Annotated in this window: 58 protein-coding genes; 37 read left to right on the forward strand and 21 right to left on the reverse strand. The window is 65.9% G+C overall.

The window, feature by feature from the left end; translation table 11 throughout:
- The first annotated feature begins 194 nt into the window (after positions 1 to 194).
- Positions 195 to 1,178 (forward strand): sugar-binding transcriptional regulator, encoded by a 984-nt coding sequence (locus C7449_RS14420; protein ID WP_108003522.1) that lies wholly within the window; start codon positions 195 to 197, stop codon positions 1,176 to 1,178.
- 33 nt (positions 1,179 to 1,211) lie between these two features.
- Here C7449_RS14420 and C7449_RS14425 read toward each other — a convergent pair whose 3' ends face one another.
- Positions 1,212 to 1,451, reverse strand: coding sequence for a helix-turn-helix domain-containing protein (locus C7449_RS14425; RefSeq protein ID WP_108003524.1), 240 nt, complete (start codon positions 1,449 to 1,451; stop codon positions 1,212 to 1,214).
- A gap of 298 nt (positions 1,452 to 1,749) precedes the next feature.
- Here C7449_RS14425 and C7449_RS14430 point away from each other — a divergent pair, with 298 nt between their 5' ends.
- From C7449_RS14430 to C7449_RS14445, 4 genes are all read left to right on the forward strand, one after another.
- A complete protein-coding gene (locus tag C7449_RS14430; RefSeq protein ID WP_108003526.1) occupies positions 1,750 to 2,343 on the forward strand; it encodes a 5-formyltetrahydrofolate cyclo-ligase in 594 nt (197 codons plus the stop codon).
- Positions 2,343 to 3,167: a TIGR00282 family metallophosphoesterase gene (locus C7449_RS14435; protein WP_108003528.1), complete on the forward strand. Its 825-nt coding sequence runs from the start codon at positions 2,343 to 2,345 to the stop codon at positions 3,165 to 3,167. The genes C7449_RS14430 and C7449_RS14435 overlap by 1 nt, the downstream gene beginning before the upstream one ends.
- An 80-nt stretch (positions 3,168 to 3,247) precedes the next feature.
- Positions 3,248 to 3,502, forward strand: coding sequence for a BrnT family toxin (locus tag C7449_RS14440; RefSeq protein WP_108003530.1), 255 nt, complete (start codon positions 3,248 to 3,250; stop codon positions 3,500 to 3,502).
- On the forward strand, positions 3,489 to 3,797 hold the full coding sequence (locus C7449_RS14445) for a BrnA antitoxin family protein (protein ID WP_108003532.1): 309 nt from the start codon (positions 3,489 to 3,491) through the stop codon (positions 3,795 to 3,797). Before C7449_RS14440 ends, C7449_RS14445 begins: the two co-directional genes overlap by 14 nt.
- 156 nt (positions 3,798 to 3,953) lie before the next feature.
- Here C7449_RS14445 and C7449_RS14450 read toward each other — a convergent pair whose 3' ends face one another.
- On the reverse strand, positions 3,954 to 4,496 hold the full coding sequence (locus C7449_RS14450) for a pyridoxamine 5'-phosphate oxidase family protein (protein WP_108003534.1): 543 nt from the start codon (positions 4,494 to 4,496) through the stop codon (positions 3,954 to 3,956).
- A 420-nt stretch (positions 4,497 to 4,916) separates the two neighbouring features.
- On the opposite strand from C7449_RS14450, the gene C7449_RS14455 reads away from it, so the two are divergent.
- On the forward strand, positions 4,917 to 5,663 hold the full coding sequence (locus C7449_RS14455; protein WP_108003536.1) for a YebC/PmpR family DNA-binding transcriptional regulator: 747 nt from the start codon (positions 4,917 to 4,919) through the stop codon (positions 5,661 to 5,663).
- Between the two features lie 71 nt (positions 5,664 to 5,734).
- Positions 5,735 to 6,370 carry an HAD-IA family hydrolase gene (locus tag C7449_RS14460; RefSeq protein WP_108003538.1) on the forward strand — a complete coding sequence of 212 codons (636 nt, stop codon included), beginning with the start codon at positions 5,735 to 5,737 and terminating at the stop codon, positions 6,368 to 6,370.
- A gap of 2 nt (positions 6,371 to 6,372) precedes the next feature.
- On the opposite strand, the gene C7449_RS14465 is transcribed toward C7449_RS14460, so the two are convergent.
- Positions 6,373 to 7,368: an LLM class flavin-dependent oxidoreductase gene (locus tag C7449_RS14465; RefSeq protein WP_108003539.1), complete on the reverse strand. Its 996-nt coding sequence runs from the start codon at positions 7,366 to 7,368 to the stop codon at positions 6,373 to 6,375.
- Between the two features lie 156 nt (positions 7,369 to 7,524).
- On the opposite strand from C7449_RS14465, the gene ruvC reads away from it, so the two are divergent.
- The 7 genes from ruvC (at position 7,525) to ruvB (ending at position 11,178) form a co-directional block, all read left to right on the forward strand.
- On the forward strand, positions 7,525 to 8,037 hold the full coding sequence (gene ruvC, locus C7449_RS14470; protein WP_108003541.1) for a crossover junction endodeoxyribonuclease RuvC: 513 nt from the start codon (positions 7,525 to 7,527) through the stop codon (positions 8,035 to 8,037).
- A 55-nt stretch (positions 8,038 to 8,092) separates the two neighbouring features.
- Positions 8,093 to 8,341: an AbrB/MazE/SpoVT family DNA-binding domain-containing protein gene (locus C7449_RS14475; RefSeq protein WP_108003543.1), complete on the forward strand. Its 249-nt coding sequence runs from the start codon at positions 8,093 to 8,095 to the stop codon at positions 8,339 to 8,341.
- Positions 8,341 to 8,754 (forward strand): type II toxin-antitoxin system VapC family toxin, encoded by a 414-nt coding sequence (locus C7449_RS14480; protein ID WP_108003545.1) that lies wholly within the window; start codon positions 8,341 to 8,343, stop codon positions 8,752 to 8,754. Before C7449_RS14475 ends, C7449_RS14480 begins: the two co-directional genes overlap by 1 nt.
- Positions 8,755 to 8,765: 11 nt before the next feature.
- Positions 8,766 to 9,383: a Holliday junction branch migration protein RuvA gene (gene ruvA / locus C7449_RS14485; protein WP_108003547.1), complete on the forward strand. Its 618-nt coding sequence runs from the start codon at positions 8,766 to 8,768 to the stop codon at positions 9,381 to 9,383.
- A gap of 90 nt (positions 9,384 to 9,473) precedes the next feature.
- Entirely contained in the window at positions 9,474 to 9,740 is a 267-nt protein-coding gene (locus C7449_RS14490) for an AbrB/MazE/SpoVT family DNA-binding domain-containing protein (RefSeq protein WP_280952482.1), read from the forward strand.
- Positions 9,737 to 10,141, forward strand: coding sequence for a PIN domain-containing protein (locus C7449_RS14495; RefSeq protein WP_108003550.1), 405 nt, complete (start codon positions 9,737 to 9,739; stop codon positions 10,139 to 10,141). Before C7449_RS14490 ends, C7449_RS14495 begins: the two co-directional genes overlap by 4 nt.
- Positions 10,138 to 11,178 (forward strand): Holliday junction branch migration DNA helicase RuvB, encoded by a 1,041-nt coding sequence (gene ruvB, locus C7449_RS14500; protein ID WP_108003552.1) that lies wholly within the window; start codon positions 10,138 to 10,140, stop codon positions 11,176 to 11,178. Before C7449_RS14495 ends, ruvB begins: the two co-directional genes overlap by 4 nt.
- Positions 11,179 to 11,318: 140 nt before the next feature.
- On the opposite strand, the gene C7449_RS14505 is transcribed toward ruvB, so the two are convergent.
- From C7449_RS14505 to C7449_RS14520, 4 genes are all read right to left on the reverse strand, one after another.
- Positions 11,319 to 11,810, reverse strand: a complete 492-nt coding sequence (locus C7449_RS14505; protein ID WP_108003554.1) for an Hsp20/alpha crystallin family protein — start codon at positions 11,808 to 11,810, stop codon at positions 11,319 to 11,321.
- A 229-nt stretch (positions 11,811 to 12,039) separates the two neighbouring features.
- Positions 12,040 to 12,930 (reverse strand): NAD-dependent epimerase/dehydratase family protein, encoded by an 891-nt coding sequence (locus C7449_RS14510; RefSeq protein ID WP_108003556.1) that lies wholly within the window; start codon positions 12,928 to 12,930, stop codon positions 12,040 to 12,042.
- Entirely contained in the window at positions 12,927 to 13,820 is an 894-nt protein-coding gene (locus tag C7449_RS14515) for a glycosyltransferase (protein WP_108003558.1), read from the reverse strand. The genes C7449_RS14510 and C7449_RS14515 overlap by 4 nt, the downstream gene beginning before the upstream one ends.
- The gene (locus C7449_RS14520; RefSeq protein WP_108003664.1) at positions 13,817 to 15,037 is read right to left on the reverse strand and encodes an NAD-dependent epimerase/dehydratase family protein; all 1,221 of its coding nucleotides are present in this window, start codon (positions 15,035 to 15,037) and stop codon (positions 13,817 to 13,819) included. Before C7449_RS14520 ends, C7449_RS14515 begins: the two co-directional genes overlap by 4 nt.
- 140 nt (positions 15,038 to 15,177) lie before the next feature.
- Between C7449_RS14520 and ybgC the strand changes: the two genes are divergently transcribed.
- On the forward strand, positions 15,178 to 15,636 hold the full coding sequence (gene ybgC / locus C7449_RS14525; protein WP_108003560.1) for a tol-pal system-associated acyl-CoA thioesterase: 459 nt from the start codon (positions 15,178 to 15,180) through the stop codon (positions 15,634 to 15,636).
- 71 nt (positions 15,637 to 15,707) lie between these two features.
- On the opposite strand, the gene C7449_RS14530 is transcribed toward ybgC, so the two are convergent.
- Positions 15,708 to 16,064, reverse strand: coding sequence for a type II toxin-antitoxin system RelE/ParE family toxin (locus C7449_RS14530; RefSeq protein WP_108003562.1), 357 nt, complete (start codon positions 16,062 to 16,064; stop codon positions 15,708 to 15,710).
- Positions 16,061 to 16,321, reverse strand: a complete 261-nt coding sequence (locus C7449_RS14535; RefSeq protein WP_108003564.1) for a CopG family ribbon-helix-helix protein — start codon at positions 16,319 to 16,321, stop codon at positions 16,061 to 16,063. The genes C7449_RS14530 and C7449_RS14535 overlap by 4 nt, the downstream gene beginning before the upstream one ends.
- Positions 16,322 to 16,789: 468 nt before the next feature.
- On the opposite strand from C7449_RS14535, the gene tolQ reads away from it, so the two are divergent.
- From tolQ to ftsH, 8 genes are all read left to right on the forward strand, one after another.
- Complete coding sequence (gene tolQ, locus C7449_RS14540) at positions 16,790 to 17,506, forward strand: protein TolQ (protein WP_108003565.1); 717 nt, start codon at positions 16,790 to 16,792, stop codon at positions 17,504 to 17,506.
- Between the two features lie 30 nt (positions 17,507 to 17,536).
- Entirely contained in the window at positions 17,537 to 17,986 is a 450-nt protein-coding gene (tolR, locus tag C7449_RS14545) for a protein TolR (RefSeq protein ID WP_108003567.1), read from the forward strand.
- Between the two features lie 10 nt (positions 17,987 to 17,996).
- A complete protein-coding gene (gene tolA / locus C7449_RS14550; RefSeq protein ID WP_108003569.1) occupies positions 17,997 to 19,064 on the forward strand; it encodes a cell envelope integrity protein TolA in 1,068 nt (355 codons plus the stop codon).
- A gap of 37 nt (positions 19,065 to 19,101) precedes the next feature.
- The gene (gene tolB, locus C7449_RS14555) at positions 19,102 to 20,403 is read left to right on the forward strand and encodes a Tol-Pal system beta propeller repeat protein TolB (protein WP_108003572.1); all 1,302 of its coding nucleotides are present in this window, start codon (positions 19,102 to 19,104) and stop codon (positions 20,401 to 20,403) included.
- Between the two features lie 242 nt (positions 20,404 to 20,645).
- Positions 20,646 to 21,170 (forward strand): peptidoglycan-associated lipoprotein Pal, encoded by a 525-nt coding sequence (gene pal, locus C7449_RS14560; RefSeq protein WP_108003574.1) that lies wholly within the window; start codon positions 20,646 to 20,648, stop codon positions 21,168 to 21,170.
- Positions 21,171 to 21,506: 336 nt separating this feature from the next.
- A complete protein-coding gene (ybgF, locus tag C7449_RS14565) occupies positions 21,507 to 22,487 on the forward strand; it encodes a tol-pal system protein YbgF (RefSeq protein WP_108003576.1) in 981 nt (326 codons plus the stop codon).
- 187 nt (positions 22,488 to 22,674) lie between these two features.
- Entirely contained in the window at positions 22,675 to 24,051 is a 1,377-nt protein-coding gene (gene tilS / locus C7449_RS14570; protein WP_170115895.1) for a tRNA lysidine(34) synthetase TilS, read from the forward strand.
- A gap of 290 nt (positions 24,052 to 24,341) precedes the next feature.
- Positions 24,342 to 26,267 carry an ATP-dependent zinc metalloprotease FtsH gene (gene ftsH, locus C7449_RS14575; protein WP_108003579.1) on the forward strand — a complete coding sequence of 642 codons (1,926 nt, stop codon included), beginning with the start codon at positions 24,342 to 24,344 and terminating at the stop codon, positions 26,265 to 26,267.
- A gap of 115 nt (positions 26,268 to 26,382) precedes the next feature.
- Here the strand turns inward: ftsH and C7449_RS14580 are convergent, their stop codons facing one another.
- Entirely contained in the window at positions 26,383 to 26,775 is a 393-nt protein-coding gene (locus tag C7449_RS14580) for a YkvA family protein (protein ID WP_108003580.1), read from the reverse strand.
- Between the two features lie 283 nt (positions 26,776 to 27,058).
- Between C7449_RS14580 and glmM the strand changes: the two genes are divergently transcribed.
- The 3 genes from glmM (at position 27,059) to C7449_RS14595 (ending at position 30,497) form a co-directional block, all read left to right on the forward strand.
- Positions 27,059 to 28,411 carry a phosphoglucosamine mutase gene (gene glmM / locus C7449_RS14585; protein WP_108003582.1) on the forward strand — a complete coding sequence of 451 codons (1,353 nt, stop codon included), beginning with the start codon at positions 27,059 to 27,061 and terminating at the stop codon, positions 28,409 to 28,411.
- Positions 28,412 to 28,744: 333 nt separating this feature from the next.
- A complete protein-coding gene (locus tag C7449_RS14590; protein WP_108003583.1) occupies positions 28,745 to 29,521 on the forward strand; it encodes an outer membrane protein in 777 nt (258 codons plus the stop codon).
- Between the two features lie 172 nt (positions 29,522 to 29,693).
- Positions 29,694 to 30,497, forward strand: a complete 804-nt coding sequence (locus tag C7449_RS14595; RefSeq protein WP_108003585.1) for an outer membrane protein — start codon at positions 29,694 to 29,696, stop codon at positions 30,495 to 30,497.
- A 109-nt stretch (positions 30,498 to 30,606) separates the two neighbouring features.
- On the opposite strand, the gene C7449_RS14600 is transcribed toward C7449_RS14595, so the two are convergent.
- Together C7449_RS14600 and C7449_RS14610 are read right to left on the reverse strand one after the other, a co-directional pair.
- Positions 30,607 to 33,030, reverse strand: a complete 2,424-nt coding sequence (locus tag C7449_RS14600) for a hypothetical protein (RefSeq protein ID WP_170115896.1) — start codon at positions 33,028 to 33,030, stop codon at positions 30,607 to 30,609.
- Positions 33,031 to 33,100: 70 nt separating this feature from the next.
- Positions 33,101 to 34,405 carry an adenylosuccinate synthase gene (locus C7449_RS14610; protein ID WP_108003591.1) on the reverse strand — a complete coding sequence of 435 codons (1,305 nt, stop codon included), beginning with the start codon at positions 34,403 to 34,405 and terminating at the stop codon, positions 33,101 to 33,103.
- Positions 34,406 to 34,601: 196 nt separating this feature from the next.
- Between C7449_RS14610 and C7449_RS14615 the strand changes: the two genes are divergently transcribed.
- From C7449_RS14615 to C7449_RS14625, 3 genes are all read left to right on the forward strand, one after another.
- On the forward strand, positions 34,602 to 35,489 hold the full coding sequence (locus C7449_RS14615; protein WP_108003593.1) for a DMT family transporter: 888 nt from the start codon (positions 34,602 to 34,604) through the stop codon (positions 35,487 to 35,489).
- 383 nt (positions 35,490 to 35,872) lie between these two features.
- Positions 35,873 to 37,690: a methyl-accepting chemotaxis protein gene (locus C7449_RS14620; protein ID WP_108003595.1), complete on the forward strand. Its 1,818-nt coding sequence runs from the start codon at positions 35,873 to 35,875 to the stop codon at positions 37,688 to 37,690.
- A gap of 210 nt (positions 37,691 to 37,900) precedes the next feature.
- A complete protein-coding gene (locus C7449_RS14625) occupies positions 37,901 to 38,626 on the forward strand; it encodes a L,D-transpeptidase (RefSeq protein WP_108003597.1) in 726 nt (241 codons plus the stop codon).
- A 111-nt stretch (positions 38,627 to 38,737) separates the two neighbouring features.
- Here C7449_RS14625 and serA read toward each other — a convergent pair whose 3' ends face one another.
- The 4 genes from serA to C7449_RS14645 all read right to left on the reverse strand — a co-directional run bounded on the left by serA (position 38,738) and on the right by C7449_RS14645 (position 44,820).
- Complete coding sequence (serA, locus tag C7449_RS14630; protein WP_108003665.1) at positions 38,738 to 40,333, reverse strand: phosphoglycerate dehydrogenase; 1,596 nt, start codon at positions 40,331 to 40,333, stop codon at positions 38,738 to 38,740.
- Between the two features lie 75 nt (positions 40,334 to 40,408).
- Positions 40,409 to 41,590 carry a phosphoserine transaminase gene (locus tag C7449_RS14635; RefSeq protein ID WP_108003598.1) on the reverse strand — a complete coding sequence of 394 codons (1,182 nt, stop codon included), beginning with the start codon at positions 41,588 to 41,590 and terminating at the stop codon, positions 40,409 to 40,411.
- Positions 41,591 to 42,490: 900 nt separating this feature from the next.
- Positions 42,491 to 43,396: an RNA polymerase sigma factor RpoH gene (gene rpoH / locus C7449_RS14640; protein ID WP_108003600.1), complete on the reverse strand. Its 906-nt coding sequence runs from the start codon at positions 43,394 to 43,396 to the stop codon at positions 42,491 to 42,493.
- A gap of 395 nt (positions 43,397 to 43,791) precedes the next feature.
- Complete coding sequence (locus tag C7449_RS14645) at positions 43,792 to 44,820, reverse strand: RluA family pseudouridine synthase (RefSeq protein WP_108003602.1); 1,029 nt, start codon at positions 44,818 to 44,820, stop codon at positions 43,792 to 43,794.
- Positions 44,821 to 44,857: 37 nt separating this feature from the next.
- On the opposite strand from C7449_RS14645, the gene C7449_RS14650 reads away from it, so the two are divergent.
- Both C7449_RS14650 and C7449_RS14655 read left to right on the forward strand, forming a co-directional pair.
- On the forward strand, positions 44,858 to 45,241 hold the full coding sequence (locus tag C7449_RS14650) for a hypothetical protein (RefSeq protein ID WP_108003604.1): 384 nt from the start codon (positions 44,858 to 44,860) through the stop codon (positions 45,239 to 45,241).
- Positions 45,242 to 45,248: 7 nt separating this feature from the next.
- The gene (locus C7449_RS14655) at positions 45,249 to 46,079 is read left to right on the forward strand and encodes a TrmH family RNA methyltransferase (protein ID WP_170115897.1); all 831 of its coding nucleotides are present in this window, start codon (positions 45,249 to 45,251) and stop codon (positions 46,077 to 46,079) included.
- A 70-nt stretch (positions 46,080 to 46,149) separates the two neighbouring features.
- Here the strand turns inward: C7449_RS14655 and C7449_RS14660 are convergent, their stop codons facing one another.
- Both C7449_RS14660 and C7449_RS14665 read right to left on the reverse strand, forming a co-directional pair.
- Positions 46,150 to 47,319, reverse strand: a complete 1,170-nt coding sequence (locus C7449_RS14660) for a coiled-coil domain-containing protein (RefSeq protein ID WP_108003606.1) — start codon at positions 47,317 to 47,319, stop codon at positions 46,150 to 46,152.
- 136 nt (positions 47,320 to 47,455) lie between these two features.
- Complete coding sequence (locus C7449_RS14665) at positions 47,456 to 48,007, reverse strand: DUF1134 domain-containing protein (protein WP_245414401.1); 552 nt, start codon at positions 48,005 to 48,007, stop codon at positions 47,456 to 47,458.
- 244 nt (positions 48,008 to 48,251) lie between these two features.
- On the opposite strand from C7449_RS14665, the gene chpT reads away from it, so the two are divergent.
- Positions 48,252 to 48,902, forward strand: coding sequence for a histidine phosphotransferase ChpT (gene chpT / locus C7449_RS14670; protein WP_170115898.1), 651 nt, complete (start codon positions 48,252 to 48,254; stop codon positions 48,900 to 48,902).
- Between the two features lie 103 nt (positions 48,903 to 49,005).
- Positions 49,006 to 49,368 (forward strand): response regulator, encoded by a 363-nt coding sequence (locus C7449_RS14675; protein ID WP_108003611.1) that lies wholly within the window; start codon positions 49,006 to 49,008, stop codon positions 49,366 to 49,368.
- Between the two features lie 221 nt (positions 49,369 to 49,589).
- Here C7449_RS14675 and ctrA read toward each other — a convergent pair whose 3' ends face one another.
- Positions 49,590 to 50,291, reverse strand: a complete 702-nt coding sequence (gene ctrA, locus C7449_RS14680) for a response regulator transcription factor CtrA (RefSeq protein WP_108003612.1) — start codon at positions 50,289 to 50,291, stop codon at positions 49,590 to 49,592.
- Between the two features lie 523 nt (positions 50,292 to 50,814).
- On the opposite strand from ctrA, the gene C7449_RS14685 reads away from it, so the two are divergent.
- Positions 50,815 to 51,165 (forward strand): flagellar export protein FliJ, encoded by a 351-nt coding sequence (locus tag C7449_RS14685; RefSeq protein ID WP_108003614.1) that lies wholly within the window; start codon positions 50,815 to 50,817, stop codon positions 51,163 to 51,165.
- 152 nt (positions 51,166 to 51,317) lie between these two features.
- Here C7449_RS14685 and C7449_RS14690 read toward each other — a convergent pair whose 3' ends face one another.
- Entirely contained in the window at positions 51,318 to 51,599 is a 282-nt protein-coding gene (locus C7449_RS14690; protein ID WP_108003667.1) for a GNAT family N-acetyltransferase, read from the reverse strand.
- A gap of 100 nt (positions 51,600 to 51,699) precedes the next feature.
- On the opposite strand from C7449_RS14690, the gene C7449_RS14695 reads away from it, so the two are divergent.
- Positions 51,700 to 52,179, forward strand: a complete 480-nt coding sequence (locus C7449_RS14695) for a paraquat-inducible protein A (RefSeq protein WP_245414392.1) — start codon at positions 51,700 to 51,702, stop codon at positions 52,177 to 52,179.
- Between the two features lie 32 nt (positions 52,180 to 52,211).
- On the opposite strand, the gene sciP is transcribed toward C7449_RS14695, so the two are convergent.
- A complete protein-coding gene (gene sciP / locus C7449_RS14700; protein WP_007769470.1) occupies positions 52,212 to 52,487 on the reverse strand; it encodes a CtrA inhibitor SciP in 276 nt (91 codons plus the stop codon).
- 298 nt (positions 52,488 to 52,785) lie between these two features.
- Between sciP and C7449_RS14705 the strand changes: the two genes are divergently transcribed.
- Both C7449_RS14705 and mnmA read left to right on the forward strand, forming a co-directional pair.
- A complete protein-coding gene (locus C7449_RS14705; protein ID WP_108003616.1) occupies positions 52,786 to 53,535 on the forward strand; it encodes a helix-turn-helix transcriptional regulator in 750 nt (249 codons plus the stop codon).
- 273 nt (positions 53,536 to 53,808) lie between these two features.
- A complete protein-coding gene (gene mnmA, locus C7449_RS14710) occupies positions 53,809 to 55,005 on the forward strand; it encodes a tRNA 2-thiouridine(34) synthase MnmA (RefSeq protein WP_108003618.1) in 1,197 nt (398 codons plus the stop codon).
- Positions 55,006 to 55,020: the final 15 nt, after the last annotated feature.

The following is a 55,020-nucleotide window of genomic DNA, read 5'->3' on the forward strand; positions in this document are numbered from 1 at the left end:
CGCCAACTCCCGCGTCCGCGCGCGCGAATCCGTCCGGCGTCGGTGAGGCTCCGGCATGGGCGACTATCGTCGTCCGGTCGTGCCGGTGTCAAGCGCTTTTGCTCATCCGGTTAAACATATGTCGCGCTGTTCCGGTTCCATGCTATGAGCGGCGATCCGTCCACAGGGACGGGGCGCGAAGGATGGAGGAGCAGTTGGTGAAACTGAGGCGGGAGACGCACACGGCCATATCCGAAAGTGTGTCGCTGCGTCTTCGCGCGGCGTGGCTCTACTACAACCAGCGCATGACGCAGAAGGATGTCGCCGAAAAGCTCGGTGTCAGCCGGTCCACGGTGATCCGCATGCTCGACGAGGCCCTGAAGCGCGGCGAGGTGCAGATCTGGATCGACGAGGGCGTTGGTGACTGCGTGGAACTGGCGACGCGGCTGGAGCGGGCCTACGGCCTCGACGAGGCGGTGGTGGTACCGGCGGCCGACAGCGCCGAGGGCACGGCCAAGAGCGTCGGGCTGGCGCTCGGCCAGTTCCTCACCGAGACGATCCCGGACGACTGCACGATCGGCGTCGGCTGGGGACGCACGCTGACCGCCTCGCTCGCAAGCTTCCGGCCGGCGCGGCGGGAGCGGGTCAAGGTGGTCTCGCTGCTCGGCGGCGTCGTCGAGGCGCATCACATCAACCCGATCGAGTACAGCTGGCGGATCGCCAGCCAGCTCGGCGCCGAGTGCTACCTGTTCCTCGCGCCGCTGCTTGTCGACAGCCGCGAGACGAAGCGCAGCCTCATCGACAAGTGCGGGCTGAAGCCGCTGTTCGAGCTGGCGGAGACGATGGACATCGCCGTCGTCAGCTGCGGCGACATCGGGCCAGCCTCGACCTCGCTGTCGCGCGGCTTCCTGCCCCGCCAGGTGCTGGACGAACTGGTGGAGGCCGGCTGCGTCTGTGACACGATGTGCAATTTTTTGGACGCCGAAGGGCGCACCATCGATCATCCGATCCGCGACCGGGTCATGTCGATCGACCTCGACACGGTGAAGAAGGCCAACCACATCGTCCTCGTCTCGGGCGGCGCGCACCGGGCGGCGGCGATCCGCGCCACGATCCGGCGGATCGGCTGCAACACGCTGATCACCGACGAGGGGGCGGCGCTGGCGATGCTGGAACTGGCGGAGGCGCAGGCCGCGTAGGGAAGGTCGCGCCAGAGGAGCCCCGTAAGCCGGTCAGATCAGGTCGAGGAGTGCGGCGCGCGACACCGCGGCGGTGATGTTGCGCGCGCCCAGCTTCGTCATCGCCGTCATCAGGGCCTGGGCGACGCGCTGCAGCGGCAGGTCGGTCTCCAGCACGATCTGCGCCGGTATCCGGCCCTCGGCGGCGAGCGCGAGGCAACGCAGCTCGATGGCCGAAAGCTCCGGCTCGGCCGGCCGCGGCAGCCGTGATGATTGCGAATCGACGATGGTCATGGAGCGGTGATAGGGCGCGATTCCGCGGCCGTGCCAGCCGAAGCTGACGGAATGCTTTATCGAAGGTTATCACGATCTTGCTGCTCCGTGCGGGCCCTGGCCGGCGATGCAGAAGGTTGAAGCGCAAAACCGATACTTATTCTGGTTGTCGCAAAACAGAACACATCGTCACGTTGCGGCAAGCTTTCCTGCAGCTTATGGTTTTGCGAGCTGTCGGTGCGCCCGCGACGTGCGGCGGTTGCGGGTGGCGCTGTCCGGCGCTATGGGAAGCAGAACGATCAGCAACGGGAAGAGCCGCGTGACGCCGAAAGAACTGAAAGCCGCGCTTCGCAACGAGAAGCTCGCGCTCCGCGACCGGATACCGGCGGAAGCGCGCATCGAGGCGAGCCTGGCAATGGCGGAGCATGCCGGCGACGTCATCGCCTTCGAGCCCGGCGCGGTGATCTCCGGCTTCTGGCCGATCCGTTCCGAGGCCGACATCCGTCCGCTGATGGCGCGGCTGGCCGAACGCGGCGCAAGGCTGTGCCTGCCGGTGGTGCTCGATCGCGAGACGATCGTCTTCCGCGAACTGGTGCGCGGTGCGCCGCTGGTCCATACCGGCTTCGGCACGACCGGTCCCGGGCCGGATGCGGCGCTGCTCGATCCGGAGATCCTGCTGGTGCCGCTGTCGGCCTTTGACGCGGCCGGTCACCGGATCGGCTACGGGGCCGGCCATTACGACCGTGCCATCGACCGGTTGCGCGCCAAGGGCCATGCGCCAAGGCTGATCGGCGTCGCCTTCGACTGCCAGGAGGTGGCCGCCGTGCCGGCCGAGCCGCATGACGTCGCGCTCGACGCGGTGCTGACCGAGGGCGGATTCCGGATTTTCAACGGTCAGGGCGGACAGGGCTGATGCGCTTTCTCTTTCTCGGCGACATGGTGGGCAAGACCGGCAGGACCGCGGTGTGGCAGCGGCTGCCGGGGCTGATCTCCGACCTGAAGCTCGACTTCGTCGTCGTCAACGGCGAGAACGCCGCCGGCGGCTTCGGCATCACCGAAGACATCTTCCAGGAGACGATCAACGCCGGCGCCGACGTGGTCACCACCGGCAACCATGTCTGGGACCAGAAGGAGGCGGTGACCTTTGCCGGCCGGCACGACCAGTTCCTGCGCCCGGCCAACTATCCGGCCGGCACGCCCGGCCGCGGCTCCAACCTGTTCTTCGCCCGCAACGGCGCCCGCGTGCTCGTCGCCAACATCATGGGGCGGGTGTTCATGCACCCGGAACTCGACGACCCCTTCACCACCGGCGAAGCGATCCTCGCGTCCTGCCCGCTCGGCGAGCAGGCCGATGCGGTCATCTTCGACTTCCACGCCGAGGCGACCAGCGAGAAGCAGTGCTTCGGCCATTTCGTCGACGGACGGGCGAGCGCGGTGATCGGCACCCATACGCATGTGCCGACCGCCGACTTCCAGATCCTCAACGGCGGCACCGGCTACATGTCGGATGCCGGCATGTGCGGCGACTACGACTCATCGCTCGGCATGGACAAGGAGGAGCCGCTCAACCGCTTCATCTCGAAGATGCCGAGGGGCCGCTTCGAGGCGGCGACCGGCCCGGCGACGATCTGCGGTGTCGGCGTGGAGATTTCCGACCGGACCGGGCTTGCCGAGAAGATCGCGCCGCTTCGGATCGGCCCGCGGCTTTCCGAGACGGTTCCGGATTTCTGGGCCTGAGAACTCACCTACAGATTGTGCTTGCGCGGCTCTGAAACTTAGGCATGATTTTGTGTCGCGATTTAAAGTGATACAAAATCATGCGGATACTCTATGATGAGAGCAAGCGCCGGGCGAACATCGCCAAGCATGGCTTTGATTTTGCCGAGCTGACGTTGGAGTTCTTTGCAGCCTCGACCATCGTTCCGGTGAAGCGAAATCGCCTGATGGCGATCGGTGTCTTGCGTGACGGCATTGTCGCGGTGGTGTTCGCCCGACTCGGCTCGCAAGGCATGTCGATCATCTCCATGCGAAGGGCGAGCCGCAAGGAAAGGGCCGTTCATGAACACCGGTAAAAACAAAATCCCGCCGCTGACGGACGAAGAGGAAGCGGAGATTCAGCGGGAAATCGCCGACAATCCCGACAGCGCAGAGGCCACCGACGAGGAACTGGCCATGGCCCGTCCCTTCGCGGAAGCGTTCCCCGACCTGATGGAGAGCATCCGCCGCGCCCGCGGACGGCCGCCCGTGGCGCGGCCGAAGCAGCAGATCTCGCTGCGGCTCGACCCCGAGGTGATCGAGAAGTTCAAGGCGACCGGCAAGGGCTGGCAGGCCCGCATCAACGAGGTGCTGAAACGCGCCAAGGTCTGAGCGGACGGCACAGGCCGCCAAAGACCAGATGGCGGCACGCCGCGATCATTTGGCGCGGACAGGGCCTTGCGTTCGCGCTATTGTCGCGTGGCGGGCGAGCCCAGGCCGTGACCCCGCCTCATGCAGTGGGTTTGACGATTGAACGGGGCCCCGGACTCAGCTCGGCCACTGCCGCTGGTCAGCCGGCGTCTGGTCGAAGACGAGGTGCGCGCGGACGCCCACCTCCGGCTCCTCGTCGGCATTGAAATTCGCCTTGGCGATCTCCCAGCCGAACTTCAGGGTGCTGCCGGTGGAGGCCCAGATGGCGGCGTCCTCGAGCCGCAGGGCCAGCATGGTCAGGTTCGGGTCATCCTTGCCGTGATCGTACCAGGCCTCGACGACCGAGTTCCAGTATTCGTCGATCTTCGCCGGGTTCTTCTCGACCGTGATGCGGCCGGCGAGCGAGGCGTGGTAGTCGTGGTCCTTGCCGACGACGCAGAAGATGCCGCGTTCGCCGCCGCCTTCGCCGATCGCCTCGGCAAGGTCCGTGTCGGCCTTGGTGAAAAACCAGATCGTGTTCGTCTCCCGCTCCAGATGCGGCGCCATCGGCTGCGGATGCATGCGGACGCGCTCGAGCCCGAGCATGCCGGCACCGATCCGATCGATCTCGTCGAAGAGCTGTTCGCGGGGGTTTTCGCGGGCGCGGGCCAGGCTTGTCATGGGAATGCTCCTTTGCTGTTCCAACTGCCGCGCAACGTGCCGCAGAGGGCATTGTTCCGGAACGTGGCCGGCGAGGGGCGCTGAACCTGTCGACGCCTCGGCGCCGCCGATCGCGGAGCCGGTGTTCGGCAAGAAATCGGGCGCCTCCACTTCCGACGCGGCGTGGGTCGCGCTCTCCCGCTCCCGGTGTGATGTCCGCCCGAAGGGCATCTGGGCGGGGAGCGGCCCTGCGGCGGCAGCGACGTTTTTCACGCGCCTTCTGGACGGATGGCGCCAATGAAATTATAAGGCGCCATTTTCCAACATCGGAGCCGCCGGGCCGGACTGGACGCGGATGGGTGCGCTCCCGAACCGAAACAGCGCCGGCCGAAGCTCCCGGAGCGGGTTGCTGCCGTCGCGCCAGACAGATCAAGGGGTGCCATGGCAGGCCATTCACAGTTCAAGAACATCATGCATCGCAAGGGGCGGCAGGACGCCGTGCGCTCGAAGATGTTCTCCAAGCTCGCGCGCGAAATCACCGTTGCCGCCAAGGCGGGCATGCCCGACCCGGCCATGAACCCGCGCCTGCGGCTCGCCATCCAGAACGCCAAGGCGCAGTCGATGCCGAAGGACAACATCGAGCGGGCCATCAAGAAGGCCTCCGGCGGCGATGCGGAAAACTACGAGGAAGTCCGCTACGAGGGTTATGGGCCGGGCGGCGTCGCCGTCATCGTCGAGGCGCTGACCGACAACCGCAACCGCACCGCCTCCTCGGTGCGATCGACCTTCACCAAGGCCGGCGGGGCGCTCGGCGAGACCGGCTCGGTGTCGTTCTCCTTCGACCGCGTCGGCGAGATCACCTACAAGCTTTCCGCCGGTGACGCCGACAAGGTGATGGAGGCGGCGATCGAGGCGGGCGCCGACGACGTCGAGACCGACGAGGAAGAGCACACCATCTATTGCGCCTTCGAGGAGATCGGCGAAGTGTCCAAGGCGCTCGAAGAAACCCTCGGCGAGGCCGAGACCGTCAAGGCGATCTGGAAGCCGCAGAACACCGTTCCGGTCGACGAGGAGAAGGCGCAGTCGCTGATGAAGCTCATCGACACGCTCGAGGACGACGACGACGTGCAGAACGTCTACTCGAACTTCGAGGTTTCCGACGAGGTGATGGCGAAGCTCTCCGCCTGACAGGCAGGCCTACCCACCATACACTACGCCCGTGCCCTTCGAGGCGCGGGCTTTTTCATGACCTTTCCTTCATGACCTACGACCTTGTGATTTTCGATTTCGACGGGACGCTTGCCGACACCGCCGAGTGGTTCATGACCGCGACCAACAGGGCGGCGGAGCGCTTCGGCTTTCGGTCGATGTCGCATGTCGAATTCGAAGCGCTGCGCGCGAAAGGCAGCCGCGAGATCATCGCCCACATGGGCGTGCCGTTCTGGAAGCTGCCGGCGATCGCAGCGTTCATGCGCCGGCAGGCCGAAGCGCACGCCTCGCAGGTCCGCCTGTTTGCCGGAGTGGAGCCGATGCTGGGTTCGCTGAAGGCGGCCGGTGTGCGCATTGCCATCGTCAGTTCCAATCGCGAGACGGTCGTTCGCACGGCACTCGGTGACCGCGCGGGGTACATCGATCACTTCGGCTGCGGCGCCTCGCTGTTCGGGAAGGCGCGGCATTTCCGCCGGCTGTTGAAGGCGACGTCGCTGGCGCCCCGGCGGGTGCTCTCCATCGGTGACGAGGCGCGCGACATCGAGGCGGCGCGCGATTGCGGCATTGCGGCCGGCGCGGTCGGCTGGGGCTACGCCGATCCGGGGTTCCTCAGGAGCCTCGGCCCGGACCTGTTCTTCCCGAAGGTTGAGGACATCACCGCAACGCTGATCGGCCGGCGCGGCTGAACTCAGGCGGCGAGCGCTGCCCGCGCCTCGGCAAACAGCCGCACCGATTTCAGTCGCGCCTCCATGTCGAAGACCGGCATGGAAATGATCAGTTCATCGGCCTTGGTCAGATCAAGGAAGCGGGCGATCTGGTCGCGGGCGGTATCGGGGCCGCCGACCACGGCATATTGCAGCGTGTGCTCGACCATGATCTTTTCCTGCTCGCTCCAAAGCCCCTCCATGCTTTCGACCGGGGGCGGGAAGGCGGTCGGCGCGCCCCGGCGCAGCGCGACGAAGGACTGCTGCATGGAGGTGAAGTGATAACGCCCTTCTTCGTCCGTCTCGGCCGCCACGCCCATGACGCCGACCATGACCTGCGGCTTGTCGAGATATTGCGACGGCTGGAAGCGCTCGCGGTAGATCTGAAGCGCCGACAGCAGCATGTCGGGGGCGAAATGCGAGGCGAAGGCGAAGGGCAGGCCGAGCATGCCGGCGAGATGGGCGGAATAGTGGCTGGAGCCCAGCAGCCAGACGGGCACGTTGCTGTCGGCGCCGGGAACGGCGACGATCTTCTGGTTCGGCTGGACCGGACCGAGCAGCGCCAAAAGGTCGACCACGTCCTGCGGGAAATTTTCTGCCGAGGCTTCCATGTTCCGCCGCAGCGCCCGGGCCGTCAGCATGTCGGTGCCGGGGGCGCGGCCGAGCCCGAGGTCGATGCGGCCGGGAAACAGCGCCTCCAGCGTGCCGAACTGCTCGGCGATGACCAGCGGCGAATGGTTCGGCAGCATGATGCCGCCGGCGCCGACCCGGATGCTTTTCGTTCCGGCAGCGACATGCTGGATCACCAGCGAGGTCGCGGCGCTGGCGATGCCGCGCATGCCGTGGTGTTCGGCCAGCCAGACGCGCCTGTAGCCCTGGGCCTCCGCCTCTTGCGCCAGCCGCCGCGAATTGGCGAGCGACTGGGCGACGGTGCCGCCTTCGACGACCGGGGAGAGATCGAGGATCGAGAATGGGATCATGGCGGCGCGCCTCGCGGACGGTTTCAATGTTCCCCATGTAGGTGCAATCGACTGAAATCCAAACCGGGCCGCAAGCATATTCGGCCGGGGTGTGGATGTTTTTGTTTTGTTCACATTTCGCTGGCAGGGTCCGCCCGACCGCAATAGGGTTCGACCATGCAGGGCACGATTCGCATCATCGGCATCGATCCGGGGCTTCGCCGCACCGGCTGGGGGATCATCGAGACGCTCGGCAATTCGCTGCGCTTCGTCGCCTCCGGCACGGTGACCTCCGACGGCGACATGAACCTGGCCTCGCGGCTCTGCCAGCTGCACGACGGGCTGGCGGACATCGTCCATGCCCACCGGCCGGACGAGGCGGCGGTGGAACAGACCTTCGTCAACAAGGACGCGACCGCGACGCTGAAGCTCGGGCAGGCGCGCGGCATCGCCATGCTGGTACCGGCGCGCGCCGGCCTGCCCGTCGCCGAATATGCGCCGAACGCGGTGAAGAAGGCGGTGATCGGCGTCGGACACGGCGACAAGCAGCAGATCCAGATGATGCTGAAGGTGCTGATGCCGAAGGTGGAGTTCAAGGGCGCGGACGCCGCCGACGCGCTCGCCATCGCCATCTGCCACGCCCACAACCGCAGCAGCCTTGCCGGGCGGCTGGCCAAGCTCGCCGGGTGATTTGTTCTTGACTTGTTCTAGTGGTGGCACTAGGTAATACCGTAGAGGTATTACGATGCGTGTGACTGAAAAAGGCCAGGTGACGATCCCGCGGAATGTGCGCAACAATCTCGGCATTGTGCCGGGATCGGAGGTGGAGTTCGTTCTTCAAGGCGACAGTGCCGTTTTGCGCCGTGTCGAGCGGTCTGCTGACGAGCGCGAGCGGGAGGTTCAGGAACTGACCGAGCATCTCCGGCGTCACAAGGGCTCGATGGCACTTGGCGACCTCGACGGCGAGGCCTTTTACAAGCTGCTGCGCGACTGATGGCCACGCTCGTCGATACCAACGTCCTGATCGACCTCTTCCATTCCGGCAGCGCCTTTGAAGACTGGTCCCTTCGTGCGGTCACCGAGGCGCGGCGGCAGGGTGATGTGCTGATCAATCCGTTGATCTATGCCGAGATGGCTGCCGGTTTCGCCACGGTCGCCGCGCTCGATGCGGCACTCTCGCCGACATCTTTTCTGCGCGAAGACCTGCCATGGGAAGCAGCCCATGCTGCGGGTCATGCCTTCCTGCAGTACAAGCGCGGCGGTGGCGACAAGCGTTCGCCCCTGCCGGATTTCTACATCGGCGCGCACGCCCTGGTGCGCGGGCACAATCTGCTGACCCGTGATCCAGTGCGCTATCGAACCTATTTCCCGATGATCCGATTGATCACGCCCGAAACACATCCCTGACGGACCTTCCCATGATCGGCAAACTCAAAGGTACTATCGACGAGATCGGCGACGACCATGTGGTGCTGGACGTCCACGGGGTCGGCTACGTCGCGTTCTGTTCGGCGCGCACGCTTGGCAAGCTCGGCTCGGCCGGCGAGGCGGCGGTGCTGTTCATCGAGACCTATGTGCGCGAGGACCAGCTGAAGCTGTTCGGGTTTCTATCGGCGCTGGAACGCGAATGGTTCCGGCTCTTGCAGAGCGTGCAGGGGGTCGGCTCGAAGGTGGCGCTGGCGGTGCTGTCGACGCTGACGCCGGGCGAGCTTGCCAATGCGATCGCGCTGCAGGACAAGGCGCAGGTCTCGCGCGCGCCGGGCGTCGGGCCGAAGGTGGCCGTGCGCATCATCACCGAATTGAAGAACAAGGCGCCGGCCTTTGCCGGCGAGGCGGGGGCGTCGATCGGCCTGAAGCAGGAGATCGGCGAGGGCGTGGCCCCGGCCCCGGTCGCCGACGCCGTCTCGGCGCTCGCCAACCTCGGCTATTCGCGCGACCAGGCGGCGAACGCCGTCGCCGCGGCGCTGAAGAACGGCGGTGAGGGCGCCGACAGCGCGAGGCTGATCCGGCTGGGGCTGAAGGAACTGGCACGGTAGTGGGAGAAATCTGAATCCTTCGGAAATGCGTGGTATATTCCGACGAAGTTATCTTTTTCGGAGGTTCAGGTGAAAAGTTGGACCGTTACGGTGTCGTCAAAGGGACAGGTTACGATGCCCAAGGAGATGCGGGAGGAACTTCATCTCCGGCCGGGTGACCAGCTGATCTACAGCATCATCGACGGACAGGTGATCGTGACGCCCAAGAACGTGGACTTCAACGATCTTGCGGGCCTGCTCGGCCGTCCGCCAAACGGCTCTTTCACGCTTGAAGAGATCGACGAGGCCGTGCTGCGGGCTGCGGGCAGCAATGCGCTAGACGTCAGTGATGACGAAAGCCCGGATGCCGCTGCATGAAGATGTTCGGCCTCGATACCAACGTCGTCATCAGGCTCCTGACGAATGACGATCCTGCACAGCGGCAGGCGGCCCTCAAGTTCGGCGCTGGTCTCGGGAAGGACTATCGTGCCTTTCTGTCGCTGGTCAGCATCCTTGAACTCGATTGGGCGCTGCGTTCAAAACTCGGCTTCAGGAGGAACGACGTGGTCGCGGCCGTCAATAAACTGCTGCAAACCCGGGGGCTCGTCATCGAACACCACAATTTGGTCCTCAAGGCCCTCGATCTGGTGGAGACGAACAGCGCGGACCTCGCAGACGCGCTCATTGCCTGCCGGTCGATCGAGGAGGGTTGTGTTTCCGTGAAGACCTTCGACCTGAAAGCCACACGAAAAGTACCCGGAATGGAACTTCTGACATGACCGACGCCGCACGGCTGATCTCCTCCGAACGGCGCGGCGAGGATGTCGACGCCGCGCTGCGCCCGCAGACGCTCGACGATTTCACCGGACAGGCCGAGGCGCGCGCCAACCTGAAGATCTTCATCGAGGCGGCGAAGAACCGCGGCGAGGCGCTCGACCACGTGCTGTTCGTCGGCCCGCCGGGGCTCGGCAAGACGACGCTGGCGCAGATCATGGCGAAGGAACTCGGCGTCAACTTCCGCTCGACCTCGGGGCCGGTGATCGCCAAGGCCGGCGACCTCGCCGCGCTTCTGACCAATCTCGAGGAGCGCGACGTGCTCTTCATCGACGAGATCCACCGGCTCAATCCGGCCGTCGAGGAGATCCTCTATCCGGCGATGGAGGATTTCCAGCTCGACCTGATCATCGGCGAGGGGCCGGCGGCGCGCTCGGTGAAGATCGACCTGTCGAAGTTCACCCTGGTGGCGGCGACGACGCGGCTCGGGCTTCTGACGACGCCGCTGCGCGACCGCTTCGGCATTCCGGTGCGGCTCAATTTCTATACGGTCGAGGAACTGGAATCGATCGTGCGGCGCGGGGCGCGGCTGATGGGGCTCGGCATGACGGACGAGGGGGCGCGCGAGATCGCCCGGCGGGCGCGGGGCACGCCCCGCATCGCCGGGCGGCTGCTGCGGCGGGTGCGCGACTTCGCGGAGGTGGCGAAGGCCGAGGCGGTGACGAAACAGATCGCCGACGAGGCGCTGACGCGGCTGCTCGTCGACAACATGGGCCTCGACCAGCTCGACCGGCGCTACCTGTCGATGATCGCCCACAATTTCGGCGGCGGGCCGGTCGGCATCGAGACGATCGCCGCGGGTCTTTCGGAGCCGCGCGACGCGATCGAGGACATCATCGAGCCCTACATGATCCAGCAGGGGTTCATCCAGCGCACCCCGCGCGGCCGCGTGCTGACGGCGAACGCCTGGAAGCACCTGGGGCTGCAGCCGCCGAAGGATCTCGAGGCGAGCCAGTTCCGGCTGTTCTCCGAGGAGGAGTGATCCGGGCCGGCGTGAGCCCCCCTGGCGTTCGCCAGGTAAGCACGCTGCCCGCATCCTTCCGCAGCGGCCGACATGTCGATCAGCCGCTGCGGAAGGGTTTTTGCGCGAGGCTCGCGCTATCGCGCAGGCATGCCCAGCCATCAATGGCTGATGGTGGTGCCGGAGCCGGAGCCGACCTTGATGCGGCGCGCCTGGTCCTTTGCCGCGTTCTTCGGGAGCGTGATGGTGAGGACGCCGTTCGCCATGTCGGCGTGGACGTCATCGGGATTGATCGAATGCGGCACCCGGATCGAACGCTGGAACTGGCCGAAGGACCGCTCGGTGAAGTGGAAGTTCTCCTTGTCCTCCTTGGCTTCCGTCCGCTTTTCGGCACGGATCGTCAGGAGGTCCTCATCGAGGGTGATGTCGACATCGTCTTCGGCCACGCCTGGCATTTCCGCGGTGATGCGGATCTGGTTCTCCGTTTCGGAAACGTTGATCCGCGGCATCAGGACGCCCTGCTCGCGTTCCACCGGCGACCGCGCGCCCTGGAAAACCTCGTCGAACAGCCGGTTCATGCCCTGTTGCAGGGAGAAGAAGGGATCGTTGCTCATCGAGGTTCCCGTGAACGGCATCAGTGAACGACGTGCCATGATAGTCACTCCTTCATCGACTGAAGGCCGGCGTCGTCGGGTTGCCGCGTGTCCGGTCGCCGGCCGACAGGGCCGGACAAGCGCCCCTCTGCGCATCCCGGTGTGACGACGAATTTTAAAACATCGGCGGGGCAATTGGAACCGTGACGCAGGGCAGGCGGTGTGCGGCGGCCAGTCGCAGCCGTCCGAAGACCCCGCATGAGAGCGCCGCTCCGGGCCTATTGCATCGTTAGGCGACGAGGTCAGTGACGACCGCAAGGAGCCGGGCTGCGCCGCCCGGCGTCCAGCCGAGCGCCCGGATCTTGTCGATCGCCATCGGATTGAAGGCTGCAAGATCTGCGGCCGGCGGCAGCGGGTGGGGGCAAGCGGTGGCGTCGCGCACGATCGCAAGGACGGTACGGGTGTCGACGAGCAGGTCGGAGACGTTGAACAGGCGGCCGCTTGTGGCCGCCGCATCGGCGTCGAGCATCAGCCGGACGGCGGAAGCGACGTCATCGCCGTGGACCTCGGTGCCGGCGCGGGCGGGAACCGGGCGGCCGGCAAGGTAGTCATCGAACAGGGACTGCCACTTGTGCCGGCGGCCGGGGCCGGCGGCGCCGTAGACGCCGGTGACGCGCAGGCTGGTTCCGATGAAGTCAGGGGTGCAAAGCCCCTGCAGGCCGTGCTCGGCGGCGAGCTTCACCTGACCGTAGAGCGTATCCGGCCGTGGCGGCGTTTCCTCGGTAAGGGGCACGCCAGGCGGCTGCGGGCCGTAGACGGCGCGGCTGGAGAGGAAGACGCAGCGGCGCACGCCGGCCTGCCGCGCCTCGCCGAAAAGCCGCACCGACCCGTCCAGGTTGGCGCGACGAAAACCGTCCGGGTCGTCGCCTTCGCCGCCACGGTATTTTCCGGGCAGGTGCGAGAAGGCGGCATGGACGAAATGGTCGATGTCCGTGAAGGCGGCGCGCTGGTCGAGGCCGGGGTCGAGGCTGAGCGGCACGAAGGCGACGTCCTTCGAGAAGAACCCGGCTGCGGGCGGCGACCGGCCGCCGACCGCGACGTCGTGGCCGTGCGCCAGCAGGTGCTCGACGACGAACCGGCCGACATAGCCGGTGCCGCCGGAAACGAGGACGCGGCTCATGCGCCGATGCGTCCGGCCTGCGCGGTGGCCGCCGGTGGGGCGGGGTTTGGCAGGCTGTCGATGTCGGGGATCGGCGCCCCGTCGTGGAAGGCCTGCCAGAGGGCGATCAGCGGCGCCAGCCGCTCCGCCTTCGGGTGGTTCGTCTCCCAGGGCTTCTCATATTGGTAATGCAGGACGTGGATGCTCCGCCAGTCCCAGAGTTGCGGCAGGTTGAACCAGACATATTGCAGCATGTTCATGAAGACGGGCAGGCCGTGCCAGTCCGGGAAGAAGGCCTGCAGGAAGGTCTGGTCGGTGCGCGGCCAGAACGCGTCCGGCGCGTCGAGCCGTTGCAGCATCGCTGAGAAGGTGACGGTCGAGGGGCGGGCGACGAACACGCCGGAGTTCAGCCGGTGGAAGTCGGCGAGGCTCTCGTAGACGTTGGGGGCGGCGGAAAACTCTGGATAGGAGAACAACCGGTCGATGTTCTTCAGCACGATCGCATCGGCGTCGACGAAGATGCACGATTCGTACTCGACCAGTTGCCAGAGCCGCAGCTTGACGAAGTTGTCGAGCGGCGTGTGGAAGGCCGGCTTGCGCCCCTTGGTGAAGGGGGCCGCACCATGCAGCGCGGTGCGGGCGTGGCGGGCGTTGAAGGCGTCGGAGAGCGGCAGCAGGTCGGCTTCGACAAGGCGGCCGCCGAGGGCGGCGAGGGCGCTGCACTGTTGTTCTGCTAGTGCCGGCGTGTGCAGGACGACGATGTCGGCGGTCGTGCCGGTTGCAAGCAGCGAGCGGACGAGCCCGGTGGCGCCCTGCGCATAGTCGGCATTGGTGACGAGCGTCACATAGGCCTGCCGTGCCCGGGGCGGTGCGCTACGCCTGATACCGGCTTCGGAGGCGTCTGCCGTCATGATACCGATTTGAGCCTCCGGCCTTCCGGGTCGGTATTGATGGTGGCGGCGATGTCGCGCGTCCAGGCGGAGACGGCCGGCACGCGCGAGCGGTCGACCCGGTAGGCGAATTTCTTCGCCACGTCGACGATCTCCGACAGCAGCCCGCTCTCGAGCGTGGTGGGCTCGAGGCCGAGCGAGCGGAACTTTTCGTTCTCGACGACGAGGTCGTTTTCGGCCGCCTCCTTGCGCGGGTTCGGCAGCCAGGCGATCTCGCTGCCGGTGAGGCCGGCGATCAGCTGGGCGAGGTCGCGGACGCGGTGGGTCTCGGTCATCTGGTTGAAGATTTCGACCCGGTCGCCGCGGGCGGGTGGGTTTGAAAGCGCCAGCTCGATGCAGCGCACCGAATCCTGGATGTGGATGAAGGCGCGGGTCTGCCCGCCGGTGCCGTGCACCGTCAGCGGATAGCCGATCGCCGCCTGGATCAGGAAGCGGTTCAGCACGGTGCCGTAGTCGCCGTCATAGTCGAAGCGGTTGACGAGCTGCGGGTGGCGGCGCGTCTCACTCGTATGCGTGCCCCAGACAATACCCTGGTGCAGGTCGGTGATGCGCAGGCCGTCGTTCTTTGCGTAAAACTGGAACAGTAGCTGATCCAGGCACTTGGTCATGTGGTAGATCGAGCCGGGGTTGGCGGGATAGAGGATCTCCTGGCGGGCGGTGCGGCCGTCCGTGGTCTCGATGCCGACCGGCAGGTAGCCTTCGGGGATCGCAGCACCGACCGTCGAGTAGCCGTAGACGCCCATGGTGCCGAGATGGACGACATGGGCGTCGAGACCGGTCTCGACCAGCGCATTGAGGAGATTGTGGGTGGCCGAGACGTTGTTGTCGACCGTGTAGTTCTTGTGCCGGTCGCTCTTCATCGAATAGGGGGCGGCGCGCTGCTCGGCGAAGTGGATCACCGCATCGGGCCGTTCCTCGCGCAGCCAGTTCTTCAGGCGCTCGTAGTCGCGGGCAAGGTCGATCAGCTGGAAATGGATGCGGCGGCCGGTTTCGGCGTGCCAGACGCGGGTGCGTTCCTGGATGGAATCCATCGGGGTGAGCGACTGCACGCCCAGCTCGGTATCGATCCAGCGGCGGGAGAGATTGTCGAGGATGTGGACCTCGTGGCCGGCGTTGGAGAGGTGCAGCGAGGTGGGCCAGCCCACGAAACCGTCTCCGCCGAGAACCGCAATCTTCATCGCCGATGCCATGGAATACCCCCCTGCGCGTTGAGACTGGTCCGGTCATAGTGACCGAATATGACAGGAGTGCAATCCTTGCTTTTGCCCCGCCGTTCCTCCACAGAGGCGGAAAGATCGCCTCGTTTCGGATATTGGACATGACGAATTTCGACCACGCCCTTGCGGGGGAACTGACGGCGGACGGACACCGGCTGGTGCAGCGCGTCTACTACGAGGACACGGATTTTTCCGGTTTCGTCTACCACGCCCGCTACCTCCACTTCATGGAGCGCGCCCGCACCGATTACCTACGCTGCCTCGGCGTCGAGCAGGGGGCGCTGTCGATCGAGGGCGACACGGAAGGGCTGATGTTCGTCGTCCACCGGATGGAGATCGACTTCAAGGCGCCGGCCAGGATGGACGACATCCTCACCGTGCTCACGCACACCGAAAAGGCGGGCGGGGCGAAGATGGTGCTGCAGCAGGAGGTGCGCCGGGGCGAGCAGCTGTTGATCGCCGCCAAGGTGGTGATCGCCGTCATCAACGCCAAGGGCCGGCCGCGGCGGCTGCCGGAGGGGCTGGCGGTGCAATTTCTCGCGGCCCGGGGCGACGAGTAGTTTTTCGCCTATTCCGGAACGAAAGGTTGCGCGTTGGTAACAGCTCGGCGAAGCGACGGGCCTTCGCCGCCTCAAAACGACGATTTGGTGTCGTCGGAGAAGCTGTCCAGTTCGTCTTCCAGGTCGCTGTCGATATCGACAGCCGGGGTTGGTGTCATCATCCGCCCATGTCGGATCAAGATGACGTCAACCTGGGAACCATCGTAGATGTAGTCGAGAAGATAATCGCCGACGACCAGCGTAAGGCTCCCGGCGATTTGTAGACCATGCACGCGGTTTCCCGCCTCAGGAAAGCTCTGAATCGTTCGTTTGGCGTTTTTCATTGCCGACGAGAATTTCCTTGCCGCTGCTGGATTCCGCTGTCGCAAGTACTCCGCTTCTGCGCGCACGTAGTTTGCCGCATCTTTCGAAAGCCTGACTCGGCTCATGCCACCTTCCCGGCAATGATCCGATCCATATCCGCGATGACGTCATCCATGTCTTCGTGCTCTCCCGCGGCAATCTGCGCGCGCCCCTTGATCGCCGCGAGAATGTCAGCGCCTTCGTTCAGAAGATAGGTTCTGAGTGCACGAACAATGATGTAGCTTCGGGAGCGCTCTGTCGCCTCGGCGATGGTCTCGATATCCGACAATAGATCTGCCGGGACTCGAACGGTCACTGACTCGGACATATTGGCTTTTGACATCAATCGCTCCTTTCATGCTGTGAGACAATGTAAGACAAAATGATGGTCGCCGCAATTTTCATGTCACGGATGCGGACGGGGCAGTTCTGAGCCCCAGGGCACAAATCCGATCCTGGCCGGGATGTCAGGCGCTGATTTCGGCGTCCCGGTAACACTCCGTTAACCACAATGATGTCTTACTCGGCGCACTGGATTATGTGCGCTGCACGTCATCCTTTAACCAAAATTGACGGCAAGAAGGCAGTTGAGAAGCGTTGGATCGGCGTGGCGGCCGGCAACATCAACCGGACATTCTTGACGAACGCGGAGCGGCTGCGGGCATAGCGAACCGCCGGCTCCAGAGGTTTGCCAAATGCCGGCCGGGCAATTCCGAACTCCCGTCGGATGCCGGTCCGGCAGGCGGATGAGGACCCGGTGCGATGGCCAGAGGCGCCCGTGCCGGGTGTTTGGATTCGGGGACAGAGGTCTATGGAACAGGTAGGTTTGGCAGCAACGGCAGACGTGACCCTCTGGTCGCTCTTCATGCAGGCCGGCTTGGTGGTCAAGCTGGTCATGCTCGGGCTGATCGGGGCGTCGGTCTGGACCTGGGCGATCGTCGTCGACAAGACGCTCGCCTACGGCAAGGCGCGTCGCGCCCTCGACAGCTTCGAGCAGGTGTTCTGGTCCGGCCAGTCGCTGGAGGAGCTCTATCGCACCCTCTCCGATCGCCAGACCTCCGGCATGAGCGCGATGTTCGTCTCCGCGATGCGCGAATGGAAGAAGAGTTTCGAGCGCGGCGCGCGCTCGCCGATCGGCCTGCAGATGCGCATCGACCGGGCGATGGACGTGACGCTGGCGCGTGAATCCGAAGCGCTCGAGGCGCGGCTCGGTTCGCTTGCGACCATCGGCTCGGCGGCTCCCTTCATCGGCCTGTTCGGCACCGTCGTCGGCATCATGACCTCGTTCCAGGCGATCGCCGGCTCGAAGTCGACCAACCTCGCCGTCGTGGCGCCGGGTATCGCCGAGGCGCTGCTCGCCACCGCTATCGGCCTGCTGGCCGCCATTCCCGCCGTCATCGCCTACAACAAGTTCACCGCCGATGCCGGCAAGCTGACGGGGCGCATGGAGGGTTTCGCCGACGAGTTCTCCGCCATCCTTTCGCGCCAGATCGACGAGAAGCTGCAGCCGCGCCAGGCGGCGCAGTGACCGGCCGACGCTAAGCAGGAGACCTGGGCCATGGGCATGTCAGTCGGTGGGGGCAAGGGCGGCGGCGGCCGTCGCAGGCGCGGCGGCAAGAAGGCCGTCATGAGCGAGATCAACGTCACGCCGTTCGTCGACGTCATGCTGGTGCTTTTGATCATCTTCATGGTCGCCGCCCCGATGATGACGGTCGGCGTGCCGCTCGACCTGCCGAAGACCTCGGCCAAGGCGCTGAACGCCGAGACCCAGCCGATCACCGTATCGGTGAAGGCGGACGGCGCGGTGTTCCTGCAGGAAACCGCGATCCCGGTCGAGGAGATCGCCGCCAAGCTCGAGGCGGTCGCCACCACCGGCTACACCGAACGGATCTTCGTGCGCGGCGACGGTGCGGCGCCCTATGGCGTGATCGCCGACGTGATGTCGCGCATCCAGCAGGCGGGCTTCACCAATATCGGCCTCGTCACCGAGCAGAAACCGGACAATTGATCAGACCGCGATGAAGGGCAGCCTCGCCACATCCGCCGCATTGCATATCCTGGTGCTCACCTGGGCACTGGTATCGATCGGCAGTCCAGAAAGTTTCGACGTCGCCGACGTCGAGGCGATGCCGGTCGACATCGTGCCGATCGAGGAGCTGACGCAGATCCAGCAGGGCGACAAGAAGGCGCCGATGAAGGAGAAGGCGGCGCCGGTCCCGACCAAGCGCCAGGACGTCGTCGAGAATGCCGAGAACGCCGGCGACAACGACATCGACATGAAGACGCCGCCGACGCCGGACAAGAAGCCGCAGAACGTCGAGACGGCGGCGGCCCCGCCGAAATCCGAGAAGGCCATTCCCACCCCCGAGCCGGCCAAGGAGCCGGTCGAGGAGGTGCAGAAGACCGAGCCGGCGACCACGCCTGCCACCGAGGTGGCGAAGGAAGCCGAGCCGAAGCAGGACGTCAAGCCCGACGCCAAGCCGGAAGAAAAGCCGGTCGAGGAGGCGCCCGCCGAGGTCGCGGAAGCCGAATCACTGCCGAAGACCGGCCCGGTCCCCGAGGTGAAGCCGAAGCCGGCGCAGGCCCAGACGGCCAAGACCGAGGACCGCAAGAACGAGGACAAGAAGAAGGAGCAGAAGAAGCCCGCCTCCGCCAAGGAGAGCGACTTCAACGCCGACGAGGTGGCGGCCCTTCTCAACAAGACCGAGAGCAAGGGCGGCGGCGCCAAGCGCGCGACGGAAACCGCCGCCCTCGGCGGCAAGAAGACGACCGGCGGCTCGAAGCTGTCGATGAGCGAGATGGACGCGCTGCGCGGCCTGATCCAGAACAACTGGTCGATCATTCCCGGCATGGCGGACGCCACCGAGGTGCGCATCAGGGTGTCGATGCAGCTCGACCCGGACGGCAACATCATCGGCGAGCCGGAAGTGGTGGCGACGGGCGGTTCGGAAGCGGCGCGCCGGGCGCTTGCCGGCGGCGCACGCCGGGCCGTGCTGAAATCGGCGCCTTTCGACAAGCTGCCGAAGGACAAATACGACGCCTGGAGCGAAGTCGTGGTGAACTTCGATCCGAGCGAAATGATGTGATGCCACGTGGCATAACTACCAGGAAGGCCTAGAACGCATGTTGAGACGCACTTTCCTTCATACCGCAGCCGGGCTGACCGGCGTTGCGGCGACGGTGTCGCCGGCCTGGGCGCTCGTCGAGATCAACATCAACAAGGGCAACGTCGAGCCGCTGCCGATCGCGGTGACGGATTTCATCGCCGGCGGCGATCTCGGCCAGAGGATCACCGACGTGATCGCGGCCGACCTGAAGCGTTCCGGCCTGTTTGCGCCGGTCAACAAGCAGGCCTTCATCGAGAAGATCTCCAATCCCGACCAGCCGCCGCGCTTCGAGGACTGGAAGGTCATCAACGCCCAGGCGCTGGTGACGGGCCGGGTGGCGCAGGAAGGCGGCCGGCTTCGCGCCGAGTTCCGCCTGTGGGACACGTTTGCCGGCCAGCAGATGACCGGCCAGCAGTTCTACACCCAGCCGGAGAACTGGCGCCGCGTCGCCCACATCATCGCCGACGCGATCTATGAGCGGATCACCGGCGAGAAGGGCTATTTCGACACCCGCATCGTCTATGTCGCCGAGAGCGGCCCGAAGAACGCCCGCAAGCGCCAGCTCGCCATCATGGACCAGGACGGCGCCAATGCGCGGGCGCTGACCAATTCCAACGAGCTGGTGCTGACGCCGCGCTTCTCGCCGAGCCGCCAGGAAATCACCTATATGTCCTTTGAGGGCCAGCAGCCGCGGGTCTACCTGCTGCAGCTCGAGACCGGGCAGCGCGAGGTGGTCGGCAACTTCCCCGGCATGACCTTTGCGCCGCGCTTCTCGCCCGACGGGCAGCGGGTGATCATGAGCCTGCAGCAGGAAGGCAATGCCAACATCTACACGATGGACCTGCGCTCGCGCACGACGACGCGCCTGACCTCGACGGCGGCGATCGATACCGCACCCTCCTACTCGCCGGACGGCAACCGGATCGTCTTCGAAAGCGACCGCGGCGGCCGCCAGCAGCTCTACGTGATGAACGCCGACGGCTCCGGCCAGACCCGCATCTCGTTCGGCGACGGCTCCTACTCGACGCCGGTCTGGTCGCCGCGCGGCGACCTGATCGCCTTCACCAAGCAGTCGGGCGGCAAGTTCTCGATCGGCGTGATGAAGACCGACGGCTCGGGCGAGCGCATCCTGACGAGCGGCTTCCACAACGAGGGGCCGACCTGGGCGCCGAACGGCCGCGTGCTGATGTTCTTCCGCCAGCCGGCCGGCTCGGGCGGGCCGCAGCTCTTCTCGATCGACCTGACCGGCTACAATGAGCAGCAGATCCAGACCGCCAGCTACGCTTCGGACCCGGCCTGGTCGCCGCTGCTGGAATAATCCGGCAGGGGATATGCCGGCAATTGTGTCAGCGCCGCCGCTTTCTCGCCTCAAAGTCCTGCAAACGAGGGCTTCACAAGGCGAGAATCGGCGGCGTTGCCGTCTCGTGCCGGGATCGGGGGATCATTGTGAAAGCGTTTATTAACCATAATTGTTGAATGCCGCTTAACCGCGCACGGTTACAGTCTGGCAACCCTGATTGAAACCCAAGCCCTATCGAACTGATGCAAGGAGATCGGCTCATGAGCCGCACGGAAATCTCGGCCGCTGGCCGCATGCAGACCTTCGCCCGCAACCCCGCCATGCTGGCTCTTTTCATGGGGCTGGCACTTGCCGGCTGCGCCAACAAGAAGAACCTGCCCAACAGCGCCGGCGAACTCGGCCTGAACAACGCGACCCCGGGCTCGACGCAGGACTTCACCGTCAACGTCGGCGACCGCATCTTCTTCGACACCGACTCGACCTCGATCCGCGCCGACGCGGCCGCCACCCTCGACAAGCAGGCGCAGTGGCTGCAGCGGTACTCGAACTACGCGATCACCGTCGAGGGCCATGCCGACGAGCGCGGCACGCGCGAGTACAACCTGGCGCTTGGCGCCCGCCGTGCGACGTCCACCAAGCAGTACCTCGTCAGCCGCGGCGTTCCGGCCAACCGCATTCGCACGATCTCCTACGGCAAGGAAAAGCCGGTCGCCGTCTGCGACGACATCTCCTGCTGGTCGCAGAACCGCCGCGCCGTCACCGTTCTCGGCGGCGCCGGGATGTAATCTCCGGCAAAGACCGTGTTTCAGGGGCCCGCCAGCGATGGCGGGCTCTTTCTTTTCAAGGGATGGCCGTTGTCGCCGCCATTCCGACCGCGGCGCGAAAGACTATGTGGAGCTCAGCGACTTGAGCGCGCTGGATGCCGGATCGCGGTCCCGCATGACGGGAACGGATCGAGCGCTCTCCGGGCTGAAACCGCCGAGAGCGGATGAAATCAGACGTTGCTCCCGGGCGCTTAGTTTTTTATCACACTTTGGCCGAACTCCGTTGCTTTTTGGGAGCATTTGGAAAAACCTGCGGCTGCGCGAGAATGCGCAAATCCACCAATGGGACAACGTCATATGAAGAAAATCATCGCGGCCAGCCTGATCGGCCTGGCAGCCTTGGCCGGGCCGGCGACGGTACTGCACGCGTCTCCACTCTCGGCGCTGGCGAACCGCATCCTGCCGGGTGCCGGCAAGGCGGACAAGGAAGTGGTGCTGGCGCAAGCCAATGACACGATCATGCGCATCGGCCAGCTCGAGGAGCAGATCCGCTCTCTCAACGGCCGGATCGAGGAAATGAGCTTCCAGCTGCTGCAGATGCAGGAGCAGTTGCGCAAGACGCAGGAAGACAACGAGTATCGCTTCCAGGACCTGGAAAGCGGCAAGGGCGGCGGCAAGAGCGGCGCGCTCGAACGGCCGGCCGGCCAGGACCCGCAGTCCAGCCGGACCGCGGCGGCGGAGGCTCCGGCGGATCAGTCCGCCGGAGCCGGCGGGCAGACGGCATCGGCAGGCAACCTCGGAACCCAGCCGCAGACCCTGGGCTCGATCCGCTTCGACGAGAACGGCAACCCGATCGGCGCCGATATCAACGAGAGCGCCTCGCTCGGCAGCGGCGCGTTGCCGGACGCGACGACCGGAACCCCGGCGACGGCAGGCGGGCAGGCGGCCGCGCTGGACAGACCGGACGACATCTACAACGCCGCCTACGGCCACGTGCTTTCCGGCGACTACGCGCTCGCCGAGAAGGAATTCCGCGACTATCTTGAGATTTTCCCGGAAGGCGACAAGGCCGCCGACGCGAGCTTCTGGCTCGGCGAAGCGCAGTATTCGCAGGGCAATTTCAACGAGGCGGCCAAGACCTTCCTCAATGCCCACCAGACCTACAACAAGTCCAAGAAGGCGCCGGAAATGCTGTTGAAGCTCGGCATGTCGCTGGCCGCGCTCGACAACCGCGAAACCGCCTGCGCGACGCTGCGCGAAGTCGGCAAGCGCTATCCCAACGCCTCCAAGGCGGTGAAGGCCAAGGTCACCAGCGAACAGAGCCGGCTCGCCTGCTGACGGCCAGGATCAAAACTCAATCAGATCATGTGCAGTCGAGGCCGATCGGACCCAGGGCCGTTCGCGGGACTGTCCGAATGAACCCTTCCGGCTGGCCGGCTTCAGTGGCGGGCGAGGGAAATGTTTGAACATGGCGGGGATTTCCTGCACTTTTCCGATTGAGTTTTGACCCTTGCGGAGCGACGCCGTGACCCGCCCGGATAGCCAGGGCATCGACGATGCGGTCGCCCGGTTCCTCGACAGTTTTTGCAGCCCTGGCGCGCTGCTGGTCGCCGTGTCCGGCGGCGGCGATTCGGTCTGCCTGCTCGTCGCCCTCGACGCGGCGCTGCGGTCCGGCCGCCATGTCGGATTTTCGCTGGTCGCCTGCACGATCGACCACGCGCTGCGCGAGGGCTCGGCCGACGAGGCCCGCTGGGTGGCCGAACTCTGTGCCAGGCGCGGCATCGCGCATGTGACGCGCCGCTGGGAGGGGGCAAAGCCGACCAGCGGCATCCAGGCGGCGGCGCGGGAGGCGCGTCATGCATATTTGGCGGAGGTTGCGCGCGAAATCGGCGCCGCCGCGATCGTCACGGCCCACAATCTCGACGACCAGCGCGAGACGATCGCCATGCGCAGCATGCGCCGTGGCGCCGGCGCCGGGCTTGCCGGCATCGCGCCGGCGACGCTCGTCCGCGGCTCCGCCTGGGTACTGCGCCCGCTGCTGGCGGTGCCGCGCGCCGACATCCGGGCCCATTTGCGCACAATCGGGCAGGACTGGCTCGACGACCCGAGCAATGTCGATCGCCGGTTCGAGCGGGTCCGCGTCAGGCATGACGGTGCCGAGCCGGACGCCGGTGCCGGGCCGGACGCCGACCGGGCGCTGCACGTCGCCGGCGCGGCCGCCGCCGCGGCACGCCTCGAAGTGGCCTGCCGGGGGGCGGCGTTCATCACAAGCGAGGTCCGGGTGGTCGACGCGTCGGCCGGTGTGCTGCCGCCAGCGGCGATTGCCACCGCGCTCGCCGAGCCGCCGGCCTGGCGGGCGCTGCTGGCGCTGGCCGCCGTGCTGGGCGGCCGCGAACACCTGCCGGACGCGGCGGGCGCGGATCGTTTGAGGGACTTCATTGAAAGCGGAGCGCTGTCGCGCAAGACGGTCGGCCGGGTGGTCTTCGACCGCCGCCGCGAGGGGCTGTTCGTCTACCGGGAGCAGCGGGGGATCGACGCAATCACGATCGCCCCGCATGGCGAGGCCACGTGGGACGGCCGCTGGCGCGTGCTGAACCGGGGCGCCACCGCGCTGACGGTGCGTGCTGCGGCCGGGGAGGGGGACGGCTTGCCCGGCCTTCACGGCGTGCCTGCCGGGGTCGCGGCGCGGTCCGCCCGCAGCCGCCCGCGCGTGCTGGCCGCAGGGTTTATGGCGGACGCGCGGTCCTTCGCGCTTGAACCGCTGCTGTCACCTTACGAACGCTATCTTCCCGTGTTCGAACTGCCGCTCGCCAACGCACTCGCAAGACTGTTCGGCCGCAAGGCCTTTCCGCCGCCTCCGAACGCAAGGGCGGAAGACGAGGATTCGTGCGATCTGCGTTAGGTCCGTCCTTCCGCAGGTTCCAAGGACGGTGCACTTTTTCGCGAGACGTGCGTTACCGTGCAGTGGGCATCCCGGCGCTGCGTGGCCCGGAGGCCCGGCAGCGGCCATGATGGCCCGGCTCTTGCGGCGGATTTTCGCCGGGACCGCAATGCCGCCATAGGCGTCAACGATAATTCCAGAAATGGCCGCGGGTCGTCCGGTTTGCCTTGGCAAGGCGATGGCGCGACCCTATGTTAGGTGCAATTGAGACGGCGCAACCCCTGTTGCCGAGAAAGTGCCCGGAAAGCCCGATGAATCCAAACTTCCGCAATGTCGCCCTCTGGGCCATCATAGCGCTCCTGCTGATCGCTCTCTTCAGCATGTTCCAGACGAGCCCGGCCCAGACCGGTTCGCGGGACGTTCCTTATTCGCAGTTCCTGAAAGAGATCGACGCGAGCCGGGTCAAGGAAGTGGTGATCACGGGCAACAAGGTCGTCGGCAGCTATGTGGAGACCGGCACCACCTTCCAGACCTATGCGCCGGCGATCGACGACGCGCTGCTGGAGCGGCTGGAGGCGAAGAACGTGGTGGTCAACGCCCGGCCCGAGTCCGATGGCTCGAACAGCTTCCTCAGCTATATCGGCACGCTGCTGCCGATGCTGCTGATCCTCGGCGTCTGGCTGTTCTTCATGCGGCAGATGCAGGGCGGCTCGCGCGGCGCCATGGGCTTTGGCAAGTCCAAGGCGAAGCTTTTGACCGAGGCGCATGGCCGCGTCACCTTCGCCGACGTCGCCGGCGTCGACGAGGCCAAGCAGGACCTGGAGGAGATCGTCGAGTTCCTGCGCGACCCGCAGAAATTCCAGCGCCTCGGCGGGCGCATCCCGCGCGGCGTGCTGCTGGTCGGTCCCCCGGGCACCGGTAAGACGCTGCTGGCCCGCTCGGTCGCCGGCGAGGCGAACGTGCCGTTCTTCACGATTTCCGGCTCCGACTTCGTCGAGATGTTCGTCGGCGTCGGCGCAAGCCGTGTCCGTGACATGTTCGAGCAGGCCAAGAAGAACGCGCCCTGCATCATCTTCATCGACGAGATCGACGCCGTCGGTCGTCACCGCGGCGCCGGCCTCGGCGGCGGCAACGACGAGCGCGAGCAGACGCTGAACCAGCTGCTGGTCGAGATGGACGGCTTCGAGGCGAACGAGGGCATCATCCTGATCGCCGCCACCAACCGTCCGGACGTGCTCGACCCGGCGCTGCTGCGTCCCGGCCGCTTCGACCGTCAGGTCGTCGTGCCGAACCCCGACATCGTCGGCCGCGAGCGCATCCTCAAGGTGCACGTGCGCAACGTGCCGCTGGCCCCGAACGTCGACCTCAAGGTGCTGGCGCGCGGCACGCCGGGCTTCTCCGGCGCCGACCTGATGAACCTGGTCAACGAGGCGGCGCTGATGGCGGCGCGGCGCAACAAGCGGCTCGTCACCATGCAGGAGTTCGAGGACGCCAAGGACAAGATCATGATGGGCGCGGAACGCCGCTCCTCCGCCATGACCGAGGCCGAGAAGAAGCTGACCGCCTACCACGAGGCCGGCCACGCGATCGTGGCGCTGAACGTGCCGATGGCCGATCCGCTGCACAAGGCGACGATCATCCCGCGCGGCCGCGCGCTCGGGATGGTGATGCAGCTGCCGGAAGGCGACCGCTACTCGATGAGCTACAAGTGGATGGTTTCGCGCCTCGCCATCATGATGGGCGGCCGCGTCGCCGAGGAGATCACCTTCGGCAAGGAGAACATCACCTCCGGCGCCTCCTCCGACATCGAGCAGGCGACGAAGCTGGCCCGCGCCATGGTGACGCAGTGGGGCTTCTCCGACCAGCTCGGCCAGGTGGCCTACGGCGAGAACCAGCAGGAGGTCTTCCTCGGCCATTCGGTGGCGCAGTCGAAGAACGTCTCCGAATCCACCGCCCAGAAGATCGACAACGAGATCCGCCGCCTGATCGACGAGGCCTACGCCGAGGCCAAGCGCATCATCACCGAGAAGCATCACGAGTTCGTGGCGCTGGCCGAGGGGCTGCTGGAATACGAGACGCTGACCGGCGACGAGATCAAGGCGCTGATCCGCGGCGAGAAGCCGGCCCGCGACCTCGGCGACGACAGCCCGCCGCATCGCGGCTCGGCGGTGCCGAAGGCCGGCGGCCAGAAGAAGGGCGGCGAGGCGGAAGGCGGGCTGGAGCCGCAGCCGCAGTGATCGCCCGATCCCAATGAATGGAAAGACCGGCCCAAGCGGCCGGTCTTTTCGTCTGCGGCGATCGGTAACTGCCTGCAAAGCAGGCTGGTTCAATTTCAGCGCCGTCGGGTGAAAATCACGCGGCGCCTTTCAGCATGGGCAGGGCAGTCCAGACAACAGCAAGCGCGAGCAGGATCCAGACGAGCACGATCATCGCCATGCCGGCGCGGGAGGCGGGCAGCGCGATCCGCTCGACCGCGCGCGTCCGCAGTTCGGCGCGAATGTCCGGCGGGATCAGCTTCAGGGTGGCAATCGTTCCCAGGGGAACGATGATCAGGTCGTCGAGGTAGCCGAGCACGGGGATGAAGTCCGGGATCAGGTCGACCGGCGAGAGCGCGTAGGCGGCGACGATTGCCCCAAGCGCCTTGGCATGCCAGGGAACACGCGGGTCGCGGGCAGCAAGCCAGAGGACGACCACGTCGCGCTTGACGGCGCGCGCCCAGTTTTTGGCAAGCTCGATCCAGGTCATTTTGCGTGTCCGTCTGCGATTGCCGCTGTCCGGGCGGCGGAAATTTCCCATAGCCCGCGAAGGTTGCTATCTTAAGCCGGCCTAATGCCTCGCCGCAACGGCCGGCGCGGCGCGGATTGGGCCCGGATCGACCGGTAACGGCCTGTAACGCAGGCTGATTCAATTTCAGGTGCCCTGTGTTCCGTTCTGTGGCAAAGAGAGCCGATTATGGGCACGAGATACCGACGGGCGCGCCGAACGGCGCCTGCCCGCGTGATGCCCGAGAGGATTATCAGGAGCACAAATGAAGCGTCGCTATTTCGGTACGGACGGCATCCGCGGCCAGTCCAACGTTTTCCCCATGACACCCGATCTCGCCATGCGGGTCGGCATTGCCGTGGGGACGATCTTCCGCCGCGGCACCCACCGCAACCGCGTCGTGATCGGCAAGGACACCCGGCTTTCCGGCTACATGCTGGAGAACGCCATGGTGGCGGGCTTCACCGCCGCCGGCGTCGACGCTTTCGTGCTCGGCCCGATTCCGACGCCGGCGGTCGCCATGCTGACGCGCTCGCTGCGCGCCGACATCGGCGTGATGATCTCGGCCTCGCACAATCCCTACCAGGACAACGGCATCAAGCTGTTCGGCCCGGACGGCTACAAGCTCTCCGACGAGCTGGAAATGCAGATCGAGGCGATGCTGGAACACGACGGCCTGCCGCAGCTCGCCAAGGCGAGCGATATCGGCCACGCCAAGCGCGTCGACGGCGTCCATGACCGCTACATCGAGCACGCCAAGCGGACCCTGCCGCGGGATGTCACCCTGCATGGGCTGCGGGTGGTGATCGACTGCGCCAACGGTGCGGCCTATCGCGTCGCGCCGGCGGCGCTCTGGGAACTCGGCGCCGACGTGGTGACGATCGGGACCGATCCGAACGGCACCAACATCAACCTCGAGTGCGGCTCGACCCATCCGGACGCACTGCGGCGCAAGGTGGACGAGGTGCGCGCCGACATCGGCATCGCGCTCGACGGCGACGCCGACCGTGTGCAGATCGTCGACGAGAACGGCAAGCTGATCGACGGCGACCAGCTGATGGCGGTGATCGCCGAGACCTGGGCCGCCGACGGCATGCTCAAGGGCGGCGGCCTCGTGGCGACGGTGATGTCCAACCTCGGGCTGGAGCGCTTCCTGAAGAGCAAGAAGCTCGGGCTGCACCGCACCCAGGTGGGCGACCGCTACGTGGTCGAGCACATGCGGCAGAACGAGTTCAACGTCGGCGGCGAGCAGTCCGGCCACATCGTTTTGTCGGACTTCGGCACCACCGGCGACGGGCTCGTCGCCGCACTGCAGGTGCTCGCCTGCGTCAAGCGCAGCGGCCGGCCGGTCAGCGAGGTTTGCAACCGGTTCGAGCCGGTGCCGCAGGTGCTGAAGAACGTGCGCATTTCCGGCGGCAAGCCGCTCGAGGATGCGGCGGTGCTGGCCGCAATCGCCGAAGCCGAGAACGTCCTGTCCAAGAACGGCCGGCTTCTGATCCGTCCCTCCGGCACCGAGCCGCTGATCCGCGTCATGGCGGAAGGCGACGATCACGCCAAGGTCGAGCGCATCGTCGACGAACTGATCGGCGTGATCGGCTCGGTCCGCAGCGCCGCCTGAGTGCAGCCGTTCGCGCGGCGGGGGCGGACGCCGGCGAAAGGTAGCAGACTTGCTGCCCCTCGGGATTTCCTGTTCCGCTGAATATCGCAGCGTCAGTTTTCGGAAAGGGCCGGGCACACCCGGCCCTTTCCGTTTCCGCAACCTGCCGCAGGTCAGGGCGGGCGCAGGACGACGCCGCCAGGGCTGGATGGGTATCGTTACCGCCGCGTTAATCGCCAAGGTTAAGCGGCGTAGTTAAATGCAACTTAACTTTTTCTCCTCATTATCCATGACCGATAGCCGCACCCGGTTCTGCTGGCATGCAGCGCCGAGCACAATTGTATGGAGTTGGGCATGAGAAAGTTTCTGGGCAGCGCCGTCGCGGCTCTGATCGTGAGTTCGTCGGCCGGCGCCGCCGACCTGTACACGCCGCCGCCGCCGGTCGATCCGGGCGTTCCGGTTGTGGGTGGCTGGTATCTGCGCGGCTATCTCGGCATGAGCAACCAGCGGCTCGGCCATCTCGACCACGAACTCTTCCACACGCTCGAAGTGCATGACCTCGTCGACGAAGGCGGCTTCGACAGCGCCCCATTCGTCGGCGCCGGCATCGGCTACAAGTTCAACGACTGGATCCGCACCGACGGCATCGTCGAATACCGCGGCAAGGCCGACTTCTCGGCGCTGGACCGCTATGGGCATAGCGGGCCGGGTGGGACGACCATCTGGGACGGCACGAACGACTACGACGGTTCCAAGTCCGAATGGCTGCTGATGGCCAACGCCTATGTCGACCTCGGCAACTGGTACGGCGTCGTGCCCTATGTCGGTGCCGGCATCGGTGCGTCGCGCAACACCATTTCGCATTTCCGCGACATCAACGTGCCGACGCAAGGGGTCGCCTATGCCGACAGCGATCCGACCTGGAACTTCGCCTGGGCGCTGCATGCCGGCCTCGGCTATCAGGTGACGGATCAGATGACGGTCGATTTCGGCTACAGCTATCTCGATCTCGGCGATGCCAAGACCTCGTCGATCCGCGCCTATGACGGTTCCGTCACCGAGGCGCCGATGCACTTCAAGAACATCACCTCGCACGATTTCAAACTCGGCCTGCGCTACATGCTGCAGTAGCCGATCCGCGATCGACAGCATGCGCCACAGCCGCCGGAAGGCGGCTGTTCCCGTTTCTGGGCGGGCGCAGGCTGTTGCCGGTTAACAAACATGCTTAACCGGGCCTTAACACTTCCCTGAAATACTCGCCGCCATTAACCGGCCGGGCTTCGGCCGCCGTTGGGGGCGAAACATGATCGTGCGAAAGACAATCCTCGGTGCCGCCTTGATCGCCGGCCTGTCGGCCGGAAGCGCGCTTGCGGGCGGAGAGGTCTATCCGGTAATCGACGTGCCGGAAGTCGCCATCGGCGTGGCGCAGGGCTGGTACATCCGTGGCGACCTCGGCTATTCGGGCTGGATCGATGGCGGCGACCCGCGCTACAACTACATCAACTCCCTCGGCGTGCAGCAGAGCACCGACTTCGACGATACCCGCTTCTCGAAGCCGTTCTCCTACGGCTTCGGCATGGGCTACCAGTTCAACGACTACCTGCGCACCGACCTGACGGCGGACTTCTTCAATTCCAGCGTCGACGGGAAATCGCAGATCGGCAGCAACTGCCCGTTTGTTGGCGGCAGCTGCAATCTCACCCACGACACCGGCTTCGACGCGATCATGGTGATGGCGAACGGCTATATCGATCTCGGCACCTATGCCGGCCTGACGCCCTATATCGGCGGCGGCGTCGGCGCGACCAACATCCAGTGGGACGACGTCAAGACGCGGGCGACCTGCGGCGGCGTTCCCTGCTTCACGACGACCAATCCGGGCGAGGAAAGCTGGCGCTTCACCTATGCGCTGATGGCCGGCGCCTCCTACGACCTGACGAACCGTATCAAGCTCGACGTCGGCTATCGCTATTCCGACATCGATGGCGGCAAGATGGCCGGCTACAACAGTGCCGAAAAGGCACTGGGCGCCTCCGGCACCAAGGTGCACGACGAAGGCTTCCAGCGCCATGAGATCCGCGCCGGCGTCCGGGTGACGACCTGGTAGAACCTGGCGACGCAAAATCAAAGCCTGAACGAAGACGGCGCGGGAGCAACTCCCGCGCCGTCTTTCATTCCAGGAACCGGCCAAGCCACGACTGGGCCGGCCGGAACCGTTACTGGCTGTCCGCTGGCGGCGCCAGCGCGGCCCAGGCGTTCAATACCGAGTTGAACACCTCCGCGCCCGTGGTTCCCTTCTCCAGCGTCAGCAGGGCGCGCCGGCCGTTGCGGTAGGTGATCGGGATATCGATCCAGTCGCGGTTCTTCAGCAGATCCGCGTTGCGGGTGATCGCATCCGGGAAGTCGTTCAGCGCGATCATGTGGAAGTCTTCGGTGATCTTGGCAGGGACCGCGATCAGCGGGTCGCCGCGGTCCTGCTCGGTCCGCTTCATCGCCACGCGCTGCACGCTGTCGATGCTGCCGCCTTCGAAATTCGGCGGCAACACGAAGACGATCTCGACGAGATGGCTGGCCGGCAGCGACTTGTCGGCATTGCGCCGGATCAGAAGCTGCGCCGACAGGCCGTTCGAAGGCACGGTGATCTGGGCGCGGATCACAGGCTCCGGCCTGGCGTCGCCACCGGGGCTTTCCTCGGCCTTGGACCATATCACGGTGCCGTCGATCGCGGTCGGGGCCGACTGGCCGAGCCGCTCCTCGTAGAGGAACATCTTCTGCGACACGCCCACCGGCGCCTGCTCGGCGGCCGCACCCGCTGCTGCGGTCTGCGTGCCAGCCGGCTGGGTAGCGGGGGTGGCAGGCGCGGCAGGCGCGGTGCCGGCCGGCGTCGCGGCTGCGGCGCCGGTGTCGGTCGCCGTCGTTGCCGCGTCGATGCCGGCGGCGGCAGCGACCTCGGTCGTCTGCTCGGTGACGGACTTGCCTTCTTCGCTCGTCGGTTCGCCGGCAACCGCGGCCGGACCCTCGTCGGTCTCGGTGCCATCCGGCAGGAGACGCTGGGTGAACTTGTTGATGCCGGTGCCGGCGGAGGCGACCTGGGCTCCGGCCGTGTCGTCGCTGCCGGTTCCGGCTTCGCCTGTGGCCCCGGCATTGCCGGACGGATCTGCGACCGGCGCGGTCAGGTCAGCGAGCGTACGGTCGATCGAGTCACGGTTCAGCCAGTATGCCGCGCCGGCGCCGCCGACAAGGGCGAGCACGGCCGCGGCCACGCCGATCCGGGCGATGCTGATCCTGCGACTGCGCGGGGCAGCGCGGAATGAGCGTTGGCCGTTTCGAACCGGAGCCTCCGCAGCGGCGGGGGGCGCCTCGCTCAGGCCGGACGCCTTGGCGGTGCCTTGCTCGGACGCCTTCGGCTGGTAGCCGATCAGGTCCTCGAGATCCCCCCAGGCATTGTCGGAAGCACGCTTCGGCTCGCTTCCCGGCTCGGCGGGACGGGCGTCCTCGGGCCAGGTCCACTCGGAGGCGGCGTCTGCGTCTGCCGCTGACATGGGCGCGATTTCCCCTGGGCGCTGCTCCCGGGGGAACACGTCACGGGAACTGATCTCCTCGGACCCGGTGTCGGCCCGCTCGTCGCTCCACGCCCACGGCATGGCCGTCGCCGGCATGGCGGCGGGGGAGGGCGCTGGGTCGGCGGCCGCCGGCTGGTGCGGTGCCGTCGCCATGTGCTCGGGTGCATAGGGATGCTCCGGCGCAGGCGGCTGCTCCGCCACGGCGGCATAATGGGGATCGCCGGCCGGTGAGGCCTGTCCGTCAAACGCCGCCTGCTCGTCGGAACGCGGCTCGAGCGGCTGCATGCCGATGTAATGCGGTTCCTCTGCGCCAGGGGCTTCGGCCGAGGCGGCGGGATGGGCCGCATGCGCGCTCTCGGCCGGGCTCGGCTCGACCGGGACGAACTCGACGGGAACCGGATCGATCGGGGCCGGCTCGACGGACTCGACCAAGGCTGGTTCGATCGGGGCCGGTTCGACCGGGCCCGGCTCTAGCGGGGCTTCATAGCGGGCGACGTCTTGCGGCGCCGGGGCCGGCGTTTCCTCGTAGGTCTCCGGGTAGGTGCCGGGAGCCCAATGTTGCGGCCCGGCCTCGGCAGCCTCCGCCGGCGGGTATTCTTCCGGCGCGAAGGCGGGTTGGGTTTCGAAAGCCGCCTCTGACGGGCCCTGGGGCACCTGCGCAGGTCCGGAGTCGCTGACGGCTTCCGCTTCCGCCGGATAGGTGGCCGGCTCGGCGTGTGCCGCTTCCGGGGACGTCTCGGGGACGAACGGTGCGGCAGGAGGCGGGGCCGGAGGTTCGGGCGCGGGTGGCGGCTCGGGCGCAGGCGCGGGTGGCGGCTCGGGCGCAGCGGCTTCGAAAGGTTCGACGAACTCCTCCGCCGGGAGCGCCTCGGCGTGGTCGCCCTCCACTTCGGCGATGGCCGCCTCGAGCTTGTCGAGCTGGCGCTGGACGAGGTCGTCGGATGGACGCGGATTCATCGCCTCCAGCTGGCGGCGCACCGCACCGCGAGCCTTGTCGTAAACCTTGACGCGCATCTCCGGGGAATTGTCCGCAAGGCCGTCCACGGCCCTGCGAATGACTGCTACAAAATCCGCCATAAGAACTTTCTCGTGGTCTCCGGCCTCTCGTTGTCGCGAATCCAGTCCGGATCAGGTGTCAAATCAAATCCTAGTCCTCGAAAGGATCGGTCACAAGTATGGTGTCGTCACGCTCCGGGCTGGTCGAAAGCAGCGCCACCGGGGCGCCGATCAGTTCCTCGACCTGGCGCACGTACTTGATCGCCTGGGCCGGCAGGTCGGCCCATTTGCGGGCGCCCACCGTCGATTCCTTCCAGCCTTCGAGGGTGATGTATCTCGGAACGACGCGAGCCTGCTGACCCTGGCTGGCCGGCAGGTGGTCGATCTCCTCGCCGTCGAGTGTATAGCCGACGCAGATCTTCAATTCGTCCAGCCCGTCGAGGACGTCGAGCTTGGTCAGCGCGATGCCGGTGATGCCGTTGGTGGCGACCGACTGGCGCACCAGCGCGGCGTCGAACCAGCCGCAGCGGCGCTTGCGGCCGGTGACGGTGCCGAACTCGCGGCCGCGCTCGCCGAGGAACTGGCCGATCTCGTCGGTCAGCTCGGTCGGGAACGGCCCTTCGCCGACGCGGGTCGTGTAGGCCTTGGTGATGCCGAGGATGTAGCCGAGCGATCCCGGGCCCATGCCGGAGCCGGCGGCCGCCTGGCCGGCGACGGTGTTGGAGGAGGTGACGAAGGGATAGGTGCCGTGGTCGATGTCGAGCAGCGAGCCCTGCGCGCCTTCGAACAGGATGCGCGAGCCGGCCCGGCGCTCGCGATCGAGCATCAGCCAGACGGTGTCGCGGAAGGGCAGCACGCGGTCGGCGACCGAGGTCAGCTCCTGCATGATCGCGTCGTGGCTGATCTCCGTCTCGCCGAGGCCGCGGCGCAGCGCGTTGTGGTGCGTCAGCAGCCGCTCGACCTTGGCCGACAGCGTCTCGAGGTCGGCGAGATCCATGACGCGGATGGCGCGGCGGCCGACCTTGTCCTCATAGGCCGGGCCGATGCCGCGGCGGGTCGTGCCGATCTTGACGCCGCCGTTGGTGCTGGCGGCCGCATCCTCACGAATGCCGTCAAGCTCGCGGTGCAGCGACAGGATCAGCGTGGCGTTGTCGGCGATGCGCAGGTTGTCCGGGGTGATCGTGACGCCCTGCTTCTCCAGCTTGTCGATCTCGGCGCACAGAGCGTGCGGATCGATGACGACGCCATTGCCGATCACCGCCATCTTGCCCGGGCGCACGACGCCGGAGGGCAGCAGCGACAGCTTGTAGCTCGTGCCGTCGATGACCAGCGTATGGCCGGCATTGTGTCCGCCCTGGAAGCGCACGACGATGTCGGCGCGCTCCGAAAGCCAGTCGACAATCTTGCCCTTGCCTTCATCGCCCCACTGGGACCCGATCACCACGACATTGGTCATTTCGTCTTTCCTGCTGCTTGCGCGCCGTCCGGCACGCGCTTTACAAACCCGCGCATCTATACTGTGTAGTTTTGCCGAAAGCGACCCTGTTATACCGCCGCAACCCGCTTTTTGCGTGGCGGAATCGGTCGGGACCGCCTAATTCTGCGCCCCAGTTCCGGTTGCCGGGACCATCACCAGCATCCGGAATACTGCCGTGAACAGCAAAGCCTATTTCTACCTCTGCGTGACCACGCTCTTCTGGGGCGGCAATTCCGTCGCCGGCAAGCTCGCCGTCGGCCATATCAGCCCGATGATGCTGACGACGCTCCGGTGGTTATTCGCCCTTTGCGTCATTCTTGCATTCATGATGCCGCAGGTCCGCCGCGACTGGGCGAAGATCAGGGCACACTGGCTGCAGTTCTTCCTCTATGGCGCCGTTGGCTTCACGCTGTTCAACGCGCTCCTCTATTCGGCCCTGAAGCATACCAGTGCGATCAACGCGGTGATCGAGCAGGCCGGCATTCCGATGCTGATCTTCGTCCTCAACTTCCTGCTGTTTCGCATGCCGGCCTCGATCGCCCAGATCGTCGGCTTCTCGGTGACGCTGATCGGCGTGCTGGTGACGGCGGCGCACGGCGACCTGACCTCGCTGATGGAGCTCCAGTTCAATATCGGCGACCTGCTGATGCTGTTCGCCTGCATTGCCTATGCGGCCTATACGGTGTCGCTGCGCTGGAAACCGGCGGTGCATTGGCAGAGCTTTATCGCCGCCACGGCGTTCGGCGCGCTCTTCAGTTCGCTGCCGCTCCTGTGGTGGGAGGCCGGTAGCGGCGAGGCGATCGTTCCCGACGCCACCGGCTGGCTGATCGTTGTCTATGCGGCGCTGTTTCCCTCGCTCTTATCGCAGGTGCTGTGGGTGCGCGGCGTCGAGATGATCGGGCCGAACCGCGCCGGCCTGTTCATCAACGCGATTCCGGTTTTCGGCACGCTGCTGTCGGTTGCTATCATCGGCGAGACGTTCCAGCTGTTCCACCTTGTGGCGCTGACGCTCGTGCTCGGCGGCATCGCCATCGCCGAATGGGGCACGCCGAAGCCGCGCTGACGGACGGGAAGGTGCCTCCCGGGTTGCGGTTGTCCGGTCGCTGTTCGCGCGGCGCTATCACCCGCGAGCTGAACAGCGCAGGCGGTGGCCCGTGCGCCGGCGAGCAGGGGTGCCAGGGTGGCGTGCGCCGCGCTCATCGCCACCGGCGCCGATCCGGCGTGACGGCAGCTTCGCTCATTTGACCTTGCCCCCCTAAACTTGGGGAGGGGCAATTAAATCAGGCTTATATCGTCGCTGGTCATGTGCGGGCGTGTATCGCTGGAGTGCTATGCGTCGATGTAGACGTGCGAAGGCAGCTCTGACATCCCTGAGATCTGCATATGTCCACTCCGAAGCATTGGCGCTCGGGAAGAATATGCGCTCGTTTCCGCGAGGGCCCATCATTGAAAAACCTTAAGATATCAACCCGCATCTATATGTTGACGGCAATGGCGCTGTTCTTCCTGGCCGCTGCCATGACCTACAAGACCATCGATGCGAACGCGGAGATCGCTAAAGAGCGACGCAACATGCTGCGCGACATGACGGCCATGGCGATCTCCGTCATCGCCGGCTACGAGGAGCAGGAAAGAAGGGGCGACCTCACGCGCGAGGAAGCCCAGAAGTATGCGATCGAGAACGTCATGGCGATGCGCTACGGCGAGGACGGCTACTTCTTCATCAACAGCTTCGACGGCACGATGCGGGCCCATCCGGTCAACAAAGCCTTGATTGGCACCGATGTGACGGGCCAGAAGGACATCAACGGCAAGCTGTTCCAGGCCGAACTCATCCGGCTCGCCCAGAATCCGGGAAGCGGCTTCGTCGACTATTACTGGAACAAGTCCGGCCAGTCCCAGCCGGTCGAGAAATTCTCTTACGTTGCCGGTTTCAAGCCCTGGGGCTGGGGTATCGGTACCGGCGTCTACGCCGACGACCTGGCTGCCCAGGCGCAGGCGAGTTTCATCGTTACCCTGACGATCACCGTGCTCGCCGGTCTGGCGACGCTTGCAGCGGCGCTCTCGATCGGCCGCTCGATCAGCCTGCCGATCAATCGGCTTAAGGACGTGATGCTCGAAGTTGCGCGCAACGACACCCATTCCGACGTGCCCGACACCGATCGCAAGGACGAGATCGGCAACATGGCCGAGGCGCTGGTGCTGCTGCGCAATTCCGTCATCGAGCGCAACGAACTCGAGATCAGCCAACGCGAGCAGCAGCTGGTGATCGACAGCGAGCGCAACGCCAGCGCCGAGCAGCAGGCCGCAGTGTCGCGAAGCCAGGCGCGCGTGGTGAACGAGATTGGCACCGCGCTGGAGAAACTCGCCAGCGGCGACCTCACCTTCGAAGTCGGCGATCTCGGCAGCGAGTACGATAAGCTCCGCCGCGACTTCAATGGCGCAGTCTCCGCCTTGAGGTCTACGATATCGGCGATCGCCGCCTCGACCAACGTGGTTAACGGCAGCGCAGCCGAAATCAGCCAGGCCGCCAACGACCTCTCCCAGCGCACCGAGCAGCAGGCCGCCTCCCTGGAAGAGACCGCCGCAGCCCTCGACGAGATCACGTCGGCCGTGCAGAACTCGACGGTGCGCGCCGAAGAGGCCAGGCGCATGGTGGCCGATGCCCGCAAGGGCGCGTCGGAATCGAGCGAGGTCGTGCGTAACGCGATCGGCGCCATGGGCCGCATCGAGAGTTCGTCCTCCAAGATCGGCGAGATCATCGGCGTGATCGACGACATCGCCTTCCAGACGAACCTGCTGGCGCTCAATGCCGGTGTCGAGGCCGCCCGCGCCGGCGAGGCCGGCAAGGGGTTTGCCGTCGTCGCCCAGGAGGTGCGCGAGCTTGCGCAGCGCTCGGCCAACGCTGCCAAGGAGATCAAGGCACTGATCACCGCCTCGACCAGCGAGGTGTCGGTCGGGGTGGAGCTCGTGGAAGCGACCGGGTCGGCGCTGAGCGACATCGAGCGCCGCGTCAACGAGATCAACGACCGCATCGTTGCGATCGCGACCGCCGCCCAGGAACAGTCCGTCGGGCTGCGGGAGATCAACACGGCGGTGAACCAGATGGACCAGATGACGCAGCAGAACGCGGCCATGGTCGAACAGACCTCCGCCGCCAGCCAGACGCTCGCCGGCGAAAGCGGACAACTCGCCAGCCGTATCGCCCAGTTCCAGCTGGAAGGCCAGCAACAGCAGGCCTACTCGATTCGCCGCGCTGCCTGAGCGTGATCGGCATCCGACAAGAAAGGCCCGTCCGGGGAACCGGGCGGGCCTTTGCCTTTTATCGACCTTGGGCCTGGGCGCGTCCGCGCTGCGGCCTTTCTGCAACGGTCGCAAGGTTGACATTTATGTGATCCGACTTCGCCTTGCCACGGCCCGCCGGAAAGTGAATCTAGCCGCGTCGCATACATCCAGAGAACTGCCTTCCCACCCATGAGTGAAAATTCCCTGTCGCGTCGCGCATTCCTGATGGCGTCCATCTCGACCACCGCCGCCCTGGCGGGCTGCGCAACCACCACTCCGCCGGTCGATCGCGTCCCGCTTCCCGAGAAGGTCAGCCGCCCGGTCGTGCCGGTCACCGACGAGGAACTGGCGGCCAGATACGCAGCGGTGGAGGACGGCGGGCATCTGATACCGGCCATTCCGTATAAGAAGATCGACCCCAAGTATTACCGGCAGAGGGTCGACGATCCGACCGGCGAGCCGGCGGGCACCGTGGTCGTGGATACCGCGACGCGGTTCCTCTATGTCGTCGAGCCGGGCGGCTCGGCGATGCGCTACGGCGTCGGCATCGGCCGCGAGGGCTTTGCCTGGCAGGGGGAGGGGATCATCCACTGGCGGCAGCCGTGGCCGCGCTGGAAGGTGCCGGCCGACATGATCGCCCGCAACCCGCACCTGGAAAAGTATTCCGTCGAGAACGGCGGCATGGCGCCGGGTATCAACAATCCGCTCGGGGCCCGGGCGCTCTACATCTTCCAGAACGGCAAGGACACGCTCTACCGGCTGCACGGATCGCCGGAGTGGCAATCGATCGGCAAGGCCACCTCGTCGGGCTGCGTGCGCCTGATCAACCAGGACGTCCTCGATCTCTACCGGCGGGTGCCCTACCACGCGCGGATCGTCGTGCACCAGGCGCCGATGGTCGTGGCGAAAGCCTGACGTAACCGGCGCCGTCGCCTGCATCCGCGCCAGGCCTGGGTTTTTATGCAGAAAGGCCCGCCCGGTTGTACCGGAGCGGGCCTTTCCATGTCGTCCTGGGAGGAGACGATCTCAGTCGACGTTGAAGACGAGCGGCTTGGCCTGGCGGATCGCCGAGTGGGCCGTCAGCTTGTCGAGCACGTCCTGCTCCACCGCACCGTCGACATAGAGCAGCGCGATCGCGTCGCCGCCCTGCTTGTCGCGGCCGAGCTGGAAGTTGGCGATGTTCACGCCGCCTTCGCCCAGCGTCGTGCCGATGAAGCCGATCATGCCCGGCACGTCGGTGTTGGCGATGTAGATCATGTTGGCGCCGACGTCGGCATCCATGTTGATGCCCTTGATCTGGATGAAGCGCGGCTTGCCGTCGGAGAAGACGGTGCCGGCGACCGAGCGCGTCTGGTTGGCGGTCTTGACGGTGAGCTTGATGTAGCCGTCGTAGACGCCGGTCTTGTCGCGCTTGACCTCGGAGAGGATGATGCCCTTCTCCTTCACCATGACCGGCGCCGAGACCATGTTGACGTCGGCGACCTGCGGGCGGATCAGGCCGGCAAGCACCGCGCTGGTCAGCGCCCTGGTGTTCATCGACGCCGTCTGGCCGTCGTAGAGGATCTCGATCTCCTTGATGGCGCTTTCGGTGACCTGGCCGACGAAGGCGCCGAGCACGTCGGCGAGCTTGATGAACGGCTTCAGGATCGGCGCTTCCTCGGCGGTGATCGACGGCATGTTGATGGCGTTCGAAACCGCCCCCTTGATGAGGTAATCCGACATCTGCTCGGCCACCTGGAGAGCGACGTTCTCCTGCGCTTCCGTCGTCGAGGCGCCGAGATGCGGGGTGCAGACGACGTTCGGCAGGCCGAACAGCGGGCTTTCGGTGGCGGGCTCGACGGCGAACACGTCGAAGCCGGCGCCGGCGACATGGCCGGACTTGATCGCCTCTGCGAGTGCTGCCTCATCGACCAGGCCGCCGCGGGCGCAGTTGATGATGCGCACGCCCTTCTTCGTCTTGGCCAGGTTTTCCTTGCCGAGAATGCCGCGCGTCTTGTCGGTCATCGGCACGTGCAGCGTGATGAAATCGGCCTGGGCGAGCAGGTCGTCGAGTTCGACCTTGGTGACGCCCATTTCCTGGGCACGCTCGACAGACAGGAAGGGATCATAGGCAAGCACGTGCATGCCGAGACCGATCGCCTTCTTGCAGACGATGCCGCCGATGTTGCCGGCGCCGATGACGCCGAGCGTCTTGCCGGTGATCTCGACGCCCATGAACTTCGACTTCTCCCACTTGCCGGCCTGGGTCGACAGGTCGGCGGCCGGCAGCTGGCGGGCGACGGCGAACATCAGCGCGATCGCGTGTTCGGCGGTGGTGATCGAGTTGCCGAACGGGGTGTTCATGACGATGATGCCGCGGCGCGAGGCCGCCGGGATGTCGACGTTGTCGACGCCGATGCCGGCGCGGCCGATGACCTTGAGGTTGGTGGCGGCGGCGATCAGCTTTTCCGTGGCCTTGGTGGCGGAGCGGATGGCGAGACCGTCATAGTTGCCGATAATCTCGGCGAGCTTTTCCTTGTCCTTGCCGAGCTGCGGCTGGAAATCGACTTCGACGCCGCGGTCGCGGAAAATCTGGACGGCGGTTTGCGACAGTTCGTCGGATACGAGTACGCGAGGTGCCATGAAGGCCTCCTTCATTCGTGCGATAGGAATTTGGGATCGGGGTGGCCTCGCCCGAGGGCGGGGCCGGGAGCGCAATCAGGCCGCAGCCTTGGAAAGCGATGCCTTCTGGGTCTCGTAGGCCCAGGCCAGCCAGGGCAGGAGCGCCTCGATGTCGGCGGTATCGATCGTCGCACCCGCCCAGATGCGAAGGCCGGAGGGCGCGTCGCGATAGGCGCCGATGTCATAGGCGACGCCTTCCTTCTCGAGTAGGGCGACGATGCCCTTGGCGAAGGCAGCTTGCGCGTCGGCGTCGAGCGCCAGCACGTCCCTATCGGCGATGGTCAGGCAGACGGAGGTGTTGGAGCGGGTCGCCCGAACCTTGGCGAGGTTTTCGATCCAGTCGTTCTGCTCGACGAAATCGAAGATCGCCTGAGCATTGGCGTCGGCCCGCGCCATCAGCGCCTTCAGGCCGCCGATCTGCTTGGCCCAGAGCAGGGCGTCGATGTAATCCTCGACGCAGAGCATCGACGGCGTGTTGATCGTCTCGCCCTGGAAGATGCCCTCGATCAGCTTGCCGGCCTTGGTCATGCGGAAGATCTTCGGCAGCGGCCAGGCCGGCGTGTAGCTCTCCAGCCGTTCGACGGCGCGGGGCGACAGGATGACGACGCCGTGGCCGCCTTCGCCGCCGAGAACCTTCTGCCAGGAGAAGGTGGTGACGTCGAGCTTGGCGAAATCGAGGTTCTGCGCAAACGCGGCCGAGGTCGCGTCGCAGATCGTCAGGCCCTGGCGGTCGGCCGGAATGAAGTCTGCATTCGGCAGGCGCACGCCAGAGGTGGTGCCGTTCCAGGTGAAGACCACGTCGCGGTCGAAATCGACGGCGGAAAGGTCGGGAAGCTCGCCATAGGCGGCCTCGATTTTGCGGACATCGGCGAGCTTGAGCTGCTTGACCACGTCGGTGACCCAGCCGGCGCCGAAGCTTTCCCAGGCGAGCATGTCGACGCCGCGGGCGCCGAGCAGCGACCAGAGCGCCATTTCGACGGCGCCGGTGTCGGAAGCGGGCACGATGCCGATGCGGTAATCGGCCGGCACTTCGAGGATTTCACGGGTAAGGTCGATGGCCTGCTTCAGCTTGGCCTTGCCGATCTTGGCGCGGTGCGAGCGACCGAGCGGAGCATCAGCAAGGGCTTCGAGCGACCAGTTCGGGCGCTTCGAGCAGGGGCCAGAAGAGAAATGGGTATTGTTCGGACGCACGTCCGGCGGGGTGACGGTCTTCGTCATGATGGCTATCCTTCCAGATAGAAAGCCCTTCGTTGGGGAAGGGTGTCCCGCCGCCGCAAGTATGGGAGCGGTCATCCGGTGTCAAGCCGCTTGTGTCGCGTCCGGGAAATTTTGCGACGCAAAGGAAACGGCGCGTGGGGCCGTCCCCGGGGGCGCATCGAGGTACCGTCGTGGCAATCCCCAGCTCTCATCATTCCTGGAATGAATCCGGAGCCCAACCGCGCCGCAACTGCGGTGCGAGAGAGTCCGTGGGAGCCGGCGCCGATCCTTGACGCTGACGACGGCTATCACATCTCCGTCATGCCGGACCTGATCCGGCATCCAGGGCGCGATGTCATCGCGCAGAATGCGTTTCTCATCTTCAGTAGAGTCATTCACCGCGCGGACGCGCGGTGGCTGGATCCCGGATCAAGTCCGGGATGGCGGGAGGGAGGGGGCGCCGTGGGTTGGCTACCGCCCCGGCCGGCCCGTCTTGCCCTTCGCCTTGGCCTTGCGCGCCTGTTCGGCCGCTCCTCGTATGGGCCTACGCCGATCTTGCCGCGCGCGACGGCGATTACATGCTTCGCGTACTCAGGTTGGGCCGTTAATGACGCCTCAGTCGCTTGGCAAAGGAGTCTCCCGCGCGATGGACATCGCGCGCTGGATGCCGGATCAAGTCCGGCATGACGGGAGAGTTGGGGTGTCGGCGCGTCGGCCCGCTACCGACCCGGGCGGGCCGTATTGCCCTTCATCCTAGCCTTGCGCGCCTGTTCGGTCGGGTCCTCGTAGGAGCCAGCGCCGATCTTGCCGCGGCGTGGGTCATCCGCGCCGTGATAGTATTGATCGTGCCAGTTGGGTCAGAAGCTGCGCACTTTCGAACCACATGCATCGCGCCTTCGAACCACCTGCATCGTGGCCGTATCAGGCCTGCTCGATTACGCGCAGCGACTTGGCCTGTTCGGCGGCGAGCTTCTGGACGGCGTCCTGCACCTTTTCGAAGGCGCGCACCTCAATCTGGCGCACGCGCTCGCGGCTGATGTCGAACTCGGTGGAGAGCTCTTCCAGCGTGACCGGATCCTCGGAAAGGCGGCGGGCGGAGAAGATGCGCTTTTCGCGGTCGTTCAGGTTGCCCATGGCGCGTGCCAGCATGGCCCGGCGGGTTTCCAGCTCGTCCTGTTCGATCAGCGTTTCTTCCTGGCTGTCGCGGTCGTCCACCAGCCAGTCCTGCCACTGGCCGGAATCGCCTTCGCTCGCCTTGATCGGTGCGTTCAGCGAGGCGTCGCCGGAGAGGCGCTGATTCATCGACACGACCTCGGCCTCCGAGACCTGCAGCTTGTTGGCGATCTCGGCAACCTGGTCGGGCCGCAAATCGCCCTCCTCGATCGCCTGGATCTTGCTCTTCATCCGGCGCAGGTTGAAGAACAGCCGCTTCTGGTTGGCGGTGGTGCCCATCTTCACCAGCGACCAGGAGCGCAGGATGTATTCCTGGATCGCCGCCTTGATCCACCACATGGCATAGGTGGCGAGGCGGAAGCCGCGCTCGGGGTCGAACTTCTTGACCGCCTGCATCAGGCCGACATTGCCCTCTGAGATGACCTCGCCGATCGGCAGGCCGTAGCCGCGATAGCCCATGGCGATCTTGGCGACCAGACGCAGATGGCTCGTCACCAGCTGATGGGCGGCATTGCGGTCGTCATGTTCCTGGTAACGCTTGGCGAGCATGTATTCCTGCTGCGGCTCAAGCATCGGGAACTTGCGGATTTCGTCGAGATAGCGGTTGAGACCGCCTTCACCGGCCGTGACGGATGGCAATGTATTGCGGGCCATAGAGCACCCCCTTCCTTGATGCGGCTTCCTCCTGAGGCAAGCCTTGCGCGGAGCAGAACCGATCCCGTTGGCGACCATGCTCCGGGGCGGGATTTCGGACCCACCAACATGCAAGATAGGTATGGCGAAACAATGGTTCAAGCACCGGTGGTTTCACGATCGGGTGAAAACCGGAAGGTTTGTGCGGGCTGTGCGGACAGATGAATATTTTGTACCGGCACCGCGGATTTTCAAGGCTTTTCCGTCCTTCCTGCGCTGTGTGTACCATGACGACGATGGACCTCCAGCGCGCCTGCTCGCCTTCGCGCCTGGCCTGCTCGAGATCGCTGCCGGTGAGTATGCGCACGTTCGGATCGGCTGCGGCGCCGGCTGCCGGCGCGGACCGGCGCGGCCGCTCAGTCGATCGCCCGCAGCGCGTCCAGCAGCGCTTCGAGATCGTCGGGAGCGGGCGCCTCGAAATGCATGACCTCGCCGGTCGAGGGATGCTCGAACTGCAGCATGAAGGCATGCAGGGCCTGGCGGCGGAAGCCGTTGACGGCGGCGCGCGCCTGCTCCGGAAGCCGGTTGGCCTTGGTCCTGAAGGCGCCGCCATATTCCGGGTCGCCGATCAGCGGGTGGCCGATATGGGCCATGTGCACGCGGATCTGGTGGGTGCGGCCGGTTTCCAGGTGGCATTCGACGAGCGAGGCGAGGCAGGTCGCGTCAGCCATTTCGCCATAGCGCTCCACCACTTCGTAATGGGTGATCGCCTCGCGCGCGTCCTCGCTATCCTCACGCTTCACGGCGCGCCTGGTGCGGTCGCCGGCGCGGCCGAGGGGGGCGTCGATTGTGCCGCGCAGCTGCCGCGGCCGCCCCCAGACGACGGCCCGGTAGGCGCGCTCCAGCGGCCCGCTGCGGCCATGATCGGCGAACTGCGCGGAGAGATGGCGGTGGGCGGCGTCGTTCTTGGCGACGACCATGACGCCGCTCGTCTCCTTGTCGAGCCGGTGCACGATGCCGGGGCGGCGCACGCCGCCGATGCCGGAAAGGCTCGTGCCGCAGTGGTGGATCAGCGCGTTGACGAGCGTGCCCGTCCAGTTGCCGGCGGCCGGATGCACGACCAGACCGGCGGGCTTGACGAGGACGATCAGGTCATCGTCCTCGTGGAGAACCTCGAGGGGAATGTCCTCGCCCTTCGGTTCCGGGTCTTCGGGCTCGGGAAGATGGAATTCGATCGCGTCGCCCGGGCGCACCTTGCGGCTCGGGTCGGCGACGGTGACCCCGTTGACGACCATTGCGCCCTGCTCGATCAGTGCCTTGATGCGGCTGCGCGAAAACGCCCCGCCCAGGGCCGCGACGAGCCACGCGTCGATCCGTCCTGCGGCGTCCTCGCCGGCGGTCAGCACTTTCCTTGTGTCGTCGGCTTCGTTAAAGGGGGCGTTCATTCAAAGATTGTCCTGCCTGTCGGAGACGCTACCGCTTATGTCCAATTTCGAAACGGATGAACTGGAAGAAAAGCCGCTCGATCCGGCGATGGAGAACGTCCGGCGCAAGATGGTTCGCCTGCAGCTCGTCTCCGGTGGGATCATGCTCGTCATGTTCATGGCGGTGCTCGGAGCCATTGTCTATAAGGTGACGCGGACGGATGGCAAGCCCGAAACCCGGGCCGTCGCGCTCTCGGTGCCGAGCGATGCACCGCTGACCGCATCGGTTGCCCTGCCGGACGGCTTCTCCGTCTCCTCGGTCTCGCAGTCGGACGGCCAGATCCTGTTTTACGGAACGCTGGCGGACGGCGGCCGCAAGGCGATCCTGTTCGACATCGTCGCAGGCCGGATCGTCGCCGACGTCGACGTCAACGGACGGTAGCATCGCCGTGGCGGGCGCCCCGATCCGGATCAGCGACGGCGACGATCCGCGCGTCGCGGCCTTCCGTTCGATCCGCGAGCGCGACCTGGTCGGGCGCGAGGGGCGGTTCGTCGCCGAGGGGACGGTGGTGTTGCGCATGCTGGCGGCGGCGCATGCGCGACCGTCCGGCTTTCGCGCCGAGGCGATCCTGATCCTGGAGAACCGGCTCGGCGGACTTCACGAAATATTGGCCGGCTTTCCGGCCGATGTGCCGGTCTACGTGGCCGACCGGGCGGTGTTAAACCTGATCGCCGGCTTCGACATGCACCGTGGCGTGCTCGCCATCGGCCGCCGCGCCGAGGCGCCGGATGCGGATGCACTGATCGCCGCGTTGCCGGCGCACAGCCTGGTGCTCGCCGCCTGCGGCATCTCCAATCACGACAACATGGGGGCGCTGTTCCGCAACGCCGCCGCCTTCGGCGCCGATGCGGTGCTGCTCGACGCCACCTGCTGCGATCCGCTCTACCGCAAGGCGATCCGTGTCTCGGTCGGCGCCGTCCTCGGGGTGCCCTTTGCACGGGGCGGCGATGCGCAGGCGTTGCTGGGCGGGCTGACCCGGGCCGGCTTCGCCGTGTGGGCGCTGTCGCCCCGGGGCGAGACGGCGATCGCCCAGATCGCGCCGTCGGATCGGCTGGCGCTGGTGGCGGGGACCGAAGGCGAGGGGCTTCCGCCGGATATCCTGTCGCGCTTCCATACGGCGCGCATTCCGCAGAAGGCGGGGCTCGACAGCCTGAACGTCGCCACCGCAAGCGGCATCGCGCTCTACCAGATGGCGCTTCTCACCGGCCGCATCGGCTGAGGATGGTCGGGCACTTCCGTTAACACTGCGCTCGTGACCCTGGCGGGATTGCTCCAGGGCGGCGGCGAGGTCACTCCTGCGGCGGCAGCAGATTCTTGGCCCGCTGCGCAAGGCTGATCCGGTTGGGATCCGTTCCCGCGCCAGCCTGGTCGAGCAGGCTGCGGATCGGCGAGGCGGCGCCTTCGCGCGCATCCGTCACCACGATCATGCGGGCGGCAAGGTCGGCGATCTCCTCGCGCAACTCGGCGTCCGCCTGTGGCGAGGCGGGCTGCGAAAGGCGTTGCGCGACGGCCGCGCCTCGGTCGCGCACGTCGGCCTCGAGCGCCGGAATGTCCATGCCGTTTGCGCTGGTCATCGGCTGGGCTCCATTTCCATTGGTGAACTCGATTCGTGGCGCCTCGGGCAGGGCGGCCAGCAGCGGCCTTGCCTCGGTCGGCCGGGACGGACGTGCCGGCGTCCTGGCATTGACCGGAATGCCCTTCAACTTATCGCGCAGCCGGCCGATCTCGGCGGCGCGGCGTTCCAGGGTGGCGTCCTTGGCGGCGCTGTTGCTGATCTCGCGCGACAGCTTGGCCTCCAGCTGACGCGCGCGCCCTTCCTCGCGCGAAAGCTTCAGGGTGGTTTCCTTCAGGTTGCCCTGGGCGGCACGCAGGCCGTCGAGCAGCTTCTCACGCTCGTGGCGCAGCGCCAAGAGACGGCTCTTGAGGTTTTCGACCTCCGTCTCGCTGGCGGCGAGCGCGATCATGCCGTCGTTGAGCTCGCTCTGAAGAAGCTCGCGATTGGCGTTCAGAGCCTCGATCTCGCGCTTCTTCTGGAGGACCTCGCGCTCGGCCGCTTCCAATTGCGCCTTGAGCTGGGCGAACCTGTCGCCCTCGTGCCGCAGCGTCGAGCGAAGGTCGCCGGCGCCGACATTCATATCCTCGATCTCGGCCTTGAGATCGGCGTTGTCGGCGGCAAGCCGGCTCACGTCGCGCTTCAGCGCTTCGTTCTTGACCGCCAACTGCGTCGACTTCTCGCGCTCACGCACCAGTTTCTGGGAGATCCGGGCGTTCTCGGCGGCGAAGGCGGCGCGCGCCATGTCGGTCTGGGCGCGCACCTCCTGGGGGCTCAGCGGCATGGTGGCCTTCAGGCGGTTCTCGGTATAGGCGACGATGCGGCGCTGGATCGCCGGTGCGACGAGCAGGCCGGCGAGCGTGGCCGCCAGGAAACCGAGGGCAAACAGCAGTGCATATTCAATCACGACGCCAGTCCCGCCTTCAGTCCCGTTGTCCAGCCGTTTCGAGCTCGCACTATAGCCGACGGGGCCCTGTTGGACAGAGCCCCGCAAATAAATTCGGTAACGCTGGTAAATCGCCGGATCAGCGGCCGGTGTGAACTCAGAACGGGTTCCAGGTGGGGCCGCGGGTCAGCTTGAGGTAGCCGGCACTGATACCGAGGCGCGCGCCGACACCGGTGCGGATCGGCACGACCACCATGTTCTGCTGGGTCAGCACCGTCATGCCGACGCCGGCGACCACGTAGGCGGAGCCGGAGACGCCGGCGAAGCGGGTGTAGAGTGCGTTCACGTCGGGGAGGTTATAAACGAGCATCATCGTGCGGCTGCCCTGGCCGCCCCAGTCGAGGCCGAGCGACGGGCCCTGCCAGAACACCGGATGGTTGCCGGCGTTCTTCGTGCTCATCTCGCCCTCGCCATAGGTGAGGCCGGCGACGAAGGCGCCCGACCCCTCCTGGCCGAGGATGTAGCCGTTCGGCAGGCCGTAGGATTCGAAGGCCCGCTCGATCACCTTGGCGAGGCCGCCGGTGGTGGAGCCGAAGAAGCCGTGGCCGGCGTCGACGATCTCCTGCAGCGTGTATTGCGAGCCGGCGGTGCTCTGCGCATGCGCGCTGCCGGCGCCGACGGCGGCGAGAACCGCGCCGAAGAGCACCATCCTCCTGGTCAAAGTGGAAGCATCCATGTCTCTTTCCCTGTCGTGGTCAGGACCTGTCATGGATGGCAATTTGACCTTATCGTGTTAACAATCGGTTTACCAACTGTGGTGTCTTTATGACCGACATTCAGTTGACCCTGCTACGCGCAATTTTTGCGTGTTAAGCGTCGATCGATGAAATCTGCCCGTCCGCCGGTCGCACGCCGCACCGCTGCCGGATGCAAGGCTTTGTGGAGACCTCCTGATGGCGAAGAACCCGAACCTTACGTTGAGCGGCCCGGACCTGGCGGCACTGCTGTGCAGCCGCGTCTGCCACGATGTCATTTCTCCGGTCGGCGCGATCAGCAACGGCCTGGAACTGCTCGACGAAGGCGGCGCGGACGCGGACGCCATGGACCTGATTCGCACCAGCGCGCTGAACGCTTCGGTGCGTTTGAAGTTCGCCCGCCTTGCCTTTGGCGCCTCGGGCTCGGTCGGCGCCTCGATCGATACGGGCGAGGCGGAGAAGGCCGTGCGCGATTTCGCCGCCGCCGAAAAGAAGACGGAGATCACCTGGAACGGTCCGCGGGCGATCATCGCCAAGAACCGCGTCAAGCTGCTGTTGAACCTGTTCCTCGTCGCCTATGGCGCCATCCCGCGCGGCGGCTCCATCGAGGTCACCCTGGCGCGGCCGGAGCTCGACGCGGAGTTCCGCCTTACCGCCCGCGGGCGAATGCTGCGGGTGCCGCCGAAATTCCTGGAAATGCTGTCCGGGCAACCCGAGGAAGCCGTCGACGCCCACACCATCCAGCCCTATTACACGGTGCTGCTCGCCGAGGAGGCGGGGATGGAACTGGAAATCCTTCCATCCGCCGAGGAAATCACCTTCGTGGCGCGGATTCCCGCCGCGGCGTGACGGTGCCGACCGACGGCGGCGCGGTAACCATTTGTTTGCCAGCCAAGGCTACACTTGCTTCATATTTTGGCCGCTCGGACGAGCGGGGAAATTGGAGCAGGCTATGCGGCGCATCATGATTGCGGACGGATCAGACGTCGTCCGCAAGGTTGGGAAACGGATACTCTCGGGTCTCGACTATCTGGTGCTGGAAGCGTCCAACTCGCTTGAGGCGCTGGTCCGCTGCGAGGCGGAGCTTCCGAACGTCATCATCGTCGACGCCACCATGGACGGCGCGCTCGAACTGATCGGCAACATCCGCATGCTGCCGAACGGCGACACGGTCCGCATCTTCTACTGCGTCGTTGAAGCCGACCTGCGGAAGATGATGATGGGCAAGCGCGCCGGCGCCGACGACTTCCTCCTCAAGCCCTTCGACCGCAAAATTCTCACCACCGTCTTCGCCAACCTGTCGATCGCGGCTTAACGCAGCGACCTGACGTTCTGGCAACCCCGGACGCGGCGCGCCTTGCGCGGCCGTCTCTCGAGGCATGTCTACGAAAGTGTGCAGCGGCGGCGTCGGTGGAAGGAAGAGCTTCGCCGTCGGGGCCGGCCTTGCCGGCGAGGGCGGGCGCCTGGGTCACCCGCATAAAGCAAAAAACCCGCCGAAAAGGCGGGTTCGATGCGGTACTATCGGGTCTGGCAGGATCAGGCGATCTCGGCGAGCTCGCCGCCTTCGGGCTCGCGCAGCACGTAGCCGCGGCCCCAGACCGTCTCGATGTAGTTGGCGCCGCCGGCGGCATTGGCCAGTTTCTTGCGCAGCTTGCAGATGAAGACGTCGATGATCTTCAGTTCCGGCTCGTCCATGCCGCCATAGAGGTGGTTGAGGAACATCTCCTTGGTCAGCGTCGTGCCCTTGCGCAGCGACAGCAGCTCCAGCATCTGGTATTCCTTGCCGGTCAGGTGCACGCGCTGGCCGCCGACCTCGACGGTCTTGGCATCCAGGTTGACGATCAGTTCACCAGTGGTGATGACCGACTGGGCATGGCCCTTGGAACGGCGGACGATGGCGTGGATGCGGGCAACGAGCTCGTCCTTGTGGAAGGGCTTCGTCATGTAGTCGTCGGCGCCGAAGCCGAGGCCGCGCACCTTGTCCTCGATGCCGGCCATGCCCGACAGAATGAGGATCGGCGTCTTCACCTTGGCCAGGCGCAGCGTGCGCAGCACTTCGTAGCCCGACATGTCCGGCAGGTTCAGGTCGAGCAGGATGATGTCGTAGTCGTAGAGCTTGCCGAGATCGACACCCTCTTCGCCCAGATCAGTCGTGTAGACATTGAAACTTTCGGATTTGAGCATCAGCTCGATGCTCTGCGCCGTCGCGCTATCGTCTTCAATGAGTAGTACCCGCATGTCCCGTCCCCTTTTCCGCCGCTCAAGGTGTCCTGGCCCCTCTACGCGATACGGATCCAGTCGTTGCCTGATTTGGAGGCTGCCACCGAATGGTTAACAAATTCTGATTCATTTTGGCAAGATGGATCGGACTTGTTAAACATTTTTGGCAGAAGCCTGAAATTATGTAGAAATTTGAGAACGCAGTCCTTACGTCCAACGTGAAGAAACCGCGCTAACCGATTCTATGGACTCGTTATTACATGGCCTCCGGCATTTTCGGTTCGGTATTTACCGACCCTTAAATCATGCCACCTATGATTAACGATGCCCGTAAACGAAAGGTTACCAGCGGTAGGGTTTCATTAAGAACGTCGGATTTTTTCCGTAAGAGCCGAACCAATCTGCTGGAACACGGGTGAACGACCGCGTGCTTCGGCCCGGATGCCGGGCCAGGCATGCTGATGCTTTGTTGAAGGTGGGCGTGCGCGTCGCGTGCCGTCCGCCGTGTGCCGGGGTCTCGCTATCCACGGGAGTATTGCGTATGAAGTCACGTGAGAGCCTTGTTCGCCTGAAGGAATTCCAGGTGAAAGAGAAAAGGCGGCAGCTGGGCCAGTTGCAGATGATGATGGCCGAGTTCGAGCGGATGTCGAAGGAACTGGAAAACCAGATCGCCATCGAGGAGAAGAAGTCCGGCATCACCGATCCCGGTCATTTCGCCTATCCGACCTTTGCCAAGGCCGCCCGCCAGCGCGCCGACAACCTTCTCGTCTCGATCCGCGAGCTGAAGGTGCAGCAGGACGCCGCCGAACTGGCGCTGGAGGAGGTCGAGGCGGAATTTGCCAGGGCCGCGGCGCTGGAAGAGCGCGACAACGCGGTTCGCCTGCGCGCCTGAGCTGCTGCGGCCGACCGGAGCCGAAGGACCCCGCAGGACCGGCCGCGGCCGTGCCCTTGCGGGGACAGCCGTGCGTCCGGTGGCAGCCTTGCCGAAATGAATGTCTCCCTTAAGCAGGCCGTGAAGGCATTCACGGCCTGCCTTGCCGATCGTTACAGATCGACGACGTCGCTCCAGTCGGCATGCCGCATCGCCTGGGCCTTGAAGAAGGGGCAGAGCGGCAGGATCTTCCAGCCGCCGGCGCGGGCCTGCTCGACGGCATGGAGCGCCAGCGCCTGGCCGACGCCGCGGCCGCGCAGGGCGTCGGGAACGCCGGTATGGTCGATGATGACCAGCCGCGGCGAGGTCCGGGAATAGGTCATCTCCGCCTCGTGGCCGTCGACCGTTGCGCTGTAACGCCCGTGCGCGCCGTCTTCGCGGCTTTCAATCTTCATGCGGTCCTCCCTGGTGGCCGGCCTCCGGCGGCCCGGTGGCTGCAGCCGTTGCATCGCCGCGATCCGGCCGGGCTTCGTCTCTGTCTTGAAGATGCTATGGATGGCGTTCCGATTCAATGCGAGGCAATCGATGGTCCTGATCGTTCCCGTCCTGCTCGTCCTGTCGGCACTGTCGCTGGCCTTCGGGATGGTGCTGCCGCTCGTGCTGTTCGAAAAGCTCTACTTCTTCAGCGAGACACCGTCGCTGCTCGGCATCATCGCCGCGCTGTGGCTTGGGGACGACCGGTTGCTGGCGGCGCTCGTCGGCCTGCTGTCGGTGGTCTTTCCGGTGATCAAGCTGATCGGGGTGGCCTTCGAGGCGACGACGCGGCGGGGGGAGGGCGCCCATGACAAGCTGCTCGCCCGGCTGCTGCCGCTGCTCGCCCGCTGGTCGATGATGGATGTCATGCTGGTGGCGCTGGTGATCGTGGCGGCCAAGACCAGCGGCGTGGCAAGCGCCTTCACGCAGCCCGGGCTCTGGTTCTACGCGGCATCGGCGGTGATGACGAGCCTGCTGCAAATGCGATTGCGGCCGCATTGATGCGGCCGCGGAAGCTTGGCGGAGCGCGGCACTCAGTGCCGGTATTGCTGGATGCGCGTGGTGCGCAGGCCGGCGAGGCCATGGTCGTTGATGGAGGACTGCCAGGACAGGAACTCCTCGACGGTCAACGTATAGCGCTCGCAGGCTTCTTCCAGGCTCAACAGGCCGCCGCGGACAGCGGCCACGACTTCAGCCTTCCGGCGGATCACCCAGCGCCGGGTATTGGCCGGCGGCAGATCGGCGATCGTCAGGGGGCTGCCATCGGGGCCGATGACATACTTCACGCGGGGTCGGATCAATTCGGTCATAGGACTCTCTACTACACACAAGACCAGTGGCCCCACTGTAGTTTGCCACATTTAAGAATTGCCTAAGCCGCCCGTAACAATTCGCTAACAAATTGAGCAACTTCGCGGAACCGGTCGCGGCAACGGACATGCCGGCGATCGCCGGGGCCGGCCGGGCGGGCTTCTTTGGTGACCGCCAGATTTGGCTGTTTCCAAGCCGATCCCGCATCTGGTAGAGGGCGAACTGGACGCCGCGCCGACTGCCACCAGGCAAAGGCCCGTGCCTGAACGCACGGCAGGCGACAAACGGAAAGGCGCGATGAGAGACCCCGACAACCCATCGGTGCGGCCAGGCTGGTCGCCCGAGTTCCTCACCGAGGCGGCGCTGGGCAGCGTACAGACCGAATACGAGGTGCTGCAGCTGATGCGCCGCTGCGCCGACCATTTCGGCTTCAGCCACTTCCTCGTGACGCGCTTTCCCGACGCCGAGCGGCCGCGGCTTTCCGCCCGCCTGCTGGTCAGCAACTGGCCGGCCGAACTGGTGCGCCAGTACGACGCGCTCGAGGTGTTCCATCGCAGCCGGCTGGTGACGGAGGTGGCGCAGACCAAGCAGCCGGTGCGCGGCGACGCGCGGCTGCTGGCGCCGAAGGATCCGGGCGACGCCGCCGCGGCTGCAGCGGCGAAACTGACCGAGCAGCACGGGCTTGCCGCCTCGCTGGCCTTCCTGCTGCATTCGACCGGCGCCGAGCCGTTCATCGTCCTCTTCTCCGGCCGGCAGGCCGCGCTCGACCACGACGACACGGCGCGGCTCTATTTCGCCGCCGTGCAGCTGTTCGAGTGCCTGGAGCAGACCTTCGCCACCGGCACGGTGGCGCGCGAAAAGCTGTCCGGCCGCGAAATCGAATGCCTGCGCTGGGCCGCCGCCGGCAAGAGCAGCGACGAGATCGCCATCATTCTCGGCATCTCCCCCTATACCGTCAGCAGCTACTTCAAGACCGCGACGCGAAAACTCGGCGCCGTCAACCGCATGCAGGCGATCGCCTCGGCGATGCGGATGAAGCTGATCTGATCTCCGCCGGCCGCCGTTAGGCTGCAGGTGTGGCGCGAGGGACCATCGCGGGACGGTGAGCGCCTGCGGACGCAAAAAGGCCCCCCGAACCGGGGCTTCTCTTGCCGCGGCACCCGCAAGTTTCTATATGTGCGCCCGCGGCGCGCGCTATAGCCGGTGGTCGGGCGCATGCCGCGACGGGTCCTTGCCCGCCAGACCCATTGCCAGACCCATTGCCGAACCCATCGCCGGACCATTGCCAGAGCCACCGGCCAGAACCATCGGACGGATGCCGTGAACAGTCTCGATTTCGACAGGAAGCCAGAAGATACGCGCGTCGTCGTCGCCATGTCGGGCGGCGTGGATTCGTCCGTCGTCGCCGGGCTTCTGAAGCGCGAGGGCTACGACGTCCTCGGCATCACGCTGCAGCTCTACGACCATGGCGCCGCCGTGCACCGGGCCGGCTCCTGCTGCGCCGGCCAGGACATCGAGGACGCCCGGCGCGTCTGCGAGACGCTCGGCATCCCGCACTATGTGCTCGACTACGAGAAGCGCTTCCGCGAGACGGTGATCAACCCGTTCGCCGAAAGCTACGTGGCCGGCGAGACGCCGATCCCGTGCGTCGCCTGCAACCAGACCGTCAAGTTCGCAGACCTGCTTGCGACCGCCAGGGAGCTCGGCGCCGACGCGCTCGCCACCGGCCACTATATCCGCTCGCGGCCGAACCCGACGCCGCAGGATCCCGGCCGCCGCGCGCTCTACCGCCCGGTCGATGCCGAGCGCGACCAGAGCTATTTCCTGTTCGCCACCACCCAGGAGCAGATCGACTACCTGCGCTTTCCGCTCGGCCATCTTTCCAAGGCCGAGACGCGGGCGCTGGCCGAGGAGATGGGGCTGGTCGTCGCCAAGAAGGCCGACAGCCAGGACATCTGCTTCGTGCCGCAGGGCAAATATTCCGACATCGTCGCGAAGCTGAAGCCGAACGCCGCACTCGCCGGCGAGATCGTCCACATCGACGGCCGCGTGCTCGGCACCCATGAGGGCATCCTGCACTACACGATCGGCCAGCGGCGCGGCATCGGGATCGCCACCGGCGAGCCGCTCTATGTCGTCTATCTCGACGCGCGCTCGCGGCGGGTGATCGTCGGGCCGAAGGAGGCGCTGGAGACGCGCCGGCTCTACCTGCGCGACGTCAACTGGCTCGGCGACGGCGATCTCTTAGCGGTGGCGGCCGAGGGCTTTGCCTGCTTTGCGAAGGTGCGCTCGACCCGGCCGCCGCGTCCGGCCCGGCTGCACGCCGACGCCGGCGGCCTCTACGTCGAACTGGAAGAGGGCGAGGCCGGCGTGGCGCCGGGCCAGGCCTGCGCGCTCTATTCGGGCGAGGGTGCCGACGCCCGCGTCTTCGGCGGCGGCTTCGTCGCCCGTTCCGAGCGCGAGCAGGCCGCCGAAGCGGCGCTGAAGCGCATCCTGTCCACGCCCGCCGCCGCCTGAACCGCGCCGTTCCAC

The sequence above is a fragment of the Mycoplana dimorpha genome (genome assembly GCF_003046475.1).
Lineage (GTDB): Bacteria > Pseudomonadota > Alphaproteobacteria > Rhizobiales > Rhizobiaceae > Mycoplana > Mycoplana dimorpha.

Coding starts and splice junctions, on each gene's coding strand:
- C7449_RS14425 (WP_108003524.1), bottom strand. CDS start 1,451: ATGACCATCGTCGATTCGCAATCATCACGGCTGCCGCGGCCGGCCGAG.
- C7449_RS14435 (WP_108003528.1), top strand. CDS start 2,343: ATGCGCTTTCTCTTTCTCGGCGACATGGTGGGCAAGACCGGCAGGACC.
- C7449_RS14440 (WP_108003530.1), top strand. CDS start 3,248: ATGCGGATACTCTATGATGAGAGCAAGCGCCGGGCGAACATCGCCAAG.
- C7449_RS14445 (WP_108003532.1), top strand. CDS start 3,489: ATGAACACCGGTAAAAACAAAATCCCGCCGCTGACGGACGAAGAGGAA.
- C7449_RS14450 (WP_108003534.1), bottom strand. CDS start 4,496: ATGACAAGCCTGGCCCGCGCCCGCGAAAACCCCCGCGAACAGCTCTTC.
- C7449_RS14455 (WP_108003536.1), top strand. CDS start 4,917: ATGGCAGGCCATTCACAGTTCAAGAACATCATGCATCGCAAGGGGCGG.
- C7449_RS14460 (WP_108003538.1), top strand. CDS start 5,735: ATGACCTACGACCTTGTGATTTTCGATTTCGACGGGACGCTTGCCGAC.
- C7449_RS14465 (WP_108003539.1), bottom strand. CDS start 7,368: ATGATCCCATTCTCGATCCTCGATCTCTCCCCGGTCGTCGAAGGCGGC.
- ruvC (WP_108003541.1), top strand. CDS start 7,525: ATGCAGGGCACGATTCGCATCATCGGCATCGATCCGGGGCTTCGCCGC.
- C7449_RS14475 (WP_108003543.1), top strand. CDS start 8,093: ATGCGTGTGACTGAAAAAGGCCAGGTGACGATCCCGCGGAATGTGCGC.
- C7449_RS14480 (WP_108003545.1), top strand. CDS start 8,341: ATGGCCACGCTCGTCGATACCAACGTCCTGATCGACCTCTTCCATTCC.
- ruvA (WP_108003547.1), top strand. CDS start 8,766: ATGATCGGCAAACTCAAAGGTACTATCGACGAGATCGGCGACGACCAT.
- C7449_RS14495 (WP_108003550.1), top strand. CDS start 9,737: ATGAAGATGTTCGGCCTCGATACCAACGTCGTCATCAGGCTCCTGACG.
- ruvB (WP_108003552.1), top strand. CDS start 10,138: ATGACCGACGCCGCACGGCTGATCTCCTCCGAACGGCGCGGCGAGGAT.
- C7449_RS14505 (WP_108003554.1), bottom strand. CDS start 11,810: ATGGCACGTCGTTCACTGATGCCGTTCACGGGAACCTCGATGAGCAAC.
- C7449_RS14510 (WP_108003556.1), bottom strand. CDS start 12,930: ATGAGCCGCGTCCTCGTTTCCGGCGGCACCGGCTATGTCGGCCGGTTC.
- C7449_RS14515 (WP_108003558.1), bottom strand. CDS start 13,820: ATGACGGCAGACGCCTCCGAAGCCGGTATCAGGCGTAGCGCACCGCCC.
- C7449_RS14520 (WP_108003664.1), bottom strand. CDS start 15,037: ATGAAGATTGCGGTTCTCGGCGGAGACGGTTTCGTGGGCTGGCCCACC.
- ybgC (WP_108003560.1), top strand. CDS start 15,178: ATGACGAATTTCGACCACGCCCTTGCGGGGGAACTGACGGCGGACGGA.
- C7449_RS14530 (WP_108003562.1), bottom strand. CDS start 16,064: ATGAGCCGAGTCAGGCTTTCGAAAGATGCGGCAAACTACGTGCGCGCA.
- C7449_RS14535 (WP_108003564.1), bottom strand. CDS start 16,321: ATGTCAAAAGCCAATATGTCCGAGTCAGTGACCGTTCGAGTCCCGGCA.
- tolQ (WP_108003565.1), top strand. CDS start 16,790: ATGGAACAGGTAGGTTTGGCAGCAACGGCAGACGTGACCCTCTGGTCG.
- tolR (WP_108003567.1), top strand. CDS start 17,537: ATGGGCATGTCAGTCGGTGGGGGCAAGGGCGGCGGCGGCCGTCGCAGG.
- tolA (WP_108003569.1), top strand. CDS start 17,997: ATGAAGGGCAGCCTCGCCACATCCGCCGCATTGCATATCCTGGTGCTC.
- tolB (WP_108003572.1), top strand. CDS start 19,102: ATGTTGAGACGCACTTTCCTTCATACCGCAGCCGGGCTGACCGGCGTT.
- pal (WP_108003574.1), top strand. CDS start 20,646: ATGAGCCGCACGGAAATCTCGGCCGCTGGCCGCATGCAGACCTTCGCC.
- ybgF (WP_108003576.1), top strand. CDS start 21,507: ATGAAGAAAATCATCGCGGCCAGCCTGATCGGCCTGGCAGCCTTGGCC.
- ftsH (WP_108003579.1), top strand. CDS start 24,342: ATGAATCCAAACTTCCGCAATGTCGCCCTCTGGGCCATCATAGCGCTC.
- C7449_RS14580 (WP_108003580.1), bottom strand. CDS start 26,775: ATGACCTGGATCGAGCTTGCCAAAAACTGGGCGCGCGCCGTCAAGCGC.
- glmM (WP_108003582.1), top strand. CDS start 27,059: ATGAAGCGTCGCTATTTCGGTACGGACGGCATCCGCGGCCAGTCCAAC.
- C7449_RS14590 (WP_108003583.1), top strand. CDS start 28,745: ATGAGAAAGTTTCTGGGCAGCGCCGTCGCGGCTCTGATCGTGAGTTCG.
- C7449_RS14595 (WP_108003585.1), top strand. CDS start 29,694: ATGATCGTGCGAAAGACAATCCTCGGTGCCGCCTTGATCGCCGGCCTG.
- C7449_RS14600 (WP_170115896.1), bottom strand. CDS start 33,030: ATGGCGGATTTTGTAGCAGTCATTCGCAGGGCCGTGGACGGCCTTGCG.
- C7449_RS14610 (WP_108003591.1), bottom strand. CDS start 34,405: ATGACCAATGTCGTGGTGATCGGGTCCCAGTGGGGCGATGAAGGCAAG.
- C7449_RS14625 (WP_108003597.1), top strand. CDS start 37,901: ATGAGTGAAAATTCCCTGTCGCGTCGCGCATTCCTGATGGCGTCCATC.
- serA (WP_108003665.1), bottom strand. CDS start 40,333: ATGGCACCTCGCGTACTCGTATCCGACGAACTGTCGCAAACCGCCGTC.
- C7449_RS14635 (WP_108003598.1), bottom strand. CDS start 41,590: ATGACGAAGACCGTCACCCCGCCGGACGTGCGTCCGAACAATACCCAT.
- rpoH (WP_108003600.1), bottom strand. CDS start 43,396: ATGGCCCGCAATACATTGCCATCCGTCACGGCCGGTGAAGGCGGTCTC.
- C7449_RS14645 (WP_108003602.1), bottom strand. CDS start 44,820: ATGAACGCCCCCTTTAACGAAGCCGACGACACAAGGAAAGTGCTGACC.
- C7449_RS14650 (WP_108003604.1), top strand. CDS start 44,858: ATGTCCAATTTCGAAACGGATGAACTGGAAGAAAAGCCGCTCGATCCG.
- C7449_RS14665 (WP_245414401.1), bottom strand. CDS start 48,007: ATGGTGCTCTTCGGCGCGGTTCTCGCCGCCGTCGGCGCCGGCAGCGCG.
- chpT (WP_170115898.1), top strand. CDS start 48,252: ATGGCGAAGAACCCGAACCTTACGTTGAGCGGCCCGGACCTGGCGGCA.
- C7449_RS14675 (WP_108003611.1), top strand. CDS start 49,006: ATGCGGCGCATCATGATTGCGGACGGATCAGACGTCGTCCGCAAGGTT.
- ctrA (WP_108003612.1), bottom strand. CDS start 50,291: ATGCGGGTACTACTCATTGAAGACGATAGCGCGACGGCGCAGAGCATC.
- C7449_RS14685 (WP_108003614.1), top strand. CDS start 50,815: ATGAAGTCACGTGAGAGCCTTGTTCGCCTGAAGGAATTCCAGGTGAAA.
- C7449_RS14690 (WP_108003667.1), bottom strand. CDS start 51,599: ATGAAGATTGAAAGCCGCGAAGACGGCGCGCACGGGCGTTACAGCGCA.
- C7449_RS14695 (WP_245414392.1), top strand. CDS start 51,700: ATGGCGTTCCGATTCAATGCGAGGCAATCGATGGTCCTGATCGTTCCC.
- sciP (WP_007769470.1), bottom strand. CDS start 52,487: ATGACCGAATTGATCCGACCCCGCGTGAAGTATGTCATCGGCCCCGAT.
- C7449_RS14705 (WP_108003616.1), top strand. CDS start 52,786: ATGAGAGACCCCGACAACCCATCGGTGCGGCCAGGCTGGTCGCCCGAG.